This is a genomic window from Candidatus Paceibacterota bacterium (genome assembly GCA_035530615.1).
Lineage (GTDB): Bacteria > Actinomycetota > Actinomycetes > Nanopelagicales > Nanopelagicaceae > QYPT01.
The window spans coordinates 634,386-692,056 of sequence record DATKUL010000002.1 but is presented as its reverse complement, the minus strand read 5'-3'; the positions used below and the strand labels follow the sequence as shown (position 1 = coordinate 692,056).

General features: G+C 50.1%; 58 protein-coding genes (2 of these 58 cut by a window edge). 45 read left to right on the top strand and 13 right to left on the bottom strand.

Annotated elements, in window-relative coordinates; genetic code table 11:
• Positions 1-744 carry the 5' portion of a polyprenyl synthetase family protein gene (locus VMW30_06415; protein HUW87990.1) on the bottom strand. Its footprint begins 342 nt before the window's first position, so only the first 744 of its 1,086 coding nucleotides appear in the window; it begins with the start codon at positions 742-744; its stop codon lies beyond the left edge, outside the window.
• Between the two features lie 45 nt (positions 745-789).
• Between VMW30_06415 and metF the strand changes: the two genes are divergently transcribed.
• Entirely contained in the window at positions 790-1,641 is an 852-nt protein-coding gene (metF, locus tag VMW30_06410) for a methylenetetrahydrofolate reductase [NAD(P)H] (GenBank protein ID HUW87989.1), read from the top strand.
• 2 nt (positions 1,642-1,643) lie between these two features.
• Positions 1,644-2,267: a CDP-alcohol phosphatidyltransferase family protein gene (locus VMW30_06405; GenBank protein ID HUW87988.1), complete on the top strand. Its 624-nt coding sequence runs from the start codon at positions 1,644-1,646 to the stop codon at positions 2,265-2,267.
• 5 nt (positions 2,268-2,272) lie between these two features.
• Here the strand turns inward: VMW30_06405 and VMW30_06400 are convergent, their stop codons facing one another.
• The 10 genes from VMW30_06400 to VMW30_06355 all read right to left on the bottom strand — a co-directional run bounded on the left by VMW30_06400 (position 2,273) and on the right by VMW30_06355 (position 9,776).
• Positions 2,273-3,772, bottom strand: a complete 1,500-nt coding sequence (locus VMW30_06400; GenBank protein ID HUW87987.1) for an NAD(P)/FAD-dependent oxidoreductase — start codon at positions 3,770-3,772, stop codon at positions 2,273-2,275.
• On the bottom strand, positions 3,769-4,845 hold the full coding sequence (locus VMW30_06395) for a glycosyltransferase family 2 protein (protein HUW87986.1): 1,077 nt from the start codon (positions 4,843-4,845) through the stop codon (positions 3,769-3,771). Before VMW30_06395 ends, VMW30_06400 begins: the two co-directional genes overlap by 4 nt.
• 13 nt (positions 4,846-4,858) lie before the next feature.
• On the bottom strand, positions 4,859-5,662 hold the full coding sequence (locus VMW30_06390; protein HUW87985.1) for a carotenoid biosynthesis protein: 804 nt from the start codon (positions 5,660-5,662) through the stop codon (positions 4,859-4,861).
• Between the two features lie 58 nt (positions 5,663-5,720).
• Positions 5,721-6,551: an alpha/beta fold hydrolase gene (locus VMW30_06385; GenBank protein HUW87984.1), complete on the bottom strand. Its 831-nt coding sequence runs from the start codon at positions 6,549-6,551 to the stop codon at positions 5,721-5,723.
• Positions 6,520-6,915, bottom strand: coding sequence for a hypothetical protein (locus tag VMW30_06380; protein ID HUW87983.1), 396 nt, complete (start codon positions 6,913-6,915; stop codon positions 6,520-6,522). The genes VMW30_06385 and VMW30_06380 overlap by 32 nt, the downstream gene beginning before the upstream one ends.
• Before the next feature lie 128 nt (positions 6,916-7,043).
• Complete coding sequence (locus tag VMW30_06375; GenBank protein ID HUW87982.1) at positions 7,044-7,463, bottom strand: HIT family protein; 420 nt, start codon at positions 7,461-7,463, stop codon at positions 7,044-7,046.
• A 9-nt stretch (positions 7,464-7,472) separates the two neighbouring features.
• A complete protein-coding gene (locus VMW30_06370) occupies positions 7,473-7,955 on the bottom strand; it encodes a YbaK/EbsC family protein (protein HUW87981.1) in 483 nt (160 codons plus the stop codon).
• A gap of 47 nt (positions 7,956-8,002) precedes the next feature.
• Complete coding sequence (locus VMW30_06365) at positions 8,003-8,275, bottom strand: type II toxin-antitoxin system RelE/ParE family toxin (GenBank protein ID HUW87980.1); 273 nt, start codon at positions 8,273-8,275, stop codon at positions 8,003-8,005.
• The gene (locus tag VMW30_06360) at positions 8,275-8,484 is read right to left on the bottom strand and encodes a hypothetical protein (protein HUW87979.1); all 210 of its coding nucleotides are present in this window, start codon (positions 8,482-8,484) and stop codon (positions 8,275-8,277) included. Before VMW30_06360 ends, VMW30_06365 begins: the two co-directional genes overlap by 1 nt.
• Before the next feature lie 110 nt (positions 8,485-8,594).
• On the bottom strand, positions 8,595-9,776 hold the full coding sequence (locus VMW30_06355; protein ID HUW87978.1) for a cation:proton antiporter: 1,182 nt from the start codon (positions 9,774-9,776) through the stop codon (positions 8,595-8,597).
• 197 nt (positions 9,777-9,973) lie between these two features.
• On the opposite strand from VMW30_06355, the gene VMW30_06350 reads away from it, so the two are divergent.
• Positions 9,974-10,579, top strand: coding sequence for an LPXTG cell wall anchor domain-containing protein (locus VMW30_06350; GenBank protein ID HUW87977.1), 606 nt, complete (start codon positions 9,974-9,976; stop codon positions 10,577-10,579).
• A gap of 3 nt (positions 10,580-10,582) precedes the next feature.
• A complete protein-coding gene (locus VMW30_06345; protein ID HUW87976.1) occupies positions 10,583-11,215 on the top strand; it encodes a class D sortase in 633 nt (210 codons plus the stop codon).
• Between the two features lies 1 nt (position 11,216).
• On the opposite strand, the gene VMW30_06340 is transcribed toward VMW30_06345, so the two are convergent.
• Complete coding sequence (locus tag VMW30_06340; protein ID HUW87975.1) at positions 11,217-12,491, bottom strand: phosphoribosyltransferase family protein; 1,275 nt, start codon at positions 12,489-12,491, stop codon at positions 11,217-11,219.
• Between the two features lie 105 nt (positions 12,492-12,596).
• Here VMW30_06340 and VMW30_06335 point away from each other — a divergent pair, with 105 nt between their 5' ends.
• The 22 genes from VMW30_06335 (at position 12,597) to VMW30_06230 (ending at position 35,482) form a co-directional block, all read left to right on the top strand.
• Complete coding sequence (locus tag VMW30_06335; protein ID HUW87974.1) at positions 12,597-12,998, top strand: arsenate reductase ArsC; 402 nt, start codon at positions 12,597-12,599, stop codon at positions 12,996-12,998.
• A gap of 82 nt (positions 12,999-13,080) precedes the next feature.
• A complete protein-coding gene (locus VMW30_06330) occupies positions 13,081-13,380 on the top strand; it encodes a DUF6504 family protein (protein HUW87973.1) in 300 nt (99 codons plus the stop codon).
• A complete protein-coding gene (gene dnaE / locus VMW30_06325) occupies positions 13,380-16,781 on the top strand; it encodes a DNA polymerase III subunit alpha (protein ID HUW87972.1) in 3,402 nt (1,133 codons plus the stop codon). The genes VMW30_06330 and dnaE (VMW30_06325) overlap by 1 nt, the downstream gene beginning before the upstream one ends.
• Positions 16,778-17,947 carry a DNA polymerase IV gene (gene dinB, locus VMW30_06320; protein ID HUW87971.1) on the top strand — a complete coding sequence of 390 codons (1,170 nt, stop codon included), beginning with the start codon at positions 16,778-16,780 and terminating at the stop codon, positions 17,945-17,947. Before dnaE (VMW30_06325) ends, dinB begins: the two co-directional genes overlap by 4 nt.
• A 104-nt stretch (positions 17,948-18,051) precedes the next feature.
• Positions 18,052-18,411 carry a DUF3040 domain-containing protein gene (locus VMW30_06315; protein ID HUW87970.1) on the top strand — a complete coding sequence of 120 codons (360 nt, stop codon included), beginning with the start codon at positions 18,052-18,054 and terminating at the stop codon, positions 18,409-18,411.
• A gap of 225 nt (positions 18,412-18,636) precedes the next feature.
• Positions 18,637-19,068 carry a division/cell wall cluster transcriptional repressor MraZ gene (mraZ, locus tag VMW30_06310; GenBank protein HUW87969.1) on the top strand — a complete coding sequence of 144 codons (432 nt, stop codon included), beginning with the start codon at positions 18,637-18,639 and terminating at the stop codon, positions 19,066-19,068.
• A gap of 176 nt (positions 19,069-19,244) precedes the next feature.
• Positions 19,245-20,189 (top strand): 16S rRNA (cytosine(1402)-N(4))-methyltransferase RsmH, encoded by a 945-nt coding sequence (rsmH, locus tag VMW30_06305; protein HUW87968.1) that lies wholly within the window; start codon positions 19,245-19,247, stop codon positions 20,187-20,189.
• Complete coding sequence (locus VMW30_06300) at positions 20,189-20,593, top strand: hypothetical protein (protein ID HUW87967.1); 405 nt, start codon at positions 20,189-20,191, stop codon at positions 20,591-20,593. The genes rsmH and VMW30_06300 overlap by 1 nt, the downstream gene beginning before the upstream one ends.
• 17 nt (positions 20,594-20,610) lie before the next feature.
• A complete protein-coding gene (locus VMW30_06295) occupies positions 20,611-22,407 on the top strand; it encodes a penicillin-binding protein 2 (protein ID HUW87966.1) in 1,797 nt (598 codons plus the stop codon).
• Positions 22,407-23,888 (top strand): UDP-N-acetylmuramoyl-L-alanyl-D-glutamate--2,6-diaminopimelate ligase, encoded by a 1,482-nt coding sequence (locus VMW30_06290; protein ID HUW87965.1) that lies wholly within the window; start codon positions 22,407-22,409, stop codon positions 23,886-23,888. The genes VMW30_06295 and VMW30_06290 overlap by 1 nt, the downstream gene beginning before the upstream one ends.
• Positions 23,885-25,279 (top strand): UDP-N-acetylmuramoyl-tripeptide--D-alanyl-D-alanine ligase, encoded by a 1,395-nt coding sequence (murF, locus tag VMW30_06285; GenBank protein ID HUW87964.1) that lies wholly within the window; start codon positions 23,885-23,887, stop codon positions 25,277-25,279. The genes VMW30_06290 and murF overlap by 4 nt, the downstream gene beginning before the upstream one ends.
• Positions 25,280-25,289: 10 nt before the next feature.
• A complete protein-coding gene (gene mraY, locus VMW30_06280; GenBank protein ID HUW87963.1) occupies positions 25,290-26,348 on the top strand; it encodes a phospho-N-acetylmuramoyl-pentapeptide-transferase in 1,059 nt (352 codons plus the stop codon).
• Positions 26,349-26,350: 2 nt separating this feature from the next.
• A complete protein-coding gene (murD, locus tag VMW30_06275) occupies positions 26,351-27,727 on the top strand; it encodes a UDP-N-acetylmuramoyl-L-alanine--D-glutamate ligase (GenBank protein HUW87962.1) in 1,377 nt (458 codons plus the stop codon).
• Positions 27,727-28,884 carry a putative lipid II flippase FtsW gene (ftsW, locus tag VMW30_06270; GenBank protein HUW87961.1) on the top strand — a complete coding sequence of 386 codons (1,158 nt, stop codon included), beginning with the start codon at positions 27,727-27,729 and terminating at the stop codon, positions 28,882-28,884. The genes murD and ftsW overlap by 1 nt, the downstream gene beginning before the upstream one ends.
• Positions 28,884-29,984 carry a UDP-N-acetylglucosamine--N-acetylmuramyl-(pentapeptide) pyrophosphoryl-undecaprenol N-acetylglucosamine transferase gene (locus VMW30_06265; protein ID HUW87960.1) on the top strand — a complete coding sequence of 367 codons (1,101 nt, stop codon included), beginning with the start codon at positions 28,884-28,886 and terminating at the stop codon, positions 29,982-29,984. The genes ftsW and VMW30_06265 overlap by 1 nt, the downstream gene beginning before the upstream one ends.
• Entirely contained in the window at positions 29,981-31,375 is a 1,395-nt protein-coding gene (murC, locus tag VMW30_06260) for a UDP-N-acetylmuramate--L-alanine ligase (GenBank protein HUW87959.1), read from the top strand. The genes VMW30_06265 and murC overlap by 4 nt, the downstream gene beginning before the upstream one ends.
• On the top strand, positions 31,372-32,058 hold the full coding sequence (locus VMW30_06255; GenBank protein ID HUW87958.1) for an FtsQ-type POTRA domain-containing protein: 687 nt from the start codon (positions 31,372-31,374) through the stop codon (positions 32,056-32,058). The genes murC and VMW30_06255 overlap by 4 nt, the downstream gene beginning before the upstream one ends.
• A gap of 161 nt (positions 32,059-32,219) precedes the next feature.
• A complete protein-coding gene (gene ftsZ / locus VMW30_06250) occupies positions 32,220-33,353 on the top strand; it encodes a cell division protein FtsZ (protein HUW87957.1) in 1,134 nt (377 codons plus the stop codon).
• Positions 33,354-33,359: 6 nt separating this feature from the next.
• Positions 33,360-34,031, top strand: a complete 672-nt coding sequence (pgeF, locus tag VMW30_06245; GenBank protein ID HUW87956.1) for a peptidoglycan editing factor PgeF — start codon at positions 33,360-33,362, stop codon at positions 34,029-34,031.
• The gene (locus VMW30_06240) at positions 34,028-34,711 is read left to right on the top strand and encodes a YggS family pyridoxal phosphate-dependent enzyme (GenBank protein HUW87955.1); all 684 of its coding nucleotides are present in this window, start codon (positions 34,028-34,030) and stop codon (positions 34,709-34,711) included. Before pgeF ends, VMW30_06240 begins: the two co-directional genes overlap by 4 nt.
• 10 nt (positions 34,712-34,721) lie before the next feature.
• Positions 34,722-35,195, top strand: a complete 474-nt coding sequence (locus tag VMW30_06235) for a cell division protein SepF (GenBank protein ID HUW87954.1) — start codon at positions 34,722-34,724, stop codon at positions 35,193-35,195.
• Between the two features lie 2 nt (positions 35,196-35,197).
• On the top strand, positions 35,198-35,482 hold the full coding sequence (locus VMW30_06230; GenBank protein ID HUW87953.1) for a YggT family protein: 285 nt from the start codon (positions 35,198-35,200) through the stop codon (positions 35,480-35,482).
• Here VMW30_06230 and ileS read toward each other — a convergent pair.
• Complete coding sequence (ileS, locus tag VMW30_06225) at positions 35,479-38,619, bottom strand: isoleucine--tRNA ligase (GenBank protein HUW87952.1); 3,141 nt, start codon at positions 38,617-38,619, stop codon at positions 35,479-35,481. The genes VMW30_06230 and ileS overlap by 4 nt on opposite strands.
• A 313-nt stretch (positions 38,620-38,932) precedes the next feature.
• Between ileS and VMW30_06220 the strand changes: the two genes are divergently transcribed.
• The 19 genes from VMW30_06220 to gltB all read left to right on the top strand — a co-directional run.
• Positions 38,933-39,673 (top strand): TraR/DksA C4-type zinc finger protein, encoded by a 741-nt coding sequence (locus VMW30_06220; protein HUW87951.1) that lies wholly within the window; start codon positions 38,933-38,935, stop codon positions 39,671-39,673.
• A 2-nt stretch (positions 39,674-39,675) separates the two neighbouring features.
• Positions 39,676-40,215, top strand: a complete 540-nt coding sequence (locus tag VMW30_06215; protein HUW87950.1) for a signal peptidase II — start codon at positions 39,676-39,678, stop codon at positions 40,213-40,215.
• Positions 40,193-41,143, top strand: a complete 951-nt coding sequence (locus VMW30_06210) for an RluA family pseudouridine synthase (GenBank protein HUW87949.1) — start codon at positions 40,193-40,195, stop codon at positions 41,141-41,143. Before VMW30_06215 ends, VMW30_06210 begins: the two co-directional genes overlap by 23 nt.
• Positions 41,144-41,158: 15 nt before the next feature.
• Positions 41,159-44,653: a DNA polymerase III subunit alpha gene (dnaE, locus tag VMW30_06205; protein HUW87948.1), complete on the top strand. Its 3,495-nt coding sequence runs from the start codon at positions 41,159-41,161 to the stop codon at positions 44,651-44,653.
• A 145-nt stretch (positions 44,654-44,798) separates the two neighbouring features.
• Positions 44,799-46,106 carry a histidinol dehydrogenase gene (gene hisD, locus VMW30_06200; GenBank protein HUW87947.1) on the top strand — a complete coding sequence of 436 codons (1,308 nt, stop codon included), beginning with the start codon at positions 44,799-44,801 and terminating at the stop codon, positions 46,104-46,106.
• Complete coding sequence (locus VMW30_06195) at positions 46,103-47,200, top strand: histidinol-phosphate transaminase (protein ID HUW87946.1); 1,098 nt, start codon at positions 46,103-46,105, stop codon at positions 47,198-47,200. The genes hisD and VMW30_06195 overlap by 4 nt, the downstream gene beginning before the upstream one ends.
• Positions 47,197-47,781: an imidazoleglycerol-phosphate dehydratase HisB gene (gene hisB / locus VMW30_06190; GenBank protein HUW87945.1), complete on the top strand. Its 585-nt coding sequence runs from the start codon at positions 47,197-47,199 to the stop codon at positions 47,779-47,781. Before VMW30_06195 ends, hisB begins: the two co-directional genes overlap by 4 nt.
• Complete coding sequence (hisH, locus tag VMW30_06185) at positions 47,778-48,386, top strand: imidazole glycerol phosphate synthase subunit HisH (protein HUW87944.1); 609 nt, start codon at positions 47,778-47,780, stop codon at positions 48,384-48,386. Before hisB ends, hisH begins: the two co-directional genes overlap by 4 nt.
• Positions 48,383-49,114: a bifunctional 1-(5-phosphoribosyl)-5-((5-phosphoribosylamino)methylideneamino)imidazole-4-carboxamide isomerase/phosphoribosylanthranilate isomerase PriA gene (gene priA / locus VMW30_06180; GenBank protein ID HUW87943.1), complete on the top strand. Its 732-nt coding sequence runs from the start codon at positions 48,383-48,385 to the stop codon at positions 49,112-49,114. Before hisH ends, priA begins: the two co-directional genes overlap by 4 nt.
• Positions 49,111-49,884, top strand: a complete 774-nt coding sequence (gene hisF / locus VMW30_06175) for an imidazole glycerol phosphate synthase subunit HisF (GenBank protein HUW87942.1) — start codon at positions 49,111-49,113, stop codon at positions 49,882-49,884. The genes priA and hisF overlap by 4 nt, the downstream gene beginning before the upstream one ends.
• Positions 49,885-49,898: 14 nt before the next feature.
• A complete protein-coding gene (gene hisI / locus VMW30_06170; GenBank protein HUW87941.1) occupies positions 49,899-50,252 on the top strand; it encodes a phosphoribosyl-AMP cyclohydrolase in 354 nt (117 codons plus the stop codon).
• Entirely contained in the window at positions 50,249-51,733 is a 1,485-nt protein-coding gene (locus VMW30_06165; protein ID HUW87940.1) for an anthranilate synthase component I, read from the top strand. Before hisI ends, VMW30_06165 begins: the two co-directional genes overlap by 4 nt.
• Positions 51,734-51,899: 166 nt before the next feature.
• Positions 51,900-52,682, top strand: a complete 783-nt coding sequence (gene trpC, locus VMW30_06160) for an indole-3-glycerol phosphate synthase TrpC (protein ID HUW87939.1) — start codon at positions 51,900-51,902, stop codon at positions 52,680-52,682.
• 13 nt (positions 52,683-52,695) lie between these two features.
• A complete protein-coding gene (gene trpB / locus VMW30_06155) occupies positions 52,696-53,886 on the top strand; it encodes a tryptophan synthase subunit beta (GenBank protein ID HUW87938.1) in 1,191 nt (396 codons plus the stop codon).
• Positions 53,886-54,689: a tryptophan synthase subunit alpha gene (gene trpA, locus VMW30_06150; GenBank protein ID HUW87937.1), complete on the top strand. Its 804-nt coding sequence runs from the start codon at positions 53,886-53,888 to the stop codon at positions 54,687-54,689. The genes trpB and trpA overlap by 1 nt, the downstream gene beginning before the upstream one ends.
• 137 nt (positions 54,690-54,826) lie before the next feature.
• On the top strand, positions 54,827-55,492 hold the full coding sequence (locus tag VMW30_06145) for a thioredoxin domain-containing protein (protein ID HUW87936.1): 666 nt from the start codon (positions 54,827-54,829) through the stop codon (positions 55,490-55,492).
• Positions 55,493-55,501: 9 nt separating this feature from the next.
• Positions 55,502-56,338 carry a prolipoprotein diacylglyceryl transferase gene (gene lgt, locus VMW30_06140; GenBank protein HUW87935.1) on the top strand — a complete coding sequence of 279 codons (837 nt, stop codon included), beginning with the start codon at positions 55,502-55,504 and terminating at the stop codon, positions 56,336-56,338.
• Positions 56,339-56,352: 14 nt separating this feature from the next.
• Positions 56,353-57,060, top strand: coding sequence for a VIT family protein (locus tag VMW30_06135; protein ID HUW87934.1), 708 nt, complete (start codon positions 56,353-56,355; stop codon positions 57,058-57,060).
• Between the two features lie 114 nt (positions 57,061-57,174).
• Positions 57,175-57,671 carry the 5' end (the start) of a glutamate synthase large subunit gene (gene gltB, locus VMW30_06130; protein ID HUW87933.1) on the top strand. 4,018 nt of this gene lie beyond the right edge of the window, so 497 of the gene's 4,515 nt are visible here — the first part of the coding sequence; its start codon is at positions 57,175-57,177; its stop codon lies beyond the right edge, outside the window.

The following is a 57,671-nucleotide window of genomic DNA, read 5'->3' as shown; positions in this document are numbered from 1 at the left end:
GTCATCGCGCAATTGAAAAGCTTCTCCGAGTGGGAGGCCAAATTCAGAGAAGATGGTTGTGTATGTCGATCTCTTCTGCTGATTTGGTTGCGCGAGAAAAACTCCAAAATGCAGCGGGCGCTCAACTGTGTATTTGCCCGACTTGAACCGGGCGATCTTAAGCGAGCGTGCCACACTCTGAGAAGCAAGGGCTTGTTCATGTACATCCAGGAATTGCCCTGCCATGAGTTCGACTCTCATCTCATCATAAATCGAGAGGGAGCGGATGAGCGCATCACTCGCAATTCCGCTTTGGTGAAGCATCTGATCTGACCAGACAAGTGCCAGATCTCCGAGGAGCACTGCCGCAGATGCTCCGTAACTCGTGGCGGATCCGGAGAGTTCTTCGTTTTCGTGAATTGCCTCAAACCAGCGATGGATCGAAGGTTTTCCGCGACGAGTATCTGATCCGTCCATGAGGTCGTCATGGATGAGGGCGCACGCTTGCAAGAGTTCGAGACTTGAAACGGCACCTATAATTGCATCGTCGTCTTCGCCCCCTGCAGCCAGATATCCGCAGTAGGCAAAGAGAGGGCGTAAGCGCTTTCCACCGTCAAGGAGAAAGGCGTTCATCGCCTCGGCCACGGGTATGAGTTCAGTGCCGATCTCGCCTAGATACTGGATTTGTTCTGCGAGAAAATTTGTGAGATTGCGTTGAACGCGCATTCGTATATCCGCAAGAGCGAACTGAGGTTCTAGGGTCACGTGGCAACGGTACCCTCACTTATCACGTTGCGCGAAAGGTAGGTTATGGCCAAGAGATCGTTTTCCTTTGAGTTTTTTCCGCCGAAGGATTCCCTGGGTGAAGAGCGCCTGTGGTCGGCAATGGAGTCACTGGAGTCCTTATCGCCAACTTTCATCTCGGTGACCTACGGAGCGGGTGGTTCTACGCGCGAACGCACTATCCGAATTACGTCGGAGATAACAGAACGGACTCATATTCCCACTGTTGCCCACCTCACGTGTGTCGGTTCGACGCAAGCCGAATTGAGAGAAGTCCTGGAAAATTACCGCGCGGCGGGAATCAAGAGCATTATGGCTTTGAGAGGCGATCCCACCGGAGGACCTAGCGTCCCGTGGGCTTCTACACCTGGTGGTTTTGACCATGCTGACCAACTCGTGGCGTTAGCTGCCGAAAGCGGCGATTTCACCATTGGAGTTGCCGCTTTTCCTGATGGTCACCCGGCATCTGGCGGAAATATGGAACAGGATATCGATGTCCTTCTTCGCAAAGAATCCCTTGGAGCGAGTTTTGCCACAACGCAGTTCTTTTTTGACGTTTCCAAGTGGAGTGCCCTTGTCGAGAGACTCAGTGCTCGCGGGTCGAGCATTCCCGTGATCCCTGGCATTTTGCCAATTACAAATGTTAAGCAGTTGGAGCGGATGGCAGAGTTGGGTGGCACGCCGATTCCCCAAAAAGTTCGAGAGGATTTTGCCAAAATCGATGGAGATTCAGGTGCAGTCAAGGCACTTGGTATCAAGATTGCGACAAAATTGTGTCATGAACTTCTCGACGCAGGCGCGCCTGGTTTACATTTCTATACTATGAACACTTCCACTGCCACAAGAGAGATATACACGAATTTAGGTATTTCTCTGTGACCATGAACTTCGGTGATTTCACCTCGAAGTGGAGTCTCGAACATGGTGGCGCATCGACCGCCGGGATGGTTGGTGGCTGGCTAAGAATCTCTTATCGAATTGCACGAGTACTCAGTTCTGCACGGCTTAGTCCCAACTCGGTTACCTATTTTGGAGTCGCCTTAGCAGCAGGAACTGCCCTTTATTCCCCGCGCTGGTGGATAGCCATTCTGCTTCTATTCTCTCTCCTATGTGATGGAGTCGATGGAAGCATCGCAATTGTCCAGAACAAAGTCACCAAATTAGGTGCAACCCTTGATTCTGTCGCAGACCGCATCTCCGAGGCATTATGGGCGGTTGCGTTCTATCGACTTGGAGCACCGTTGACATGGGTTGTGGCATTTTGGCTCATCGCTGCCTTGCAAGAATATGCGCGCGCTCGCCTTGGATCGGAGCGAATTCGCCAGATCGGAGTTGTGACTCCCGCGGAGCGTCCAATCCGCGCAATCATCATGTTCGTTGCGATAGTGGCTGCGCAGTTTGATTCCACGGCGAATTGGCTCAATGAGATCGCGATTGCAATGACATTGTTACAAGCATTTAGTTTCGGACTGGTTATTAGGTTCGCTCGGAAGAGTCTGAGCTAAGCACACTAAGCGTGGTCAATCGTGTTTGCGACGATTTCTGCGCTGATTCCGACCAGTGGCAAACCGCCTCCCGGGTGTGCTGATCCTCCGACGCAGAACAACCCATGAAGTGGAGAGCGGTTCTTCGCGCGCCAAAACGCCGCCGGAGCGCCATTGCTTGACGTTCCATAAATTGAACCACCTGGTGAAAATGTCTCTCGCTCCAAGTCGGCGGGAGTACGAATTTCCATGAGTTCGAGACGATTTCGAATTGCGATGCCACGTGATTCAATCTGATCGATGATGGTATTTGCATAGGACTGCGAAAATTCGCGATCATTCCAATCCCAGCCTTGACCAGTTGTGGAGTGAGGAGGAGTGTTTACGAGAACTGACCAAGCCTCGGTGTCATCCCTTCGCACCATCAATGGATCGTTCGGGGAGCATATGTAGATCGCTGGCTTTTTGGCTGGCTTCATATGGGTAAAGATTGATTCGAACTCGGTCTCATAATCGGCTGGGAAAAGAATTGTGTGGTGGGAAAGTTGTTGAGCCATTGGGTCCTTCTTCAATCCTAAAAACAATGAGAATCCTCCAGATGACGGAGTGGATCGCGCAATGGATCTTCGCGGTCTCTTTAAGACTCTTAGGTCGGATTTGAGAAGGGATGAGTAGACCTGCGATGCATCTGCATTGGCGACAACCAAGTCAGCCTTAACCGAAGCGCCGTCCGCTAAGCGGATTCCGATGGTTCGAGTTCCATCGTGGAGAATTTCAACCACTTTTTGCCCACAATGAAAAGTGACGCCGCGTTCAACGGCGCGGTCGTGGATCGCATACGCAAGTTGGCCGATTCCACCTTTGATGTGCCATGCACCAAAAGCCTCTTCGACGAAGGCAATTGAAAGAAGTACCGCAGGTGCCTTTCGCGGATCCGATCCACTATATGTTGCGTAACGCTCAGCGATGTACTGAAGTCGGGAGTCATGAGTGATTTGATGCGTGAGCGAACGTAGAGATTTCCAGGGTGCGATTGTTTGGAGATCGCGAAAGAATTGAGGATTCTTCAAGAGGGATGGCCAAGAGCGCAATTCCGCTTCAATGAACTTCTCGCGGGATGCATCCCACATTTTCTCTGCCCGGAGCATCAAATGATTCCACTGATAACTCGATTGATTTCCAAAACTCTCTTCGATCGCCTTGAGCGTTTGGAAGCGGGAGAGATTGGCAAATTGAACGTGAGATCCATCTATGAATCGATAGTCAAACGAGGGGTTTACTTCTTGGATTTCAAGAACTGTTTCGAGAGCATCTCCAGTCTTGAGAAAGAAATCACGATAAACGGCAGGCAGTGTCAAGAGAGTGGGACCGGTATCGAATGCATATCCGTCGATCCACTCAGTTCGGCACTTGCCACCAACGTGTGCTGAGCCCTCAAAGACTGCAACGCTGTGTCCTAGTGTTGCAAGTCGTGCTGCAGTTGACATGCCACCGATACCTGCGCCGATGACAACGATGCGACTCATATCGCTCTGCCCTTCCATAAAATTTTCCCGCGAGTTCGCCACGAGCGCACAATCATGTAAATGAGCAAGAGTGACGAGAGGGGATGCGCGATTGCATCAATCCACCGTCCACCTGTGATTCGCGCGCTCAATAGTCGCGATAAGTAGATGAGGCTGAGGGATGCGATTCCGACGGTTGAGCCAGTGAGCGCAAATGCAAGTGGTAGTACCCCAGTGAGGAATAGGAGTATGACCACTAGGGATGAGCCGAACCACCCTCCAAAGGCGACCGGGAGGGATTTACTGTAGCCATTTCGCAATTCTTCCCACGATTGGTACATACGACATTCGGCAACCCGTGAGCCATCAACTACGGTGCCATGAAATCCGTTTCTGAGAAACACGCGGGCCAGTGCAATATCGTCAATGACAGCATCACATATCGAATCAAACCCGCCTACGGCCAGCAATGAGGACTTGCGAAGAAGAAAGAACTGACCGTTAGCGATAGCAAGGGATTGTCGGGAGGAGTGTTCGGCAACTTTCAAGGGAACACTCGCTAACCATGACCATTGAAGGAGGGGTTGAATGAGACGCTCGCTCCATGTGAGAGCAATCTCCTTCGGATAAACAGAGATGAAGTCCAGGCCTTTCGCCGCAAAGAGCGTAGCCGCTTCCGCGATGGCGTTTTCCTTCAAACGAACGTCGGCATCGATGAGAATTATCAACTCTGAATCGCAGAGCTCTAATCCTTGTTTTAGTGCAAACGGCTTTCCCAGCCACTCCTTGGGCAACTTACTTCCGACCAAGAGAGAAAAACGTGAATCGTTGGATATTGCCTCGGAGCAGAGGCGACGTGTTTGGTCGGTTGAATTGTCATCGATGAGAACAATATTGAAATGGGGAAGACCTCTTTGTTTCTTGAGCGAGGCAACCACCGCTTCAACATTTTTCTCTTCATTGCGCAAAGGGACTAAAACAGTAATCGCGAACGGAGAAATCTTCTCAGCATTCTTGAGGCGAATCAAAGAGAATTTATTTGTAAAAGAGATGAGGATGATTATCGAGGGAAGAAGTAAGAGCACAAAAATCATTGAAACAAAAAGTTTACGGTTGTCCGAGCCAGCGGGCGAAGGCATACGGAGCAAGCACAAGAGCGAAGATCGCGCCGGCAAAGAGCGCAACTCCTGGTCGGTCAAAAAAGAAGAGATTTCCAACCACGCCAGAGAAAAGTGTCCAGCTGAGGAAAATATCCACCGCGGTGAACTCGGCCCCCTGTTTCCTTCTCTCGCGCGGAAGGGATATGTGCAGTAACGCGATTAGTCCCATCCCCGCTAAGAGCCATCCAGCTGTGTTCGAAAGTGGAATCTCTGGCTCGAAGGGAACATGCGAGCCGGTGAAGGTCCAGGACCATCTGTGCGCCGCCACCATCATCGGGTCGAGAAATAGGTCCCAAGCCATCAAGGCAGCGCCGCCGTATATAAAAACCCAATGTTGCGTCACACGTCGTGAGATCACAAGGATGGGGTGCACCATCATCAGCCACGCAAAGGGAACAATTATGGGGACTCCGAGGAGTTGAGGACCCAAACTTGGATCGTATGCGTAAGTTCCAAATGGCCATCCGGTACGCAAGCTGATTTCTTCGACGAGAAAACCGAAAATGAAAGTGATGGCGAAATATCTGAATGCATATCGCCAACCAAATGAGTAGAACGCGTGCAGGAGCATGGCTAGTGACGCCACATAAATAACCGCAAAAGTTAAGTAGCGCAGGATCTCACCATGCACCAGGGGGTAGAAGACTTGAAGCAGAATGGCAAGTGACAAGATCGAGTAGAGGAATTTCTGGGCCCGTGATGAGATTCCCCTTCGCCTATTTCTGTGAGGTGTGTAGTGGCGCAATGACATGGTGCTTAGTCTGCCCTATTCATTACCAGCATGCGCCAAAAATAGAGAACCACTGCCACTAAAGAACTCCCGTTGTTATTGAAATTAGTTCGAGCACGTCATCGGGATGGTCCCACATGGGGGCGTGACCACACTCAGAGAGTGTCATCCATTTTGCATGTGGCGGGACCAGGGAGCGTGTTTGACACGTCTCTGCAGGTAAGGTCCGGTCTGAGTCGCCAAAGATAATTGTCACCGGGATGGATGGCTGGATTTTTTTGTCAAAGCGTTTGGTCAAGAGGGCTTCCCATGCAGGGTAGTAACCAGTCGATGAAGCCATGGCGGTAGTGGCATCGAGACAGAGCTCGTAAGAAAATTCACGCCACTTTGGGCTGACATTTTCAAAGCCAATTTTTCTGGCCCATTCGTAGCGCATCAGCAAAGGCGAAACTGTTCGAAGGCTGCTGGCGAGCATCTGCGAAATGGCGGCATCGGGGTATCGCGTTTTAAATGGTGTAACCCAGAGCCCCGCTGGCGCCAAGCTGGTAACGGAGGATATTCTCTCGGGATACTTGGCGGCCATCTCGAGCGAAATCCAGCCACCCAGAGAATTTCCGACCGAATGAAACTTCTCGAATTTCAGATGATGCATCGTGCGAATTACGGCGTCACCCAATGATTCTGGATCCATCGGTTGGTCTTTATCAATAGGCGACTTTCCGTGGCCAGGTAGATCGAGTGTAACTACCGTGAACCTATCCATCAGGCTCGGAAGAATGCTTCTCCAGGCCGAGGATGCAGAAGATCCCATGCCGTGTATGAGGAGAAGCGTCTCTTTCTGTGGTGAGGACCCGTGGACAGTTGAGTGAAGGATCATTTTAGGAAAAGGCGCAATCCGAACTTGGTACATAAATGAAGGTTGAATTCCAAGTGAGATCCAATGGATGTTTCAATTTCTCCACCTCGCCCACCACTTCGATCGGACCAAACCCGCTGATGAAACCGTTCTTGACTTGCCTGAAAATGAGCTCTCTTTGCGAGTCCATTCCTTCGACAATATTTGCTTTTGGCGTTTGGGGTGTAAGTGAATCGAATAAATTTTTAACATCACTTACCCATGCGGCAGTTACACCGACACTTGCAGACTGAATTCCAAAGGAACACGCTATTCCAGAATTATTAAGGACTTCCGCAAGTTCGGTTCCGATACCAGGTGTCCATTCAGTATTAATGAACTTGGCGGTGGGAACAGTTTTCTTCAGCGCTATGAGCATTTTAGTTTCGATACAACTTAATGGAACCGAGAATGTGGATGTCGTCAATGACCACTGTGGTTGGTTGCAACCACCCCACTGGACTCACTCCTCCTGTGGTGTCTGCGACCGGATGCAAGCCAATGGGATTAGGAGACATTTGTTAACTCGCTGTAAACCTTATTTAATTCTAGGTCTGGCGCCAAGGTTTCAACCCAAGGCTCGATAAGGGAGTCGCCATTCCACCTAGGAACGATGTGCACGTGGAAATGGAAAACCGTCTGCCAGCCTGCCGTTCGATTCATTTGGAAAAGTGATAAACCATCTGGCTTGAGTTTTGTATCGAGCAATTGCGATACTTCCTTCGTCATTCGCATAACCTCAGAGAGTGCCTCACTTGCACTATCAAGAATATCCACCGAATGTTTTTTGGGGATCACCAAGGTGTGGCCTTTGCCAGCAGGGGCAATATCTAGGAACGCCATGCAGTGTTCATTTTCGAGTAAAACTCTAGCTGGGGACTGACCTTCGACGATCTGGCAGAAGATGCACCCAGCGTTGTCATTCATGAAAGAAGATTAGTCTACTGAGACGATCATTGGTTTCGCATTGGTGGTTCTTGCCAATTCCTCGTAGTTCGTTGGAAAGACTGCATGGGGATGTCCTGCGGCGGCCCAAATGACTTCATAATCATTCAACGCTTCATCAATGATTATTGTTGCAGGTTGAATCCATCCGACTGGGCTAACTCCACCGATCGCGAATCCCGAATGTTCACGCACAAAATTGGAATCTGCCCTGTGAAGCTTTTCTACATGGAGTTTTTCCGCAACGAGAACAGTGTCTACTCGATGGCGACCGCTCGTGATAACCAAAAGTGGTAATTCATTTGGAAGACGGAAAACGATGGATGAGGCAACTTGTCCAACCAAGATACCGAGGGAGTCTGCCGCTTCTTGTGCGCTACGGGCAGAGTCAGAAAGATGATGAACTTCACCGAGTATTCCAAGTTCACGCAATCGACTTTGGACTCGGAGCACTGATGGATGTTTTTGAGTCATAAGAAAATTTACCTCACTAACCAACAGATGGCCTTGGTCACAACTGGCTAGATCCTTTTAAGAGTTCGGTAGAAATTTTCATGTGGGCCTACGAGGCGTAAGGTCATTACTTCTTCAGACTCGACCGTGTAAGCCAGCAACCACAATTGGGCTTTTAATTTGTATTTGTATATATAGAAGCCCTCCAGATCGCCTTTTTTGGGTTCACCTAGAAGTGGATCTTCTCGAACAGCCAAAACTGCCTCGTTTAGAGTTCTTTTCTCATTCGGATGGAGCTTCTTCGCATACCTATCAAAAGTTGGAGAAGTGCGGACTTTCATCAGTCAAACTGATATTCCCCGCTAGGTTCTTCCGATTTCGACTTGAGTAATTCTCGAATCAAATGAAATGACAGATCAGGATTCTGTTCAGCTGTTCGAGCAATTTGGTAGTAAAACTCAATTTGCTTGGGCACAGAGCGATGTTCAATAGCAGCCATTCTCTTGGCGTCGTCAACTAAGTGATCGGCCAATTTCACAGTGGTAGCCATGGTGTCCTCGTTTCTTCTAGAGCCGGATGTTAGCAGAAAAAAGAACCTTAGGAAACCTTAGGAAACCTTAGGAAACCTTAGGAAACCTAGGCGGCTATAGACTCTTCCATCTAGTACTCCGCGTTCTTCGTGGTCTCTGCCGAGGCAATCCGCACCAGAATGGATCCAACAAAAGTTGTGAGAATTACGAAAGTAATGGTTATTAATTGGATCTTTTCTCCGAAAAAGGTGCTGGCCGTCAAACCAGCAATAACGAGTGAGAATTCGCCTCGTGGCACCAGCAGTCCTGTTACTCGCAATCGGATGCCCGGCTCCTGTGCCTTTCTAGTGGCCCACCAAGCCGTCAGGAATTTCGTACCAATCCCGACAGCAGTAAGAGCGAGTGCTGGCAGCAGAATCGATGGAATCTTGGCTGGATCAATCCGCAACCCGAAGAACAGGAAAAAGATTGCGGAGAAGAGATCGCGCAATGGTGCCAATCTGACGCGAGCCACGATAGCTAGATCTTCAGTCATGAGGAGTCCGACCAAGAACGCAGCAACTGCACCAGAGAATCCAATGTACGTGGCGACCCCTGACGCAAGAAGAGCAGAACCGAAAACAACGAGAAGCAGTGTCGCGGAATCGCCAAGCATGATCGGGGCGTACGGGATGTGACCACCACGCGCGCTGTAAATGACGGCGCCTCCGGTAACTATCAAAGCAACTGAGATTGATATGAAGCCGGTGAGTAAACCGACTCCAGAACCAAAGGCACTTAGAATCGGAAGCAAGGGCGCCAGGGCAAGATCTTCCATAACCAAGATATTTATTGCGTGTCTAGTGCTCGTGAGCCTTTGCCAGCGTGATTCGCGGATGAATTGCATTGCGATACCAGAGGAGGAAACGTACGAGATACCACCGAGTGCGAGAGCGCCGGTCCAACCCCAACCGAGAATAAGTGCGCATCCAGAACCAGGGACGAAATTCACTAGAAAGTCAAAGAGACCTAAAGTTCGTTGTTCTCGGAACCCGGTCAACAATTCCTTGGCGGAATATTCAAGACCCATCAGCAACAGAAGAAGAATTGCGCCAATTTGAGCGCCAATTGATAGAAAATTATCGCTCAACTCCAGGCGGAGAATTCCACCAGTACCGAGAACCAATCCGGAAAGAAGAAAGAACGGAACAACAGAAATTCTTAACTTCGATGTCACAAATGCAACTGTGCCCAGAACGATGAGAACGAATCCGATCTCTCCGAGAACAAGACCTGCGCTTCGATCTACGCTCGCCGCTAGGAGTTCGCTCATGAATTAAGTATGGCAGTTGAGATATTGAGCGTGTACATGGATATGAACCTTGATTTCAATGAATAAATGCTCTCTCGCTCGGGTAAGAAACTTACCAATTTCACAGAATCTAAAATTGCTATGCGCCCAAGCGTGAGTATGGTTGTGAACGGAGAGATGTAGTAAGCATCCTTTGTAACAACCAACAGAATCGAATTATGATGAGAAACCTAAAATACCCAAAAAAATTGGCGTTGCTTGGTGTTATTTCACTGAGCGTGTTATTTGCTGTGCCATCTACTGCTAGTGCAGTTGAGACCACTGCGACCTTGACGGTCATTGAGACAGTTATCAATGACAACGGCGGGACTATGACCTCTGCTGATTTTGTGTTGCAAATCAGAGACCTCAATGGTGATGTAGTCGGGAGTCCATTCAATGGTGCAAGCGGTGCAGGCACGACCTTCGTTCTCCCCCCTGGCAGTTACCTGATTACAGAAAACGACCTTCCTTACGTGGATGGTTTCCCTCAGTACACCAGCGTTTTCGCTGGCCCAGCGGGTATCGACCTTGGCTATGTCACGCTTGAAGCTGGCGACAATGTCACCATTGTTAGAACGAATAACGATTGGCCACAAGCCGGTCCTGCTGTACCCATTGTCACACCAAGTCCAGTTCCATCCACTCCAACAGATACTCCCACAACAGTTGATGGCGGTACATTGCCCGCAACAGGGACTCCTTGGTACAACATATTGCTCGTCGGATTCGGTCTCGTACTTCTTGGCGGTGTTGGGTTTGGGACTCGCAAGGTCTTAAACTAAGACGTGTCAAAAAAACGAACGAGAGTTGTTGCCTCTTTCTCCGCCTTCCTGATTGTGGGTGGGCTGACGGGGATGGCAGTAGCTGGAGTTCAGATTTATCAATCGAGGGTGGACGTCGGCAGCCAAGTGTTGCCGGCGTTTGCTCCGCTTGTAAAAGATGTAACCTCGGTTCCGACAACTTCAATGTCGAGTGCCGTTTCTTATAGGCCGTATCCAAAATCCGGCGATGTCATTGGAAAAATTACCTTGCCTGCGCTTAAGACGACTTTGCCGATTATTGAAGGCACCGGTGACAAAGAACTTAAAAGGGGTGTCGGGCACTTCATAGGAAGTGTTTTGCCTGGCGAAGATGATAATTCGGTATTAGCGGGGCATAGAGATTCGGTCTTCTCGCAGTTAGGCAAACTCATCCTTGGAGATCTGGTTGTTATTAGAACTCAAGCGGGGGAGTTTACGTATCAAGTTGTGAGGTTTCGGATCGTAAATGCTGATGATCGGACTGTGATTGTTCCTACGCCCGCCGCAATGCTTACCCTCAGTACTTGTTTTCCATTTCGATACATTGGAAATGCGCCCAAGCGCTACATAGTGAGCGCTAAATTAATCGCTACCCAACTACCTGCGCCAACGGTCTGACTCATAGGCGAGCGAGAAACCAATTACCCGTTAATTCCGCAACTCGCTCAAGGGTCTCAGGTTCTTCGAATAGGTGAGTAGCACCAGGAACAATCACAAGTTGGTTTTCGCATCGAAGTTTTTCTTGCGCGCTTTGATTGAGTTGAATCACTTCGACATCATTGCCGCCGACGATGAGGAGCGTTGGGGTGTGAACCTTGGAGAGTTTCGGTCCGGCCAGGTCAGGTCGGCCTCCTCGCAAAACGACTGCTTTAATTTCTAATTCAGGGTCTGACGCAGCCCAAAGTGCCGCCGCCGCACCAGTGCTTGCTCCAAAATAGCCGATGGAGAGTGCGCCTACTCTTGAATCCCTTTTCGCCCAGAGAGTGGCACCAGTTAGTCGTTCGGCAAGAAATTCAATATCGAAGACATTTGCTCGGTTGGATTCTTCACTTGGGTCGAGGAGATCGAAGAGGAGAGTAGCTAAACCAATCGAGTTAAGCGCTTTTGCGACAAATTGATTTCGAGGACTCAAACGACTACTTCCACTTCCATGCGCGAAAATCACTAACCCTGTTGCATGTTCTGGAATGGTCAATTGCCCCGGGAGAGCGTGTCCACCCAGATCAATAGAAACACTCTCTTCTTTGGTTGCCACGTCATTCGTAAGTTCTGTGCGAAGTAAATCAATAACCTCTTCATCGCTCACACTTGCGAAATCCCGATACCATTCCCCGACTGCGAAGAAATATTCCGGAGTTTCAAGGCAGACTAGTTCGTCAGCATCTTTTTTGAGGGCTGAAGTCGCTTCTTTAGATCCCACCGGAACTGCCAGAATTATTTTCCCTGCCCCCATTGCTCTGGCAACTTTGCATGCCGCTTGAGCCGTTGAACCGGTGGCGATCCCATCATCGACAATGAGTGCGATCCGGCCTTTGAGGGACTTGGATGGTCTGCCGCCACGAAATTTCAATGCGCGAACCTTGACTTCCTCCTCCTCTCTCTTTTGCACCGTGGCGAATTCTTCGGGAGATATTTGAATCATCCGAAGAACTTCGTCGTTTGTGAAAAGCGCTCCACCTTCACCGACGGCTCCCATTGCCAACTCAGGCTGCGTCGGAACGCCAAGTTTACGTACAACAATTACGTCTAGAGGGGCATGAATAGCTTTTGAAACCTCGTGCGCAACGGGCACTCCACCTCGAGGAAGTCCGAGAACGATGACATTTTGGCCTTGCAGATATTTGAGGCGCTCACCAAGTGCGCGACCTGCATCTATGCGGTTATTGAAAATCATGATTCAACTCCTGTTGATAGGAAGTCTATTTGTTAATGAGAAGTTCATCCAGGTTTCAGCCATATTGAACACTCCCTCCAAAGTTTGTCGACCATACTCTCTGACGTGACTAAACCATCCGTTCTATTTGTTTGTATCCATAATGCCGGTCGCTCTCAAATGGCAGCTGCCTTTCTCTCGCACCTGGCCGAAGGTGCAATTGAGGTCCGTTCGGCCGGCACCCAACCTGCCGACCAGGTAAACCCTGTGGTGATTGAGGCGATGAAAGAGAAGGGGATTGATCTTCTCGGACAGACTCCTAAGGTCTTGACAGTGGAGGCAGTAGAAGAGAGCGATGTGGTTATCACTATGGGCTGTGGGGACATCTGCCCTTACTTCCCTGGGAAGCGCTATCTAGACTGGAAGTTGGACGACCCGGCTGGCACAAACATTGCGGCAATCCGCCCCATCCGCGACCAGATCGAGAAACTCGTCCGTGTTCTGATCAAGGAAATCGCCCCCGCTTAACCGGACTTGCCCTTGTCAGCCCGGGGGGCTATTTTTCGAACATATGTTCGAATTACACAACCCCGCCCAGGAGCAGCCAAATATGGCAGTCCCTTCTATTAAGCGCGCCCAGGTAAGTCAGATTGAACCCCATGAAATTCTGGTGGATGGGCTCACTCCCGTTGAATTCACCTTTCGCGGGCGACGCTTTCGTATCCACTCTGTTCTTTCTCGCTGGTGCGAGGCGGGAGGCTGGTGGAATCGCATTAGTGATGGCATGTACCGGCCTGATGATGGAGCACGTGCACTCTGGAGGGTGGAAGCTGCGCCCGTAGGAGCGCTCACTACCTTTGAGATTGAGCGCGACGAAGCCACCGGCATGTGGCGCGTGACGGTTCTCTAATGAAGACATTCACGCATCTGCATCTCTCTAGTGCTTATTCGCTCAAATATGGCACTACTCAACCATCGGATTTAGTGGCTCGGGCACGTGAGTATCAAATGCCCGCCATAGCACTTACCGATCGTGATGGTTTAGTTGGTGCAGTTCGTTTTGTTCAAAGTTGCGTTGAGTATGGAGTTGCTCCAATTATCGGAATTGATCTGGCAATTGATATAAAGAACAAGCAGGTTCTTCCTCGAAAAAGCAGGGTTAGCGGGAATGAAGGAATACTTCCCCGCGTTACCCTTCTGGCGCACGGTGATGGAGGATGGCGCTCGCTCTGCCGGCTACTCACTTCGTTGCATACATATAAAGCATCGGATGCACCGTTGATCCGGAGGATGACCCCCGTTCTTACTATTGACTTTCTCCAACGTTTCAATGAGTACAGCAGAAACCTTCTGGTTCTACACGGTCCCGAGTCACCAATCGGAGCAGCAATTGCGTTGCGGCGTCCAGATCTTGCTCTCGAACGTTTTATGCAGATGAAAGAATTATTTGCTGATCATGCAATTGAATGCGTCTCCCATTTAGTGGCAGGTGATGGTCCTCGCTCCACTGCCCATGCCGCAAGATCATTGATTTTTGCTCGCGACCAGAAGATTCCTGCCGTTCTCACAAACGCGGTGCGGATGCTCGAACGTGATGACGGACCAGTGGCAGACATTTTGGACTCTGCTCGTCAATTGGTTCCCCTGCACACTCGTCATGTCGAACGTAAAAATGCTGAAGCTTTCCTTAAATCGACAAGTGAGATGGCGGAAATGGCGGAGGAAATTGCCCGCGCCGCCGGCGAACGTACAGCACGCGAACTTCTCAGAACGACGCGAGAGTGGGCAGAGCGAGCGATACTTTCGCCCACGCTAGATATTGGTTTGGGCGGTATTCACTTACCTGAGCCGCATATCGTGGGTGCGGATTCAGCATTGCAGATGCGCTCTTTATTGCGCTCTCGAAGTGAAGCTGGCCTGCATTGGCGGTATAGCGATAATGCAACAATCGAAAAGGCCCGTCAACGATTAGATGACGAACTCTCGACAGTTGCAACTCTTGGGTATGAGTCGTATTTCCTTACCGTGGCCGACATTACCGATATGGCACGCGATCGTGGCATCCGCGTGGCGGCGCGTGGCAGTGGAGCAGGTTCTCTCATTTGTCACCTGTTGGGAATTTCTGGGGTTGATCCGCTGCAACATGGATTGCTGATGGAGCGTTTCTGTTCGCCTCTTCGACGCGCACTTCCAGATATCGATATCGATGTTGAATCCGCGAGGCGATTGGAAATTTACGATTTAGTTTTCCAGCGTTATGGCGATCCCAATTGGAGTGTCCCTGGCAATACATCACGCTGTGCGACAGTTGCCATGATTGATACTTATCGCGCCCGGCATGCAATTCGTGATACAGGTATGGCCCTTGGAGTCCCATTTGTTGAAATTGATTTGATAGCAAAATCTCTACCTCATATCCGTGCTCGCAATATTTCGCGTGCGCTGGAAACTCTTCCGGAATTGCGCGCTCTTAATCTTAAAAACCCACTAGTGGCAATGATGATTTCTTTAGCCCAACGCCTTGATGGCCTTCCTCGGCATTTAGCAATGCACCCATGCGCTGTTGTTTTATCCGATGGTGCTTTTCTTGATCGTGCACCTTTGCAAGTAAATGCTGGGGGATATCCGATGGCGGAGTTCGACAAAGATGATGTCGAAGCAGTTGGCTTGCTTAAGCTCGACATTCTAGGTGTGCGTATGCAATCAACCATTGCTTATGCGATTCAGGAGATCGGACGCTTGAGTGATGGGTCGGGAGAGGAGGCCGTTGATATTGATTCGATTGCGTTGGATGACAAGGCCACCTTTGATCTCATTCGATCGACTCGGACACTGGGTATTTTTCAAGTGGAGAGTCCGGGGCAGCGCGAACTTGTTGGCAAACTCGCCCCTCGAACATTTAGTGACCTTATTATCGACATCTCGCTCTTTCGCCCAGGACCTGTTAAGAGCGACATGATTAATCCATTTCTGCGTGCACGACATGGGTGGAGCGCTGCGCAGATCATTCATCCTGACCTTTATGAGACTCTCCGTGAGACAGAAGGGGTCGTTGTTTTCCATGAACAAGTGATCTCGATCATTTCAATTATTGCGGGCATATCTCTTGCAGAGGCCGATGAGAAGAGGCGTGCATTAGGGGATCGGCAAGGCCAACAGGATGTTTGTGATTGGTTTTATCCAGCGGCATCTGCACGCGGGTACGACGTTGCGACAATTGATGCAATTTGGAATGTTCTGCGAGCTTTTGCATCTTTTGGCTTTTGCAAAGCGCATGCCGCTGCTTTCGCTCTACCGACTTATCAGTCGGCCTGGCTTAAAGCCCATTACCCTGCTCCATTTTTAGCTGGAGTTCTGACTCATGACCCTGGTATGTACCCAAAGCGTTTAATTCTTGACGATGCACGCCAGTTAGGTGTGTTGATCGCACCTATTGATATCAATCACTCGGATGCTACATATCGAGTCGAGCGAGTCGATCCAGAAACTGCGCGGAGACCGGCAAGAGTTTTTGATGGGATGAGTACTGGAGAGACTCTTGCTTTGCCTGATGCGCGTGGATACGCGATACGCATGTCTCTGAGTGATCTTGCCGGAATTAGTGCAGAAGAAATTGAATCAGTTATTGACGGTCAGCCGTATTTAGATCTTTCAGATTTTCACTCGCGTTCTGGTGCTTCGTATCCAACAACAGAGAAACTCATTTTGGTCGGAGCTTTTGATGAGGTGCATCAAGTAGGTAGGAGTGGAATCAACCGCCGCGATCTACTTTTATACCTGAGTGACCTACACCGATCGCCAGTGCGCTCTTTAGGGGGAACGCAACTTAATTTTGGTTTTGCGCCACCAACACTCATACCTAGCGGCTTGCCGAATCTAGATGCGAGCGAGATTGTTCGCAATGAAATTACCCATTTAGGTATGGATGTGTCGCATCACCTCGTTGAGTTTTATGCTGACTTCCTTAATCAGATTGGCGCAGTGCGTTCCTCTGATCTCCTTGCCCAGCGGTCGGGAGCATCCGTTCTCGTCGCCGGAGTGAAAGTCGCTTTGCAGAGCCCACCAGTACGCTCTGGCAAACGTGTTCTTTTTCTTACTCTGGACGATGGTTATGGCTGTAATGACGCGACTTTTTTTCATGACGCCCAGCGTGATTATGCCGATGTGCTTTTTAATTCTTGGCTCTTTTTAGTGCGGGGAGATGTGCGTCGTACTGGCCCTCGAGGTGTTTCTTTACGCGCAACTGGAGCATGGGAACTCCGTGCCGCCTACGAAAAACATTCATTAAGTAGAAGTACGCTCGTGACGTGAGTACTGCCACCATCCTGCATGTCGATATGGATGCTTTCTACGCTTCAGTCGCCGAGAGAGACGATCCGACGTTGAAAGGTAAAGCAGTAGTCGTTGGAGCGGGCACGCGTGGAGTTGTTCTGTCCGCTAATTACTTGGCTCGAACATTTGGAATTCATGCAGCAATGCCAGTCGGAAGAGCTCAGCGATTGGCTCCGCAGGCAATTTTTGTTGTCCCGGACCATTCTCGGTACAGCGAAATATCAGAACACATTATGGAGATTTTTCGTTCGTACACGCCACACGTTGAACCAATCTCATTGGACGAAGCATTTCTCGACGTAACCGGGTCACGTCGATTGTTAGGTACAGGCCGTCAGATTGCAACAGAAATTCGGGCAAGGGTTGAGAAAGATGAGGGCATTACGTGTTCGGTAGGAATAGCGCCTTCTAAATTCATTGCCAAACTCGCATCAAGTCGATGCAAACCAAATGGAATGCTCGAAATCCAACCAGATCGGATACTTACTTTTCTTCATCCTTTGTCAGTCTCCGCAATTTGGGGAGTTGGTCCAAAAACGTCAGAAGCTCTTCAGCGTTTAGGCTTAAGGACAGTTGAAGATGTTGCGAAAACACCACGTGAGACTTTAATACGTGCGTTGGGTGAGGCGAATGGCGCTTCGCTTTTTGAGTTGGCGTGGGGACGCGATTATCGAGACGTTGTTTCGGATGAACCGGAAAAAAGTATTAGCGCAGCAGAGACTTTCTCGCGCGATATTGATGATCCAGAAATTATTTTGAAGGAGTACCTGCGGCTGAGTGAGAAAGCGTCCGCCCGTTTGCGAGAGAGATCTCTCTTTGCTAAAACTATTTCCATTAAAGTCCGATTTGCCGATTTCACAACGATCAACCGATCCAGGACATTGCCACTTGCAACTGATAGCTCCCATGACATTTATGAGATTGTGAAAGGTCTGTACGGAGCACTTCGAATCGATCGTGCTCGCCTTCGGTTAGTGGGAGTGAGCCTAGAGAATCTTCAGTATGGCGCTCCCGAACAGTTGATTCTGGGCTCCCGCGAGCGTGGTTGGCGCGAAGCCGAGGGGGCCGTGGACCGAGCTCAGGCTCGTTTTGGTCCAGGCAGCGTGAAGCCTGGGAGGTTAGTCAAAGGTGAAGGTGAGAAATAAGGCTTTTTTACTTTCCAGTATGCATTGAACGCCTCGATGTTCTATTGTGGATCCTAGTTAGGCAGGTAGATCTAGAAGTTGTAATGAAGTGGAAGGGGTCTCACGTGTCGCTATCAGAGCACGAGCGCAAACTCCTTGCCCAGATGGAGGAAGCGCTCTCCGCGGATGATCCGCATCTTCTCTCTGCGCTCACCGGAACACGCCTTTATCCAGGTCGCAACCGGATTCTTCTGGGGGCGACCCTGGCAATCGTAGGGATATTGACAATATTCGCTGGTTTGATCTCGAAGATGACCCCGCTGGGAATTTTAGGTTTCTTGATCTCCCTGGCAGGAGTCACTCTGGCGATTTCGGCTCTTTCCGGCGTAAGCGCCCTGCGGGTACCTAAAAACCGCCGCACCAAGAAGGGTAGGCTCAATTCACGTTTGGAAGACCGCTGGGAGAGGCGTAACTTCGACCAGTAGGTTGCTGATAAAAGAATCTAGTAATTCGCGTACTGCAGGGATCTCGCTCCGCGAGATCCCTTTTTTCATGTCTGCTCTGCCATGGAGGCAAAAAAAAGATGAAGTAAGACGGGTGGAGGAAGTGGGCGAAAGCGGGAGGGAATGGGGGAGGGTGGTTGAAAAGGGAGAGAAATGGAGTAAAGTGGGGGAATCACACGCTGGGCCTGGGGAAGGGAGCCAGAAAGTATGTTTCTCGGCACTCACGAACCGCGCCTGGATGAGAAGGGTCGCCTTATTTTGCCGGCCAAATTCCGCGATGAATTGGCCAGTGGACTTGTCATCACGAAAGGGCAAGAGCGTTGTCTCTATGTTTTTCCAGCCGCCGAGTTCGTAACAATCACTGAGAATCTGCGACAAGCTCCCGTCACATCTAAATCCGCGCGCGACTACATGCGTGTCATGTTTGCCGGCGCTCACGATGAAATTCCTGATCGTCAAGGACGGGTCACTATTCCGCAGGGCCTGCGTACTTATGCAGGACTCGAAAAAGAGTGCGTTGTTATCGGCGCAAATACTCGAGTCGAAATATGGGATGCGACTTCATGGCGTGAATACCTTGCCGACCGTGAAAAGGGATTTGCCGACGTATCGGAGGAGGTATTCCCAGGACTCTTCTAATTAAATCGAGTGGATCTCTCTTGTGGCCACCGCCGACCTTAAAGATCGGCACCCCTTCCCCGGTGCCGATGTTAAAAGTTCCGTCGGTCGGCGGTGACCAGAGGAGAGAAGTGCTTCGAAGTATCACCAATGAATTATTAATGCGTAGCAGATGAGGGAAAGAACGGGGGGAGACGATGGCACAACATGTGTCCGTGATGCTGGAACGTTGCATTGAACTACTTGCTCCCGCGATAGAACGGAGTGAAAGTCCTGTAGTTGTTGATGCAACTCTTGGCCTTGGTGGGCATACAGAGGCACTCCTAACTAAGTACTCAAACCTCAGTGTCATTGGAATCGATCGCGACGCTGAAGCGATCGAACTTGCAAAATCCCGTCTTCATTCATTCGGTGACCGATTCAAGCCGATTCATGCAATCTACGACGACATTCAAAATTGCATTGAATATTTTGGATACTCAAAAGTAAACGGAATACTTTTTGATCTTGGGATCTCCTCAATGCAGGTGGATGAAGCTGCGCGAGGATTCTCATATTCGCAAGATGCACCATTAGACATGCGAATGGATCGATCACAAGGCCGCACTGCAGCAGACTTAGTCAATTATGCAAGTAGAGACGAATTAATCTTGATTTTGCGAAAGTACGGAGAAGAGAGATTTGCTCCCCGCATTGTTGATTCAATTCTTCGCAGAAGGGCGATTTCACCTCTCAACTCAACGGCTGAATTGGCAGCCATTGTTAAAGAGAGCATCCCCGCGGCCACACGTCGAACTGGCGGCAATCCGGCAAAGCGAACCTTTCAGGCTTTAAGAATCGCAGTAAACGACGAACTTGAAGTACTAACGCGTGCAATTCCTGCGTCGATGAATGCCTTGAGTGTTGGCGGCCGATTGGTAGTCATGTCATTTCAATCTTTGGAAGATCGAATCGTTAAAAACTTCTTTTCGGCCGCAACGCAGTCTCTTACCCCAAGAGAGTTGCCAGTCGAAATCCCTGAATTAGCAGCGAAATTCAAATTAGTAGTGAAGAGCAGCGAGACTCCTTCGGCGAACGAATTGACAGAAAATTCCAGATCGCAATCCGTCAGACTCCGTGCGATTGAAAGGCTGGCTGCGTAGTGGCGCTTACTGTTCTCGCGCCTCGTCCGAGAGACCCAAGACCAACGATTGCGGATCGAAGGCCAAGGACTGCATTACGCCTTGTTCCTGACTTATCAAGCGGCGAGCAGGTGGACCGGAAGGCTTTTGTTATCTTTCTTTCTTTGGTTGGTGTAGTGGGTCTCCTTCTTCTGTTGGGGATAAATACGATGCTGGCCCAGGATGCTTTTGAGTTACGACGTTTGCAGGCCCAAGCTACGACGCTTAGCGATCAGCGCGAAGCCGTCATGAGGAAGATCGCCAATGCCTCCTCTCCCGAGGTTCTTGCGCAACGAGCTATTGCTGCAGGAATGGTTCCCTCACTAAGTCCGCGTTTCCTTTCTCTGACAGCAACGGGATTGAGTTCAGTAGGCGCCAAAGGTTAAGTATGGGAAATTTCTCTTTGTCCCGTTCGCGAATCGGAATTCTCATTGTTATTACATTAATGTTTCTAGCTTTGTTCACACTTCGGCTAGTGGATATTCAAGCGGTACAGGCAGACGCATTTGCACTTCGAGCGGCGAATGAGATGTCGACCATTTCGATTATGCCGGCTCCGCGTGGCGCGATTACAGATATCAACGGGGTGGAGTTAGCCAGAAGCGTCGCCGCCATAAACGTTGTGGTGGATCAGACCCTTATTTCCGATCCTAAGAAATTCTCCGAGATAGCAGCGCCAATATTGTCAATGAGAGTGAGCGATGTCGCGGCACAGGTTACAGGCAGGCGCCGTTGGAGTTTGGTTGCGAGAAACGTGACTCCAGCCAGGTGGATTGCCCTCAAGGATGCTTTCGCCGCGTATAACGATAAATTAAGTCGGAAAGATTTGTCTAAGCGGCTTTTTGGCTTTTACCCCGAACGCGGATATACCCGTGAATATCCTTCGGGATCGCTCATTGCTTCGCTGATCGGCTTTGTAAACCAAGCTGGTATAGGAGCGGCTGGTTTAGAGTCAAGTATGAATTCCCAGCTCACCGGAACTGAAGGAAAGTACAGTTATGCAAATGGATACGGGGCTGAAATACCAGGTTCTCAAGAAGAATTAGTCTCGGCGAAGACCGGGACGACTTTGAGATTGACGATCGATAGGGATGTTCAATGGGTCGCATCTCAAGCCATTTCGCAGGCTGTGAAAACCTCTCAGGCAATAAGCGGAACAGTCATCGTGATGGATCCAAAAACGGGAAATATTCTTGCTCATGCGACTGCACCAACGTATGACCCAAATGACACTCGAAATGTTCCACTCAGTTTGATGCGAAATCCATCAGTCCAGGATGTCTACGAACCTGGTTCGACTGGAAAAGTGATGACCCTCTCTGCCGCGATTGAGGAAGGAGCAATTACGCCATCTACAGTCTTCACTATTCCATACGCTTTCAAAGTTTCCAATCGGACTTTCCGCGATCATGAAAAGCATCCCACGGAAAGATTGACGGCGACAGGAATCCTTGCCGCATCCAGCAACGTTGGTGCAATTAAAATTGGCGAAAAACTTGATAATAGCGTCCTATATTCTTATTTAAGGAAATTCGGAGTGGGTACGAATACGGGTTCTGGACTTCCCGGGGAATCCCAAGGCGTTTTGCCAGATGTTGCGAATTGGAGCGGAACCACTGCTCCCACTGTTGCTTTTGGGCAAGGCTATTCCGTGACCGCGATGCAAGCAACGAGTATTTTTGCCACCATTGCAAATGATGGCATTAGGGTCTCTCCAACCGTTATTGCGGGTACAAGTGATTCGGATGGGCATTTCACACCAGCTAAATCTCGCGATAGCGTTCGAGTAATTAGTTCATCAACCGCAAGTGATTTGAGACTGATGATGGAAAGCGTTGTTTCTACTCGAGGCACCGCTCCTGAGGCTGCTATCCCTGGGTACCGTGTCGCCGGCAAGACCGGCACCGCACAGCGAGTGGATGAAACGTGCGGTTGTTACCGTGGTTACACTGCCTCATTCATTGGCTTTGCCCCTGCGGATAAACCTCGATATGTCATTAGCGTTACAATTCAAGCCCCCCAAGGTATCCACTGGGGTGGAACGCTTGGCGGTCCAGTGTTTAAGAAAGTGATGTCCTTTGTCTTGCAATCGCGACATGTCCCACCGACCGGAACAAAAGTCATTCCTTATCCACTTAATGAATCTCAAGTAAAGAAATCTCAGCTTCTTCTGGTCAATTCAAGAAAGGTGAAAAAGTGATGGAGAGACCAATCCTCTCACTTCCACGGTCTCTTAATTCGATCGCTATATTCTTGGGTGTGCCACTTCCAACCAACGATGTATCGATTACCGGTTTGTCGCACGCAAGCAACGAAATTATTGTAGGAGATCTCTTTATTGCACTTCCGGGTGCGAAGACGCACGGAGCGATTTTTAGTCTAGATGCCAAGAATCGTGGGGCAAAGGCAATCTTGACCGATAGCGTCGGGGCGGAAATTGCTTCGGAATTGCCTGTCCTCGTTGTGGAAAATCCTCGTCGGATTGCCGGGATTTTGAGCGCTTGGTTTTACCGCGAACCAATGCGCGAAATGTTCTGTGTGGGGATTACTGGAACCAACGGCAAAACTACAACCACCACTTTGCTCCATCAAATTTGGCGGGGCACTGGCCATGATGCTGGTTTGATTGGAACTGTAGAGACGAGAATCGGCGCTGAAGTCATTAAGAGCACGAGAACGACACCTGAGAGTCCCGACATTCAATCGCTCATGTCGATTATGCACGAAAGGCACATTAACCGCCTTGCCATGGAAGTCTCGAGTCATGCATTAGTTCTTGAGCGAATTCGCGGATCGCATTTCTCTGCAGTTGCATTTTCCAATTTGTCCCAGGACCATCTGGACTTTCATCAATCGATGGAGGAGTACTTTCAAGCTAAAGCCTCACTTTTCACATTTGAGTATTCTGACGTCGCCATAATTAACATCGATGACCCCTACGGTGCCCGGTTGGCGAGTGATTGCGAGATTCAAGTCGTTCGCGTCTCACGTAATGACGTGAGCGCAGATTGGCATTATGTCTCTGCGTCCCCGCAACAAGATGGGTTTGACGTTCTGATTCGCGGAGTGGGTGGCGTGCTGATTGAAGGAATGCTTGCCTTGCATGGGGAATTCAATCTAGATAACGCACTTATGGCGGTAGCCCTTGCGTACCAAAGTGGAGTCGATCCCATTGTGATATCGACACTTTTGCCGACGCTGACTGGTGCTCGAGGCAGGCTTGAAAGCGTGAATGTTGGACAGCCATTTGCTGCGTTCATCGATTATGCGCATTCGCCTGATTCAGTAGAACGCGTTCTCCAAACGTGTAAGACAATGACATCCGGAAGAGTTATCGCCGTCCTGGGTTGTGGTGGCGACCGAGATAAGAGCAAGCGGCCCATCATGGGGCGTGCTCTCTTGAATGGAAGTCATGTCGCCGTTTTCACGAGTGACAACCCGCGGTCGGAGGATCCGGATGAGATTTTAAAGGATATGACTAGCAATCTGAGTATTGGTGAGCCAAGTCGAGTCATTACTGATCGCCAACGGGCGATCGAGTACGCAGTATCCCTTGCCGGTTCAGATGACTTAGTGATCGTGCTGGGAAAAGGCCACGAAATTGGTCAAGAAATTGCCGGGGCAGTCTTTCCATTCGATGACAAATTAGTTATGGCCGCTGCAATTGAGGGACGATCATGATCGAGTTAACTGCCGGGGATATTTCCGCGATCGTAGGCGGAGAGCTTTTCGCTCCGAACGATCTACTCGTGACTCGAGCACCTTCGTTTGATTCGAGGGCAGTGGAACCTGGGTCGATCTTTCTAGCCCTCAAAGGCGAATATGCTGATGGTCACATCTTTGCGCCCGATGCAATTGAGAATGGTGCAGTACTCGTATTTTCTACTAGAAAATTGGATGTCGCATGCATTGTTGTGGATGATGTTTTGGTGGCCCTGGGCGTCCTCGCCCATTTTGTTCGACAAAGACTTACCTCCATGACAGTTATAGGAATCACTGGATCGCAAGGCAAAACGACAACTAAAGATTTGCTCGCCTGGGTACTTAGCCTCCACGGCGAGACGGTTGCGTCATCAGGTAGCTTCAATAATGAATTAGGCGTTCCGATCACGCTTTTGCATTGCACTGAAAGGACTAAATACTGCGTAGTGGAAATGGGAGCCCGTCACATAGGTGACATCCAAGTCCTTTGTGAGATTGTGGAGCCTGATATCGGAGTGATTCTTGAAATTGGAAGCGCGCATTCGGGTGAATTTGGGTCGAGAGAGGCGATTGCGCAGGCAAAGTCGGAAATTATCCATAATCTCCGTGAAGGTGGCACGGCAATACTGGGTAGGTATGATGAACTCACGCCAAAAATGGCAAACGGACTAGATTTGAAGGTTCTAACTTTTGGTCAAACACATGAAGCGCAGGTACGCGCTACGGACATCGATATTCGAGAGGGAAGAGCACATTTCGATTTAGTGACGCCCGATGGAAGGGCAGCGGTAGCACTTCGACTCATAGGCGCACACCAGATCCCAAATGCTCTTGCTGCCGCGAGTGTTTGTACCGCACTTCATATCCCCCTGGACTTAATTGCTGGTGGTTTATCTACCGCAGAAATGCGAAATAAGTGGCGAATGGAACTGCACGAGTTGAATGATCTGCTCCTTATCAATGACGCGTACAACGCGAATCCAGAATCCACGGCAGCGGCTCTCCGAACGCTCTCACTTTTTGCGCAGGAGCGCGGTGGTCAATCATGGGCTTTCCTTGGGAAGATGCACGAGTTGGGAGCGTCCTCCAAAAATGAGCACGCTAAGATAGGCGCCTTAGCGCAATCCTTGGGAATAGACCATCTAGTGTGCGTGAATGAGCCTGGTTATGCGCAGGATCTTCCATCTACCGGAGCGGAGATGGTTGTGCACTTTCCTAAAAATAAGTCCGATGCGCTCTTTGTCGCGGAACATTTTTCTCCTGGCGATGTTGTTTTAGTTAAGGCCTCTCGTGCAGAACAAATGGAAGAATTGGCTGAAGACTTGATGAAACGCTGGGAGCAACTGGGGACAACTGGGACCGAAAGGTGAGTGACGAAGAGTGAGAGAAATCCTAATTGCGGGAGCTATCGCGCTTTTTGTGAGCCTCTTTGGAACCCCCGTCCTCATTCGGGTCCTCGCGAAAAAAGGTTATGGGCAAATAATAAGAGACGATGGGCCAAGTAGCCATCACACTAAACGCGGGACACCCACCATGGGTGGAATCATTATTATTTTCGCATCGCTGGTAGGTTTTTTCTTGAGTCATATTGTGACTCGAGTAAGCGTGAGTATCTCTGCACTGTTGGTTATTGGTCTCATCATCTCCCTAGGCATCCTCGGTTTCATGGATGATTGGTTGAAGGTTTCGCGGCAGAAATCACTTGGCCTTACTGGTCGACAGAAGATTTTAGGTCAGACGATTTTTGCAGCCGTCTTTGGTGCACTTGGAATTCATTTTGCTGACAAAGATGGATTTACTCCACTCTCACTCTATCTTTCAACTGTTCGCGACACCTCCATCAAGCTAGGTGCTGTTCTCGTTGTTATTTGGATTGTCATAATGGTTACATCAACAAGCAATGGTGTAAATCTCACGGATGGCCTCGACGGATTGGCAACTGGAGCTTCCGTTATGACGTTTCTTTCATTCCTTTTAATAGGCGTGTGGGAGTTTGGTGAGGGATGTGCAGTAACTCCGGGACTTAATTGCTATCAGGTCCGCGATCCGCTTGATCTGGCGGTGCTCTCTGCTTCACTTGCTGGCGCGTGTACGGGCTTTCTCTGGTGGAACGCATCGCCGGCCAAAATATTTATGGGGGATACTGGATCACTTGCCCTGGGCGGCGCCCTCGCTGGACTTGCCGCCACATTGCGTACTCAATTGCTTCTCATTCCGCTGGGCGGGCTATTCGTCATCATCACGGCTTCCGTAATCATTCAAAGACTCTATTTCAAAATTTCCGGAGGCAAACGAGTCTTTAAAATGGCACCTCTTCAGCATCATTTTGAATTGAGTGGCTGGGGAGAAGTGACCATCGTTCTTCGGTTTTGGATTATTGCGGGACTCTGTGTGGCTTTTGGGCTGGGACTCTTTTATGCCCAGTGGGTTGTGAAATAGAAATGAAGAAAGCCGATATAGCCCAGGCACGGGTGCTAATTATCGGAGCGGGTGTCACGGGAAGTTCAGTCGCACAAGTCCTCCGTGACCTCGGTTCAGAGATTCATATTTTTGATGACAATCAGATCGACAATGCCGACGTGAGGTTTATCTCTTTAGATGGTGCCCTCAAAGGTATTTGGAGTTTCGCCATCGTCTCTCCAGGCTGGCATCCGGATCATCCACTCATCGTCCACTTGTTGAGCCAAGGCACAAGGGTGATGAGCGAGGTTGATTTGGCCTGGCTTCTTCGTTGCGAGCTGCAACCTTCGCAGACCTGGCTCGCCGTCACTGGCACGAATGGCAAGACGACGACCGTCGAATTGGCGACAGCGATGTTGCAGGCGGGGGGACTCAAGGCCAAGGCATGTGGAAATGTTGGAGAAACAGTCATTGAAGCAGTAATAGACGGAGGCGGATTGGATTATCTGATTTTGGAACTCTCCTCATTTCAGTTGCAGTGGAGCGAGTTACCTGGATTCAAATCCGTTGCCATTTTGAATATTGCAGACGACCATGTCGATTGGCATGGCAGTTTTGAAAATTATGTGGCTGCAAAAATACGGATACTTAACAGGACTGATCTGGCAATTCTTAATGCTGATGATTCGAAAACTGTAGAAGCCGTCGAAAAGTGGGAAGGACGAAAAGTCTTTTTCTCGTTGAATTCGCCTAAACCAGGAGAACTGGGCGTAGTGGAGGACTTGTTGGTAGATCGATCATTCGTATTGGATTCGGATGAAGCAGCGCTGATTGCTCAACTTGATGAGGTCCATCCGCACGCACCTCATAGCATTTCAAATACCCTGGCTGCAGCCGGATTGGCTCGAAGTGTCGGCGTCTCACATCAAGTTATCCGACAAGCAGTGCATAATTTCCGTCCTGGACGACATCGAATTGAAACCGTTATGGAATTGGACGGAATCACTTGGGTAAATGATTCCAAGGCAACCAACCCGCACGCTGCGGCCGCTTCTCTGGCGTCATACCCTTCCATCGTGTGGATTGCTGGCGGGTTGGCAAAAGGTGCGTCGATGACCGATTTGGTGAAGCGGTCTGCAGGGCACCTCAAGGCCGTGATTTTAATTGGACAGGATCGTGAATTAGTTGCCAGAGCATTGTCAGAAGCAGCTCTTGAAATCCCTTGCATAAGGGTGGATAAGGACCTGACGGGGGCAGTGCCCCTAATGGAACATGTAGTACGCGAGGCTAAGCAAATTGCCCAAGCTGGGGATGTGGTGCTTCTCGCTCCCGCTTGCGCTTCTATGGATCAATTTATTTCATACGCTGACCGGGGAGATCAATTCACCGCCGCAGTTAAGAAGTTGGTGGGGTCCTAATGAGATCCAAAAGTTTCCTTTTCCAACCGACGAGCTCGTATTACCTCCTGTTGGTGAGCACCGCGGCTTTGACAGGTTTGGGACTGGTTATGGTCCTATCAGCGTCATCCATCCATTCTTTAGAGACAAGCGGTTCTTCATTTTCCATATTCTTCCGCCAACTCATTTTTTTAGTTATTGCGATTCCGATTGGCTTACTTTCCTCGCGCATTCCAATTAGAACATGGAAATTGGTCGCTCGTTATTCTTTCCTCGGATCGATACTGATGCTCCTACTGCTTCAGATTTCTGGAATGGGAAATTCCGTCAATGGAAACCGAAACTGGATTGCCTTCGGTCCAGTTGTCTTTCAGCCTAGTGAATTTGCTAAGTTCTTCATGATTCTGTGGGCTGGATTCATGCTCGCTAAGCAGGAAGAGGCAAAAAAATCGAGGTCAAATGTAATTGCGGTACTTGTCCCAACTTTCTTTGCCATAATGTTGTTGGTGATGATAGGCAACGATCTTGGCAATGCGGTGATCTTCGCCGCAATCTTAGTAGCCCTACTTTTTGTCTCGGGGATTCAACTTCGACTCATCGGGGTCACAGGCGTGCTTGGCCTAAGTATGGTTGCTGCTTTGATTATTACTGTTCCAAATCGAATGCGCCGTCTCCTGGTTGTCCTTCACCCGTTCTCTCCGGAGTACTATAAACTTTCGGGCTGGCAGCCCGCCCACAGCATTATGGGACTGGCAAGTGGCGGTCTATTCGGAGTGGGTCTTGGTGCAAGTCGCCAAAAGTGGGGAAATTTAGCAGAGGCACATACGGATTTCATTTTCTCCGTCATTGGCGAAGAACTGGGACTTGTAGGAACCCTCGTTGTGCTTGCGTTGTTTGCAATATTGATATTGGCTATTTTACGGATCGCGATTTGCGCTAAAGATCCCTTTGTCCGTTTCGTGAGCGCAGGTATTGGTTGCTGGCTGGCGGTGCAAGTTGTACTAAATATCGGTTCGGCAACCAGTCTTATCCCTGTAGTCGGGGTGACTCTCCCACTTCTTTCTTATGGCGGATCCTCACTTATCGCGACGTATTTGGCACTTGGTTTTGTCATTGGAGCCGCATTGCGAGATCCTGTCCTTTCGCCAAAGTTGGCGCGAAGAAAGGTCCGTAAGTAATGGATGCTGACAAACCACGGGAAATTGTCTTGGCTGGGGGCGGAACTGCTGGTCATGTGGAGCCTGCTCTTGCCATTGCTCGTGCCTGGCGAACAAAGTATGCCGATGATTCCTTACTCTTTCTCGGAACTTCTACAGGTCTGGAGAATTCACTCGTACCAGCAGCTGGTTTTACTGTGACCAATATTCCTAAAGTGGCTATGCCACGTTCATTCGGTATTGATTTTATAAAATTGCCTTTTTCCCTGTGGCGTGCGGTTCGAGAAGCAGAGAAGGTCATCGAAGGCGCCGACTTATTAGTTGGTTTTGGCGGGTATTTGTCAGCATCAGCGTATATTGCGGCTCGAATGGCGAGAGTTCCGATTGTCATTCATGAGGCAAACGCGAAAGTTGGCTGGGCCAACCGCCTCGGATCCTTCTTTACAAACTGCCTTGCCATCGCTCATCCGATTAAATCCGGGCGTTTTTCACGCGCTAAAGTCACGGGGCTTCCGTTGCGAGAAGACGTGAAAGCCGCAGTGAGGGAATCCGCTTCAAATTGGAAAGGTGCTCGTATCCAGGCAAAGAGAGAATTAGGGTGGGAGCAAGGTAAACCCCTTATTCTCGTTCTTGGTGGCTCTCAAGGATCTACGTTCATTAATGCCGAAATTTCTCGAGTTCTTCCGAGTCTGGCGACTAAGGGAATTCAAATTTTGCACTCGGTTGGCTCTAGGAATGAGTTGCCTACGAGCTCTCAGTCTTATCGCGCGGTTCCTTATATTCGTGACATGGCTACTGCTTATTTGGCAGCGGATCTCATCATTGCCAGAAGTGGGGCGGTCACGTGCGCGGAAGTAGGGGCACTCGGGAGGAGAGCGCTCTTTATCCCACTTCCAATTGGCAATGGTGAACAAGCTCGTAATGCGGATTTTTTAGTTCAGGCGAATCGGGCGCTGGTTGTAGATCAGAAGACATTTTCCGCGACTTGGCTCTTAGAACACCTGGATGATTTGTTACTAGCCAGTGCGCGAACACCGCTGGCTGGATTGAATGATGATCTCGGTGCTGAAGATAAAATTATGGCTCTTATGGAGCGCGCAATCGACGGTCAATGTAAATGAAAATGCAACTGAAGGATCTGCAAGGCAAGCGTGTCCATTTCGTCGGAATTGGCGGAGCTGGCATGAGCGGGCTGGCACGGATAATGGCATCTGAAGGTGTACACGTTACTGGATCCGATCTAAAAGAGTCATCTGTGCTTGCCGCACTTCGCGCGCTCGGTGTCCGTGCGACAGAGGGACACGAAGGTAAAAACGTTGAAGGAGCGGACTTCGTAGTTTTCTCAAGCGCAATTCTGTCCGAGAATCCCGAACTTGTTCGTGCTCGTGAATTGAAGATCCCCTGCCTGACTCGCGCCCAAGCACTCTCAATTCTTATGTCAGAATCTAAGAGTGTCGCCGTAGCAGGGACGCACGGCAAAACAACGACTACTTCCATGTTAACTGTGGCAATTCAAGGATGCGGTGAGGATCCATCTTTTGCAATCGGAGGCATATTAAAGGCATCTGGTTCGAACGCTCATAAAGGAACTGGCCAATATTTTGTGGCCGAGGCCGATGAATCCGACGGATCCTTTGTTGAGTACCATCCTTACGGTGCAATCATCACAAATATCGAACATGACCACGTCGATTTTTTTGACACACCTGAGTCTGTTTTTGTTGCCTTTGCCGATTTTGTAAGGACTATTTCATCAGATGGATTTCTTGTTTATTGTGCTGACGATAGTGGTGCATCATCTATTGGAAAGACCGTGACCCATTGCAAAACATTCACTTACGGAGCGAGCCAAGAATCTGATTTGCATATTGATCAAATTCAGCTCTCTCCTGCAACATCGCGTGCTCGTGCTGTGTGGCAGGGTAGATCGATTGGATTTCTGGAACTGCAAACGCCAGGTCACCACAATCTCCTAAACGCCGCTGCAGCTTTGACGGCCGGCCTCGCACTTGGACTTCCGGCGGCTCAACTTATGGGCGGTTTAGCGACTTTTCATGGCACGGGACGTAGATTCGAACTAAAAGGACAAGTTCATGGGATTCGAGTCATCGATGATTACGGACATCATCCCACTGAGATTCGAGTCACTTTGGAGACAGCAAGGCGTTACGCAACGGATGGTCGACTGCTGGTAATTTTTCAACCACACCGTTACTCGCGCACGCGAGCTTTCACCCCTCAGTTTGCGGAAGCATTGGATCAGGCGGATCACGCATGGATACTTGAAGTATATGCATCGAGCGAAAAACCGATCCCAGGAGTGAGTGGATTGTCAATTACAAAATTAATGAAGAGTGGAACATTCGAGCCTAATTTCATGTCCGCGATTTCCGAAGTAGTTGAAGCGGCGAAACCTGGCGATGTAATTCTCACTCTTGGTGCCGGAGACGTAAGCTCCCTTGGACCTATCATCGTTGAAGCATTATCGTTGAAATACTCCGAAAAGAAATGACTGGAAAAACTCAAAAGATCAAACGTCGATTCATTCTTGCGTTGACCATATTGCTCGTCGTGACTTTGGCGTATGCGCTCGGTTGGACTTCGCTCTTCACAGTAAAACATGTGCGGGTGGTAGGAGCACCAACCACCTCCCAGTCGTTGTTGATTAGGGAAAGTATCAAGGTCGGTGAGAAGATGGCACGTCTCGAGACTAGAGCAGTTTCTAATTCACTAAGAAAATACACGTGGCTTGACCATGCTCAAATTAGTCGGGACTGGCTAAAAGGGTCCGTGACGATTCGCGTGTGGACACGAACGCCAGTGGCCGTGTTCCGAAACCACTTGATTGATAGCAACGGAGTTCTTTTCGATCTACCCAATGACCAGATCCCTCACTTGCCGCAAATCACGGCGTCCAAAATTGCACCTGCAAAGTTCGCACTTGAGTTGCTTCTGGATTTTCCAACCAATTTTCGAGCAGAGATAATAGATGTTCGTGCGCAGGGCAGTCATACCGCAATTTTGACTGTCCGAACAACGCTTCTAAGTCCATCTAGAAATGTAAATGTTATTTGGGGCGACCTAACCGACACAGACTTGAAAATACGAGTATTTAACGCTCTTCTATCGCTGCCAGAGAATGCGAAAGTTCAAACGATCAATGTTTCTGCTCCACATGCACCCATCGTTAAATAATTTGGGAGATTAGTCTTTCGGTTTTCTTGGTTCATTAGAATTACTCCGCTGAAAACGTGTCGGTATTTGCACACTTCGGCTGTGCGCTCTACTTTCACCTTGTACATAAAGAGAACCATAATTCTCAACTTGAGGTTCATAGTTCATAAGGAGGATACATCGTGGCTTCACCGCAGAACTATTTAGCTGTTATTAAAGTTGTTGGCATTGGCGGTGGGGGAGTCAACGCGATCAATCGCATGATTGATGTTGGACTCAAAGGTGTCGAGTTCATCGCAATCAATACGGACGCTCAGCATTTATTGATGAGTGATGCTGATGTGAAACTTGATATTGGCAGAAAATCGACACGCGGTCTCGGTGCAGGCGCTTCTCCGGAACGTGGACGTGAAGCAGTTCTCGATCATGTTGACGATATTGAAGAAGCATTGCGTGGGGCGGATATGGTTTTCGTAACGGCAGGAGAGGGCGGCGGAACCGGGACCGGTGGAGCGCCTATAGTTGCGAAGATTGCCCGTGAACTGGGAGCACTTACCATCGGTGTAGTTACCCGGCCATTCTCCTTTGAAGGTCGTGTTCGATCGAAGCAGGCAGACGATGGAATTGAAGAACTTCGCGCGGAAGTGGACACCTTAATTGTTATTCCAAACGATCGGCTACTGGCTATTTCAGATCGTTCGATTACTGCTGTAGAGGCTTTTAAGAGTGCAGATCAAGTGCTTCTCTCTGGCGTTCAGGGAATTACTGAAATTATTACTCAACCAGGTCTGATAAATCTTGATTTCGCAGATGTGAAGAGCATTATGACCGACGCTGGATCGGCACTGATGGGAATTGGTTCGGCGCGCGGTGAGAACCGTGCGGTTCGCGCTGCCGAGTTGGCGATATCCAGTCCACTGCTCGAGGCATCGATCGATGGGGCAATGGGAGTGCTGCTCTCGGTTGCTGGAGGGTCTGACCTTGGTCTATTTGAAATCAATGAAGCCTGCGAACTTGTGCAATCGGCCGCGCATCGAGATGCCAAGATTATTTTCGGGACTACCATCGATGATGCCCTGGGCGATGAAGTGCGAATTACCGTGATTGCTGCTGGGTTTGATGGGGGAGCGCCAAAGAAAGTCTCTATGCCGGTCATAGATGCCGCGGCCCTGAGCGGTAAAGCAGATCCGATCGAGACCAATGATCCATTGGCTGTAGCACTTGAACTGGAGGATACGTTGAATTCGCGGCAAAGAGTCACTTTCGAACAACTAATTGCAGAAGATGAGATCGACGTTCCTGATTTCATGAAGTAGCGGGTTTTGCTTTCCACTCTTTTCACCAATCGATATGGTGGTGTTAGTTCGCCACCATATGCGACGAACAACCTTGCATTGCATGTTGGCGATGACCAGATGGCAGTTCAGGCAAATCGTGAGTTACTAACATCCACGTTTGGTCCCGTTGTCTACATGAATCAATCTCATGGTGATCGGGTTGTGGTGGTCGATGGAATTTCGAGTTATGAAGCCAACGCTGATGCGCTTGTCACTCAAGAACGAGATATTGCCCTGGCTGTTCTCGTTGCGGACTGCATTCCTTTGCTCCTTTGGGACGAAGCGCATAGTTGCGTTGCGGCGGTTCACGTGGGGCGCAGGGGACTGGTCAATGGAGTCGCATTGCGAACCATTGGAATTATGCGGATCATGGGAGCCGCAGATATTCACGCACTTCTTGGCCCTTCCATTTGTGGCCGGTGCTACGAAGTGGGCCAGGATATTCATGCGGAAGTTGCCGGCATTTATCCATTGGCGGATTCCAGAACACCTGCTGGTTCCCTGGCACTGGATTTGCCAAGAGCTCTCGAGAACCGACTCTCGGGGGTCGGTGTCCTGGTTACGCCATCCACTATTTGCACAGTTGAGAATCCAGATTTCTATTCGTACCGTCGCGATGGACTCACTGGTCGTCAAGCTGGAGTTATTCGACTATGAACGAACGTCGCGACGAAGTCGCCAGCGCACTCGGTGAAGTCAGGGCGCGAATACAGGCGGCGGTTAGGGCATCCCATCGAGAGCCTTCGGAAGTAACTCTCATTGCAGTCACAAAGACCTATCCGGCGAGTGACGTAAAAATTCTGCATGATCTTGGAGTTCGAGACTTCGCCGAGAATCGTGATCATGAAGGACGAGAGAAATCCGCACAAGTGGATGGAAGATGGCATTTTCAGGGGCAGGTTCAGAGCAACAAGATATCTTCGATTGCCAAATGGGCACATGTAGTTCACTCATTGGATGATTCGCGCCACGTGGCGCTGCTTGCAAAGGCAGTTCCTGTATCAAAGCGGATGTCGGTCTTTATTCAAGTCTGCCTCGATCCTGCGCTAGGAAGAGGAGGCGTCCTACCTAACTTTATTGCCCCTCTTGCCGAGATCGTGTCCCAATGCCCTTCGCTCAAGCTTGAGGGACTTATGACTGTGGCTCCATTAGGAGAGAATCCTGAGAGCGCCTTTTCCCGCCTAGCCCAAATTCACAGTGATTTCCGCCAACAATTTCCAGATTCACCTTCGCTCTCTGCTGGAATGAGTGGTGATTTTGAGGTTGCAATCTCCCACGGCGCGACACATTTACGCATCGGTAGCTCAATCCTCGGTTCTCGTTCTCACCACGGGTAGCCTTTTGTTCATGGCTAACGCACTGCGAAAGATGGCGAATTACCTGGGACTGATGGACGATCCAGAACTAGGTGGGGAGCAGGAAAATGATAAAGCTTTTTCTCAACCCAAAACTCAAGAGAGAGTCAAGACTAATCTTCGTCCAACGACATTGGCGGTTGCACCCGCGCCAACCGCAAATGTCATGCAATTAGATCTTCCAGTTCTTGATCGCATCGTCACCTTGCATCCTCGGTTCTACAACGAAGCACGAACAATCGGTGAGCAGTATCGAGAAGGAAATCCCGTCATCATCAATCTCACCGACATGGATGAATCTGAGCGAAAGCGACTTGTGGATTTTGCAAGCGGTCTTGTCTTTGGACATCACGGGACCATTGAGCGAGTGACTTCGAAAGTATTTCTTCTTTCACCAGCAAATGTGCGTGTGAGCAGTGAAGATAAGACTGCGGCTGCAGAAGCAAGCTTCTTCAATCAGAGTTAAAGATGGTTCATATAGGTACATATTTAGTTCTGGTACTTCGGATTTTCTTGCTGGCTCTGCTTGGGCGTTTAATTTTGGATTACATCCGCTTATTTTCCCGTTCGTGGCGCCCGAAAGGCATGGTTCTGTATTTGGCTGAGGCTATCTACGCAATCACCGACAAGCCGACAGCCCTCGTGCGTAAGTTCATTCCACCGTTACGGCTGGGTTCGGTCAGCCTCGATCTCTCATTTTTGGTTCTCTTTTTTGCCGTGCAGTTACTGATACCAGTGGTTTCTCAACTTTAAATATTCCTTTCAAGTTCAACAGCAAGACCGAGTTCGTTTGATCCAAGACTCAGTTGTGAGTCTTGGACGAGTGTCAGCGCTAGCACTTCTCCCTGAATGTGGGAGGAGGCGGCAAGGATTGCTTTTTTTACATCGGAATTTGCGTTATAGCGAACATGAATCCGATCGCTTATATCGAATCCGTCAGTTTTCCTGGCGTCCTGGAGGAAGCGGATGACTTCACGCACTTGACCTTTCGCCAGCAACTCGTCGGTCAATTGCAGATCGAGAGCCACGCTTTCCGCATCGTGACTCACGACGGTCCAGCCGCTGCGCGGCTGTTCGGTGATCACAAGATCTTCAGGATGGATGAGCCACTTCCCATTCGCGGATGCGACCTCAACCGATCCATGAGTCCTGAGTTCTTGAACCATCTGGTCAGGTGAACTCTCTGAAATGGAGCGCGCTATTTCCTGTACGGCGGAGCCATATTTTGCCCCGAGCGACCGGAAATTGGCTTTCACTGTTACATCGACAAGGTCGCCATCGGCTTGCGCAATATCTTCTAACTGCAAGACATTGAGTTCGTCCGCGATCTGTTCTTTCATCTCGACTGGAAGATCAACCCAACCTGTAGCAGAGATGAGCGCACGACTGAGCGGTTGTCTAATCTTCACAGAGGATTCGGCACGGGCAGCTCGACCCAGTTCGACAATTCGCCGCGTTTGGGCGACTTGCGCAGAAAGCGACTGGTCGATTGCCGCTGTATCGGAGGTAGGAAAATCTGCCAAATGAACCGACTCCGGTACCCCTGGAGTGACTGGTCGGATGAGTTCTTGCCAGACGTGTTCAGTAATAAAAGGGATCATCGGTGATAGAAGCAGGGTCAAGGTATGGAGGGATTCTTGCAGGGTGGCAAGGGCGGAAACATCTCCGGCCCAGAATCTCCTTCTCGATCGACGAACGTACCAATTCGATAAGTCATCGATGAATGTTGCAAGGGCCTTACCTGCGCGTTGAGAATCGAAGTTGCTTAACGCATCATCTACTTCAATGATGAGTTGTTGCAAATCTGAATGAATCCAACGATCCATGAGTGGACGCGTTGAAATCTCCGGCGCTTGCTTCATATCGAAATCAGATGCATGCGCATACATGGATAGAAACGAAACGGTGTTCCAGTAAGTCAGTAGCGTTTTGCGCACCACATCGCTGATCGCCTCGTGTCCGACTCTGCGAGGGGACCAAGGGGAGCCAGCGGCAAGCATGTACCAACGCACCGCGTCGGCACCGTGTTGGTCCATGAGCGGAATTGGTTCGAGAGTATTTCCCAGATGCTTGCTCATCTTTCGACCATTCTTGTCGAGTAGATGGCCCAGGCAGAGAACAGTTTTGTATGGACTCTCGTCAAAGACGAGTGTTCCAATTGTCATAAGTGTGTAAAACCATCCGCGAGTCTGATCGATTGCTTCGCAGATAAAATCTGCTGGGTAAGACTCCTTGAATTTTTCAACAGAACCCTCGCGATGCGGATAACCCCACTGGGCAAATGGCATCGCCCCGGAGTCGTACCAGCAGTCGATCACTTCGGTCACACGTATCATCTGACGATCGCATTCCGAACACGACCACGTGATGTCGTCTACAAAGGGGCGGTGTGGATCAAGTGAACTCAGTTCCATCCCTGCAAACTCACCTAATTCTTGGAGTGAGCCGATGCAGATCGTATGTCCAGATTCGCAACGCCAGATTGGAAGAGGGGTACCCCAGTAGCGGTTGCGGGATAAGGCCCAGTCAATGTTGTTGTTGAGCCAATCGCCATATCGACCTGTCTTGATGGTTTCTGGATACCAATTGGTTTTCTCGTTCTCTCGTAACAATTCGGATTTAATCGATGTTGTTCTGATGTACCAAGAAGGCTGTGCGTAGTACATAAGCACCGTGTGACATCTCCAGCAATGTGGGTATTGATGCTCGTATTGGAGATGTTTGTAGAGAGCGCCGATCCTTTTTAATTCTTTCACGAGTAATTTGTCGGCTTCTTTGAAGAAGATTCCGCCGACAAGTTCGAGTTCGGGCAGGAAAGTACCGTCTCCGCGAATGGGATTTACGACCGGCAACCCGTAATTTCGGCACACGATCAAATCGTCAGCACCGAAAGCCGGCGATTGATGGACTAGTCCTGTTCCGTCCTCCGTGGTGACGTAATTCGCCAAAACGACAAAATGGGATTCAGGAATATCGACGTAACTAAATGGTCGTTGATAAGTTGTTCTTTCAAGATCTGAGCCTTTGAGATGTAAAAGAATATTTAATTCACCCGAGAGAACACTTATGAGATTTTCCGCGACGACCAGTACTTCCTTAGTTTCGCTATCACCATTCCCGGTAGTTTCTTCGACGACTACGTAGGTGACATCTGGATGAACGGCGATTGCAGTATTGGACACGAGGGTCCAAGGCGTCGTAGTCCATACCAGGAGAGAGGCGCCTAGGTGCGCGAGGGGTCCAGATGTAATGGGAAACCGCACGTAGACTGATGGATCGACGACAGTTTCGTATCCCTGTGCCAATTCATGATCGGAAAGTCCGGTCCCACACCGCGGGCAATATGGTGCGACCCGGTGATCCTCAACGAGCAAGCCCTTGTTCCAGATTTCTTTCAGACTCCACCACACGCTTTCGACGTACTCGGGAGACATTGTCCAGTAAGCCTCCTCAAAATCTACCCAGAAGCCCATTCGGTGGGTCATTTCTGTAAATGCGCCCACATGGCGTTGCACAGATTCGCGACATTTGGCATTGAATTCGATGATTCCGTATTTCTCGATATCGCCCTTTCCGGTGAATCCAAGTTCTTTCTCAACCGCAATTTCAACCGGAAGTCCATGACAATCCCATCCCGCTTTTCGCACGACGTAATTGCCCTTCATGGTTTGGTATCGAGGGAAGACATCTTTGAAGACGCGTGCTTCAATGTGGTGTGTGCCGGGCGCGCCATTGGCGGTCGGCGGGCCCTCATAGAAAGTCCACGGCTTCGCACCTGTACGGGCGTCAACAGTCTTGGTGAAAATAGAATTGGCTTTCCAGAAGTCCAAAATCGAGTGCTCCATGGCAGGTAAATCCACGTGTGCACCAATTGGTCGGTATGAACTCATCGCGCTCTCCAATTTCTATCAGGAACTGATATCCATGGAGGGACGGACTCGATTTCTCGAGTTCGCGGTACCACCCGCCTTGCAGATCACCCTCAACTGCCTAGTCGAACTGACCTGGGGGATCGTGCCTCTTTGTCATCCGGAGAACGGGCTCCTAGACTTGTTTTCGCGTACCAGTTCTACCTCGCAACTTTGCGTCTCTTCTGGCTAGCTCGAAGGTGATGGCCTCGTCATTGCCCTTTCGCGAAGGTTTTAGTGTATTGCATAGCGCGTAGAGTGGCATTCTTTCCGATATCAGCATAGGGTTCCCGGCGTGGCATTGAAGAAAAAGAGCGCAGCATCCAAATCAGTGGCCAAGAAGGCACCGGCCAAGAAGGCACCTGCCAAGAAGGCACCGGCCAAGAAGGCACCTGCCAAGAAGGCACCGGCCAAGAAGGCACCGGCCAAGAAGGCACCGGCCAAATCAGTTGCAACTAAGCCCGCGAAGAAGTCTCCGGGTCGCCCATTTCCTACCAAGACCGCACCGGTTGAGGTTCCTGCCCTGACCCCTGTAGTTGCGACACCAGTCGTTGAGGAGCGCCGCTTGGTAATGCCGCCTCCACCCCGTCCAACCAAGAATGGCAAGAAATCCCCACCTCTCAAACCCATCAAGGTTGCTCCCTCCCCTGTCGTGGTTGCGGAAAATGAAGCACCATGGAGCGCTACAGAATTAAAAACTATTCGCACATCTCTGGCTAAAGAGTTGGTTCGATTGACAACTGAATTGGCCTCTGTTGAGTTGGAGATGGATGCACTTATTCGTGAATCTGGTGAAGGCGCCGGGGACGACCAAGCCGACGCTGGTACTAAGACCTTTGAGCGTGAGCACGAAATGTCCCTGGTGATTAATGCCCGTGACATGGTGCTGCAGACCGAACGGGCTCTCGAAAGAATCGATAACCGTACCTACGGTCGATGTGAAGAATGTGGCAATCCGATTGGAAAGGCTCGTCTCCAAGTCTTTCCTCGTGCGACTTTGTGTATGTCCTGCAAGCAGAAGGAAGAGCGGCGCTGATATTGCGCCGAGATTCACCAAATTGGATTCGCGTCCTACTGGTCGCGTGGCTCGTGTGGCTGCTAGATGTTGGAAGCAAGGCATGGGCATTAGCGACTCTTGAAAGTCAAGAACCTCGTAAAATTCTCGGCAACTTTCTCAAACTCACTTTGGCAAAGAACTCCGGAGCAGCGTTTAGCTTTGCCACGAGTGGCGCAGTACTTCTGGCATCCTTTTCGATTCTCGTCATTTGTGCGATCGGATATTGGGCAAGACGTCTGACCTCTCGGCCGTGGGCTTATGTATTTGGCCTAGTTCTTGGAGGTTCTCTCGGAAATCTTTCGGATCGCATATTTCGCGGATCGTCGCAACCGGGCGCATTCCGAGGTCAGGTCATCGATTGGATCGAACTGCCGCATTGGCCCATTTTTAATCTGGCAGATTCGGCAATTGTGATCGCAGCCGTCCTATCGGCGATACTCTCAATCCGTAACATTTCTCCAATTTCGCCCTCCTCACCAGGTGATCAGGGACGAAGAGATGATGGTCCTTATGGCACGTGAACATCGCACCTTGGTTCTCCCCGAAGGCGTTGACGGCGATCGCGTAGATAGTGCCCTAACGCGGGTATTGGGTCTTTCCAGAACCGTGATCGCGCGATTATTAGAAGATGATGAGATACAGACCAACGGCAAATCGATGCAGAAGTCCGACCGTGTGGTTGCCGGTCAGATGATCGAGATTCTGATGCCAGATACTGCGGTAGGGGCGCCAATACCTTTAACTCCGCTGGAAGGCCTCTCCGTTGTTTACGATGATGATGCCATCGTTGTTATTAATAAACCAGTTGGTTGTGCGGCTCACCCCAGTCCGGGATGGACGGGCCCAACAGTTGTAGGAGCACTGACCGCGGCAGGTTACTCGGTCTCCACAAGTGGTGCAGCTGAGCGAGCAGGAATTGTCCACCGCTTGGACGTCGGTACAAGCGGGCTGATGGTCGTTGCCAAAACCGATCAAGCCTATACATTTCTAAAAGCGGCATTCAAGAACCGCGAAGTCGAAAAGATTTACCATGCGCTGGTTCAAGGTCATATGGATCCGTCGACAGGAACCATCGATGCACCAATTGATAGACATCCGAAAGAGGACTATCGATTTGCAGTTGTTGCTGGCGGAAAGACGAGTATCACCCATTATGAGGTTATGGAGTTTTTTCGTGCAGTCTCTCTGGTTAAGGTTGAACTTGAGACTGGGCGGACTCATCAGATTCGAGTCCATTTCTCAGCGCTCCGTCATCCGCTTGTGGGGGATCTCACCTATGGTGCAGATCCCACTCTCGCCGCACGCCTGGGGATGTCGCGACCTTGGCTACATGCATTAGAGCTGCGTTTTCATCACCCAGTCACCAATGTGCTGCTGGATTTGCGTGCCCCATACCCAGAGGATTTAAAGAGAGCCCTGGCGTTGCTTGAATCATCTGCTCGCACATAAGGGCTAGTCTCACCAATCGTGGCCTCCTTCGTTCATCTTCATGTTCACACCGAGTATTCGATGCTCGATGGTGCTGCGCGCGTAGGTGATCTTGTAGGAGAAGTCGCCCAACAAAATATGCCGGCGATTGCAATGACTGACCATGGGAATGTTTTTGGTGCTTACGATTTTTACAAGCAAGCGAAGAGAGCCGGCGTAAAGCCGATCATTGGTATTGAAGCGTACGTTGCGCCCGAATCCCGATTTGATAAACGCCGGGTCAAATGGGCAGATGGCGGCGAAGATGATGTTTCTGGCGGCGGCGCGTATACGCACATGACAATTCTGGCTGAGAACAATGAAGGTCTTGGAAACCTTTTCCGCCTCTCCTCGCTCGCTTCGTTGGAGGGTTATTACTACAAGCCACGCATGGATCGCGAACTACTCTCGAAGTATTCCAAGGGTTTGATTGCAACAACGGGCTGCCCTGGCGGCGAAATCCAAACTCGATTGCGCATGGGAGCTTACGCTGAAGCACGGCGAGCGGCCAGCGAGCTACGCGACATTTTTGGCCCAGAGAATTTCTTCTTGGAGATAATGGATCACGACATTGAAATTGAGGCGAGAGTCAAGGCTGACCTTCTCAAGTTGGGACGCGATCTGAATTTGCCACTCCTGGCTACCAACGATCTTCACTACACCCGTCGCAAAGATGCATCAGCCCACGAGGTTTTACTCTGCGTCCAGTCTGGCTCGACGCTGGCCGACCCAAAGAGATTTAAATTTGAAAACCAAGAGTTTTATCTCAAGACAGCAGAGCAGATGCGTGAACTATTTAAGGATATTCCCGAGAGTTGCGATAACACATTACTGATTGCCGAGCGCTGCAACGTGTCTCTTCGCGAAGGTGAGAACTTGCTCCCCAAGTTCACAGTACCTGAAGGCGAAACTGAGGATTCCTGGCTACGGAAGGAATCCGAACACGGTCTTGTTCAAAAAATGGGAGGAGAGATTCCGCCGCTTCACTATGAGAGATTGCAGTACGAACTTGGTGTCATGATCAAGATGGGGTTTCCGGGGTACTTCCTCGTTGTGGCGGATCTGGTCGCGCATGCAAAGAAAGAGGGCATACGAGTAGGTCCGGGACGCGGATCGGCGGCTGGTTCATTGGTCTCCTACGCTTTGGGAATCACCGCGCTGGATCCCATCAAACACGGTCTTTTATTTGAGCGGTTCCTCAACCCAGAACGTATCTCGATGCCTGATATCGATTTGGATTTCGACGAGCGACGTCGAAGCGAAATGATCCGATACGCAACCCAAAAGTATGGTGAAGACCGGGTTGCTCAGATCATTACCTATGGCACGATCAAGTCAAAGCAGGCGATTAAGGATTCGAGTCGCGTTTTAGGATACCCATACGCAATTGGCGAGCGACTTACGAAAGCTCTGCCGCCGGCGATTATGGGGAAAGATATTTCACTCGCAGGAGTTTTTGATCCAAAGAATGATCGATATGTAGAGGCGAGCGAATTTCGAAGCTTGTATGAGTCAGATCCAGATTCAAAGAGAGTTGTAGATACCGCCCTTGGTCTTGAGGGACTCAAACGTCAATGGGGTGTGCACGCGGCTGGCGTCATACTTTCACGCGAGCCACTACTAGAAGTGATTCCAATTCACCGCCGCGAAGCTGACGGTGCAATTATCACGCAATTTGATATGGGCGCTTGCGAGGCAATTGGGCTTTTAAAAATGGATTTCTTAGGCTTGAGAAATCTCTCCGTCCTGGATGACTGCCTACTGAATATTAAAGCAAATCGAAATGAAGATGTCGTTCTGGAATCACTCACCCTTGATGATCCTCAAACCTTTGCATTACTGGGTCGCGGAGATACATTGGGAGTCTTCCAATTGGACGGCGGGCCAATGCGTGCCCTACTCCGCTCCATGGCACCGGATTCCTTTGAAGATATATGCGCCGTTATCGCGCTCTATCGGCCTGGGCCAATGGGGGAAAACGCGCATAACAACTATGCCGATCGCAAGAATGGCAGAAAACTGGTCGAGCCGATCCATCCAGAACTTTCAGAGCCACTCCAGGAGATTCTGGGCGATACCTATGGGCTCATCGTCTATCAAGAGCAGGTCATGGCGATTGCACAGAAGGTGGCTGGGTTCTCTTTGGGGCGCGCGGATTTACTGCGCAAAGCGATGGGTAAGAAAGATCGTCTCATCCTTGATAAAGAGTACGTTCACTTTGAAGCGGGAATGAAGGCAAACGGCTTTAGCAATGTGGCGATAGAGAAACTTTGGCAGACGCTGATTCCATTTTCGGATTATGCGTTTAACCGCGCACATAGTGCTGGTTACGGAACCGTCTCCTATTGGACGGCCTACTTGAAGTCCAACTATCCAACTGAATATATGGCAGCCCTTCTCACAAGTGTGCGAGATGACAAAGATAAATCGGCACTCTACTTAAGTGAGTGTCGTCGTATGGGTATTCGAGTACTTCCGCCAGATGTCAATGAGTCAAACGCGGAATACACTCCACGTGGCACCGATATCCGCTTCGGCTTGGTAGCCATTCGCAACGTGGGTGAAGGCGTTGTTGCCTCGATAAAGAGGTCGAGAGAGACAAAGGGTCGATTCACTTCGTTCGGAGATTTCTTGGCGAAAGTGGATGTACAAGTGTGCAATAAGAAAACCATTGAATCTCTGATCAAGGCAGGCGCATTCGACTCGTTTGATGTTTCCAGAAAAGGTCTGCTTGCGATCCACCTGCAAGCCATTGATTCAATTCTTGAGTCAAAGCGCGCCGAATCTATTGGACAGTTCGATCTCTTCGGGGGAGAGTCCATCGAAGAGATTTCCACATTGGATTTGGTTATTCCGACCGGTGAATGGGAAAAGTCGCAGTTGCTCAGTTTCGAACGCGAAATGCTGGGACTTTACGTTTCAGACCACCCACTTCTTGGGATTGAACATCTACTCAAGACTGCGACAGATGTTTCGATCAGTCAATTGTTGGATGAAGGTGGCTCTCACGAACAGATGGTCACTATCGGTGGCCTCATCACCGGAATACAAAGGAAAGTGACTCGTCAGGGAGCATCCTGGGCAATTGTCACGATTGAGGATTTGGAAGGCTCGATTGAAGCCCTCTTCTTCTCAAACACCTATACGCAGTATGCGTTGACATTGACGGAGGATCGTGTGGTCATTATTCGTGGCAAGGCAGATCGCCGCGAGGACCAACTTCGATTCACGGCACTTGAGATGACAATTCCAGATGTGACCCAGGGACCTGCCGGTCCGCTCGTCATCAAAATGCCAATAGCGCAGTGCACTCCTCCGATTGTCGATCGTCTCAGGGAAATTTTGAGAACGCATCCAGGAAGTCGTGACGTGCATCTTCAACTTGATGATCAAGGTAAAAGTACCGAGATGAAATTAGATGCCCGAGTGACGGCATCGCCTAGTTTGAGCGCAGATCTGAAGGAGATTCTGGGTCCGAATTGTTTGGTCTAAATCTCACTAACTGAGCCAGTGCGAGCCTAGAAATGCGGAGTCGCCGACCGAAATGAACCTCTAGACTTGCCCCAGGAAAACGTCCTAGACGTTAAAAGGGTTCCTTCAAAGGTGAAGTGAGCCGAGATAGAAATGGGCAGAGTTAATGGTGCGTACCGTTGATTTTCGCGGTCGTTCTCTGACGAAAGCGCAATACAGAGACGAACTCCCTCGTGCGGCATTAGATGTTGCCGCGGCGATGACTCTGATTGCCCCCATTTTGCAGCGAGTTTCAACGGGTTCAGAGTCAGACTTACTTGATCTGTGTCAAGAGTTTGACGGGATTCGTCCCACATGGATCCGGGTTCCGCAGGATGTGATTGACCAGGCATTGGTGAATTTGGATCCAGAAGTACGTACGGCTCTCGAACTTTCAATCGCGCGGATACGAATAGTCCATGAAAGCCAGAGACGCGATGAGACCGAAACAGTAGTTGTTGACGGTGGAGTCGTGACAGAGCGATGGATACCGGTTGATCGTGTGGGCTTATATGTACCCGGTGGGCGTGCCGTCTATCCCAGCAGCGTCATTATGAACGTGGTTCCTGCGCAGATCGCGGAAGTAAAGAGCATTGCGGTTGCCTCACCGCCTCAACGTGATTTTGGTGGGATGCCTCACCCCACAATTCTTGCCACATGCGCTCTCCTCGGCATTACTGAGATATATGCAATCGGCGGCGCGCAAGCGATCGCGCTCTTTGCATACGGTATGGAAGATCTTTGTGAAAGTGTCGACATGGTCACAGGCCCAGGGAATATTTATGTAGCTGCAGCAAAGCGTGCGCTTCGTGGAGTCGTGGGTATTGATGCCGAGGCAGGGCCGACTGAAATCGCGATTCTGGCAGATGACACCGCCTTCGCTTCCGAAGTCGCAGCTGACATGATGAGCCAGGCTGAACACGACATTATTGCCGCCGCTGTTCTCGTCACGACTTCGACTGAATTAGCAGAGAGTGTTGCTTGGGAACTTCGCATTCGTGTCCCCAAAACAAAGCACTCTCAACGAATTTCAGAAGCATTGGCCGGCATTCAGTCGGCAATCGTTCTGGTTGATTCCATAGAGCAGGGTTTAGACGTCGTTAACTCTTATGCAGCGGAACATTTGGAAATTCACACCGCTCATGCCCAACAAGATGCCTTGAAAATCCGAAATGCGGGGGCGGTCTTCATTGGAAGATTTTCTCCAGTCTCCCTTGGTGATTATTCCGCGGGTTCCAATCACGTTCTTCCGACTGGTGGCTGCGCCTGCCATTCGAGTGGGCTTTCTGTTCAGTCCTTCTTGCGTGGTCTCCACTTCATTGAGTACAGCGAGTCAGCCTTCAGGGATATCACTCCTACTGTCATCACACTGGCAAACTCAGAGGACTTACCTGCGCATGGGGAAGCGATGTCTGCTCGGCTGGAAGAGAAATGAGTCGGATTTGGCCAAAGTGGCTGCCTCTTCGAGAGGATCTTCGCTCCCTTTCGCCTTATGGAGCGCCTCAAGTTGACTCGCAGGCGCGCCTGAACACAAACGAGAATCCATACCCGCCATCTCCTGCTCTGATTGTGGCGATTACCAGACGGGTTGAAGAGGTTTCGGGTTCGCTCAATCGCTATCCAGATCGTGATGCCCTGCAACTTCGCACTGGACTGGCGGGGTTCTTAAACGAGCGTTCAGGTCAATCTTTGAAGGCAGAACAAATTTGGGCGGCAAACGGGAGCAATGAGATTATTCAATCGCTATTCCTAGCCTTCGGTGGGCAAAAAGCATTGGGTTTTACACCTTCATATTCCATGCATCCACTGATTGCCAAGGTGACAGGAACTCCGTGGGTATCGGGATTGCGACGAGATGACTTTTCCATCGATATCGAACTGGCTTGCGAGCAAATAGCCAACGAGAAACCAGGATTAATTTTCCTTACCACGCCTAATAATCCTACTGGCACTTCTATTTCACTTCTAGAAATTAAGACTTTAGCCCAGGCGGCAGAAGGTGTTGGTGGATTGCTTGTCATTGATGAGGCATATGCAGAATTTTCAACTGAACCCTCGGCAGTTACTTTGCTCGCTTCATATCCGAACCTCGTTGTGATTAGAACCATGAGCAAGGCTTTCGCATTTGCTGGAGTCCGACTGGGATACATGGCTGCCAACCCAGTTGTAGTAGATGCCATGCAACTTGTCCGATTGCCATACCACTTGAGCGCCCTTACCCAGGCAGTTGCGTTAGTGGCCCTTGATTTTCGAGTCGAATTGCTTGAATCTGTGCAGACGTTGATCAAGGCTCGCGAGAAGTTGGTTACCGAATTGAAGAAATTGGGCGCAGATGTCATTCCAAGTAGCGCAAATTTCCTACTCTTTACCGTTCCCTCGTCTCACGAAGTGTGGCAGTCACTATTAGATCAAGGAGTGTTGGTCCGAGATGTCGGCCTGGCAGGTTATTTACGTGTGACAATTGGCACTGATCAAGAGAATGAGCGATTCCTTAATGCATTTAGAAAATCCCTAGGAGGTAGCAAGTGAGAACAGCCCGCGTCGAAAGAAATACTAAAGAATCCCAAGTCCTCGTCGAACTTAATTTAGACGGGGTGGGAAACATAGATATTGCTACAGGGGTTCCCTTCTTCGACCATATGTTGTCTCAATTAGGTAAGCACTCAGGATTTAATCTACGTGTGAAAACACAAGGCGATGTTGATGTCGATTCACATCACAGCGTCGAAGACACTTCCTTGGCTTTTGGCCAGGCACTGCGAGAAGCATTGGGAGATAAGGCTGGGATCCGTAGATTTGGCGATGCAATGGTTCCGTTGGACGAGGTTCTTGTTCAAGCCGCAGTAGATCTTTCGGGCAGACCGTATTTGGTACATCGCCAGCCTGAAATTGTCGAACTCATCGGCACCTTTGACACAACATTGGGAAGGCACATCTGGGAGTCGATTGTTGCCGAAGCGCACATCGCACTGCATATTCGAGTACTGGAGGGCAGAAATGCCCATCACGTCTTTGAGGCGCAGTTTAAGGCGGTAGCCAGAGCCCTGCGGGATGCAGTTGCTGTGGATAGCCGAGTTGCGGGCATACCTTCAACAAAGGGTTCTCTTTGATCGCAATTCTTGACTATGGATCCGGAAATTTGCGTTCTGCGCTGCGTGCATTTTCGACGAGCGGTCGAGATGTTCTCGTTACCGCTGACCGGGAAATCTGTTTAGAGGCCGAGGGGCTGGTAGTTCCAGGCGTCGGCGCGTTTCAATCGTGCATGAATGGACTTTTAAACGTTGGTGGCGATGAGATCATCCGCGAACGTAAAGATAAGGACCGTCCAACTCTGGGAATCTGCATTGGCATGCAAATATTTTTTTCAGAAGGCCTCGAACCCTCACGAGATCACGCGGGTGCTGCCAAAGGCGTGGGAATCTGGCCCGGTTCGGTGAGTCAAATTGAGTCACCCGTCCTTCCACACATGGGTTGGAATACGGTCATGGTTGCGGAGGATTCTGAGCTTTTTAAAGGAGTAGAAGGAGAGGCTTTCTATTTCGTTCACTCCTATGCTGCAAAAGCGGATGTCGGAAAGTTCACCAGCTGGTCAGAATATGGAGAGAGATTTGTAAGCGCAGTCGAGGACGGCACGTTCAGTGCTACGCAGTTTCACCCCGAGAAATCCGGAAAAGCTGGATTGGCTTTGATTAAGAATTGGACTCGTTCACTATGAGTAAATTGCCGCTTGAGTTACTTCCTGCCGTGGACGTGAAGGACGGTCACGCCGTTCGACTTGTCCAGGGTGAGCTTGCTCGGGAAACTATTTACGGTGATCCACTCGAGGTCGCTTTAGATTTTCAAAACGTTGGCGCGCAGTGGCTTCATCTGGTGGATCTGGATGCCGCATTTGGGCGGGGCAGTAATGCAGAACTACTCGCCAGAGTTGTTGGTGCATTGGATATCGATGTCGAATTGTCTGGCGGGATTCGCGATGACGAGACTCTCACCAGGGCCCTCGCGACTGGTTGTAGAAGAGTGAATCTCGGTACCGCTGCGATGGAGGATCCAGACTGGACTTCCCGAGTTGTTGCAAAGTACGGCGACCGAATCGCAGTCGGTCTTGACGTGCGCGGTCGAACCCTTGCCGCTCGTGGATGGACGAAGGAAGGTGGAGATCTTTATGAAGCACTCGAGCGTCTAGATCGCGACGGCTGTGCTCGATATATCGTTACTGACGTAGAACGTGACGGAACTTTGACGGGCCCCAATTTAGAATTACTGAAGTCTGTATGCGCCGCAACGGATCGCCCTGTTGTCGCAAGTGGAGGTATCTCATCACTTGCGGATATTGCTGCTCTTGTAGATCTCATTTCGATTGGGGTTGAAGGTGCGATTGTTGGCAAAGCACTATATGCAGGTGCGTTCACTTTCAAGGAAGCATTGGAAGTTTCCAGGCGATGACACTCTCCGTACGGATCATTCCCTGCCTCGACGTAACCGAAGGTCGTGTCGTTAAAGGAATTAATTTCACAAACTTGGTTGATGCTGGTGATCCGGTTGAAATGGCTTCTCTCTACGATGCGGAAGGAGCCGACGAACTCACCTTCCTTGATATATCTGCAAGTAGTTCGGGCAGAGAAACCACCTTGGATGTTGTCGAAAAGACGGCGGATCAGGTTTTCATTCCTCTAACCGTTGGTGGCGGGATCCGGTCCGTGAATGATGTCAATCAATTATTGCGGGCAGGTGCCGACAAAATTTCGATTAATACCGCTGCCATTGCGCGCCCAGAGTTGATTGCGGAAATTTCAGATGCTTTTGGGTCTCAAGTTCTTGTGCTCTCTGTTGATGCGCGCCGAGCTTCAACAAACTCTGGTTTTGAAGTAACAACACATGGCGGACGTGAAGGAACAGGTATCGATGCCATTGAATGGGTGGAGAAGGCATGCCAATTGGGTGTGGGAGAGATATTGCTCAATTCGATGGATGCCGATGGAACTAGAACTGGTTATGACATTGAAATGATTGCGGCGGTTCGGGCAGTTTCCAAGGTTCCTCTGATCGCAAGTGGCGGAGCCGGACGTTTGGAAGACTTTGCCGCCGCACTTGATGCTGGAGCAAATGCTCTTCTGGCAGCCAGTGTTTTTCACTTCGGAATACATCGAATTGGTGATGTGAAGCAATTCTTGAGCCAGCGAGGTTATTCCATTCGCATGACTCATGATCAATAAGGCAGAATAACTACATGTCCGATATCGCAAGACTCCCAGCGAGGGTCGAAAAGTTGCTGAAAGACTCGAATGAACTTGTCGCGGCGATCGCTCAGGACTTTTCAACGGGTGAAGTTCTGATGCTCGCCTGGATGAATCGAGAAGCTCTAACCACTACCATCGCGACGGGAAGAGCGACGTATTGGAGTCGAAGTCGAAACGAACTTTGGACAAAGGGGGCAACATCCGGGCATACGCAAACAGTTCATTCAATCGACGTGGATTGTGATGGCGATGCCCTTCTCCTGCGCGTTACTCAAGTTGGGGCGGCATGTCACACAGGCGCAAAGAGTTGTTTTCACAACAATGTCGAGTTGGGAAACTCATGAAGATTGAAGATTTCCGTGAGTACGCTAAGAACTACAATGTAATCCCGGTCTTTCGGAAACTTCTCGCAGATAGCGAAACACCGCTAGGCGTATATCGAAAACTAACCAAGAACAGTGTTGGAACATTCCTATTGGAATCTGCCGAACATGGTGGCGTGTGGTCTCGGTACTCCTTTATTGGGGTGAATAGCGAGGCAACTCTCACCGAGAGGGATGGGAAGGCATTTTGGGAAGGTAACGTGCCAGCGGGTGCACCGACTGATATGCCGCCACTTGATGCCCTCCGGATTTCTGCATCCCACCTTCGATCTCCGCGTATTGCATCCCTTCCGCCACTAACGGGTGGGCTTGTCGGATATATGGGTTATGACTGTGTCCGCGCATTGGAGAAACTGCCAAATTTGACCGAGAAGGACTTGCCGCTTCCCGATCTGACTTTTATGCTGACTGGCGATCTTGCGGTTTTGGATCATAATGACGGCACCATCACACTCATATCTAATGCAATCAACTGGGATGGAAGCGCCGAACGTGTTGACGAGGCATGGCATCGAGCGCAAGAACATCTCGACAAGATGCAAGCGGATCTACTCGCGCCATTGCCAGGCTTCTTAGCGAACCTTGAGTCATATGCGACTCCTGTTTATGCCCGGCATACGACTGCGGATAATCATCGAGCAAATGTGGAGCGAGCAAAGAAGGAAATTGTCGCTGGCGAGGCATTTCAAATTGTCCTTTCACAGCGATTCTCCATGGACTGCAAGGCTGATGCGCTGGACGTCTATCGCATGCTGAGACTTCATAATCCAAGTCCTTATATGTACTTGCTCCGTCTCAGGGACGGAATTGATGTGGTTGGCTCCAGTCCGGAAGCACTCGTAAAGGTCACGGATGGCGAAGTCATGATCCATCCAATTGCTGGCACGCGACCGCGTTCATCCTCCCCAGAAGAAGATCACCGTCTCGGAGAGGAGCTCCTAAGCGATCCCAAGGAACGCGCAGAGCACTTAATGCTGGTGGATTTAGGTCGCAATGACTTGGGGAGAGTGTGCACTCCCGGAAGTGTCGAAGTTGTTGAATTTATGCAGGTCGAGCGTTTTTCGCACGTCATGCATATTGTTTCTACTGTCACCGGAAAGTTGGCAAAGACGTCAACACCGATTGACGCCCTTTTTTCGACTTTCCCCGCTGGAACTCTTTCCGGTGCGCCGAAACCTCGAGCTATGGAAATTATTGAGTCACTTGAGAAGACCAGGCGAGGTTTGTACGGGGGGGCAATTGGTTACATCGACTTCACTGGAAACGTCGACATGTGCATTGCGATTCGCACCGCTGTTCTTTTTGGAGGGAAGGCATATGTCCAAGCTGGTGGGGGCATTGTCGCTGATTCTGATCCTGAAACGGAAAACCAGGAGACGATAAATAAGGCGGCGGCTGTTCTTGGAGCAATTGCTGCAGCTAATGAATTGCGATTCCTCTGATGACGCAGGCCAGTGTCATTCTCCTAGTTGTTGTCGTACTCGCCTTTTATGTGTTTCGACGAATAACCAAACTTCCATCTCGTTACGATCGAAATTCAAGAAAGTTATCTCCTTGGAATTCGCTCGACCAAGGTATAGATCCCACTCTTCCATCGGAGTCCGACGAGTGAGCATTTTGAAAGAGATTATTAGCGGCGTCCGAGAAGATCTGCGTTCTCGCAAAACCACGCGAGCCGAACTTGCGGAGCGAATTGCAATGATTCCTTCCGCCCTCAATCCAATTCCTTCGCTTGAGGGTCGCAAAGTTGGGGGAATTTCGATTATTGCCGAAGTAAAACGCGCTTCTCCAAGCAAGGGTTCGTTGGCGACAATTTCTGATCCTGCCGGACTGGCCAAAACCTATCAAGAAGCGGGCGCCGTAGTTGTGAGCGTGCTAACCGAAGGGCGTCGTTTTGGTGGGTCACTTGAAGATCTTTCTGCTGTTCGCGAATCTGTGACAATTCCGGTACTTCGCAAGGATTTTATGGTCGATGAATACCAGTTCTACGAGGCTCGTGCCTTTGGGGCAGATTTAGTTCTCCTAATTGTTGCGGCATTGTCGCAATCTGAACTAGAAGAATTTATGGAACTCACGTCTGCTCTGGGAATGCACGCTCTAGTCGAAGTTCATACTCCAGAGGAATTAGAACGTGCTCTACAGATTTCGCCGCAGATCATTGGGATAAATTCCCGAAATCTTAAAACACTCGAAGTTGACCCCGCGATCTTTGCCCAACTGCTTCCCTTAATACCGCAGAAAATCGTACGCATAGCCGAGTCCGGGATAGCGTCGCGCGGCGATGTGATTTTTGCTCAGGAACATGGCGCCGATGCGATCCTTGTGGGTGAAGCATTGGTCCGCGGATCCAATCCAGGCGCCGCGCTTCGCGCACTCTTAGGTCGAGAGTAGGGTTAGCGTCCTTATGAGCGATGTAGAAGTGATCGGGCACTTTGGTCCTTACGGCGGGCGATTCGTGCCGGAGGCTCTCATTGGCGCCTTGGATGAACTCGAGCAAGCACACAATTCTGCAATCAATGATCTAGATTTTCAAAGTGAATTAAAGAATCTTCACCTCACGTATACGGGTCGCCCGAGCATAATCACCGAAGTAAAAAGATTTGCTGAGCATGCAGGTGGTGCACGCATTCTTCTCAAACGCGAGGATTTGAATCACACGGGTAGTCACAAAATCAACAACGTCCTGGGGCAAGCGCTACTCACCAAGCGGATGGGAAAGAAGAGGATTATCGCCGAGACGGGCGCGGGGCAACATGGAGTTGCATCGGCAACCGCCGCTGCACTTTTTGGTTTTGAATGCGTTGTGTATATGGGTGAAGAGGATATTCGCCGTCAAGCGCTTAACGTCGCACGAATGAAATTATTAGGAGCTGAAGTCATACCGGTGACAACTGGCTCCCGAACACTTAAAGATGCCATCAATGAGGCAATGCGAGACTGGGTTACAAACGTTGATTCCACTCATTACCTGCTTGGAACTGTTGCCGGACCACATCCTTTCCCGACGCTTGTGCGAGATTTCCAAAAAATCATCGGCGAAGAAGCCCGTGGACAAGTCTTAGAATTGATTGGCCGTTTGCCCGATGCGGTTCTTGCTTGCGTTGGCGGCGGATCAAACGCAATTGGAATTTTTCACGCCTTCATCCCAGATTCATCGGTACGACTCATCGGACTCGAAGCCGGTGGCGATGGGATCGAGACGGGTCGTCATGCAGCGACCATCACGGGTGGTTCAGTAGGCGTCTTGCATGGCACGCGTTCGTATGTTTTGCAGGATTCGAATGGCCAGACCATCGAATCGCATTCGATCTCTGCCGGACTTGATTATCCAGGTGTCGGACCCGAGCATGCTTACCTTTACGACACAGGCAGAGCCGAATATCGTGCGATCAATGACGATCAAGCAATGGAAGCATTTAGTCTTCTCTCGCGTACGGAGGGAATCATCCCTGCAATTGAAAGCGCACACGCGCTGGCCGGTGCCATGCAGGTTGGCAAGGAACTTGGCTCTGAAGCAGTATTGCTGGTAAATCTCTCTGGTCGCGGAGATAAAGACGTCGCTACTGCTGCCGATTATTTTAAGATCGAGTTGTGATGACAACGCCTCTCGAGGAGCTCTTAGCGAAGGTTCGTGGGGAAAATCGCGCTGCTCTTATTGCGTATTTGCCTGCAGGATTTCCATCTGCCCAAAAATGTAAGGATGCGATCTCCGCCTTGGCACGTGCGGGAGTGGACGCTATCGAGATCGGCTTCCCTTATAGCGACCCAGTGATGGACGGTCCAACAATTCAAGAAGCAGCCGATATCTCTCTCAGGGGTGGTACCGGGGCGGCCGAAGTTCTCTCTACTTTAAAGTTCGCCCATGATGCTGGACTACCTGCTGTTGTCATGACGTATTGGAATCCGATAGAGCGTTATGGAGTGGATGCATTTGCCAAAGCCATCGCGAGCAACGGAGGCTCTGGAGTCATCACCCCGGATTTAACAATTGAAGAATCTGAAACGTGGCAGGCGGCTACTTCCGCAGCCGGCGTCAATACCATTTATGTACTTGCGCCCAGCTCGACACAGGAGCGAATTGCGGCGGTGACGGGGAAATGTTCAGGGTTTGTTTATGCGGCTAGTTTGATGGGAGTGACTGGCGCACGAACCACGATGTCATCAGGTGCCCAAGATCTTGTTTCGCGTATTCGAAGTACAACTGATCTGCCAGTGGCGGTGGGTCTGGGAGTGTCGACTCGTGAGCAGGCGCGATACGTAGCGGGCTTTGCCGATGGAGTGATTGTGGGATCAGCTTTCATCAAAGCTCTATTGGAAGCAAAGAGTCATGAAGACGGATTGGTAGCGATTGGCGAATTGGCCAAGGAACTCGCAATGGGGGTTCGCGAAGGCCGCTAAGAGTGCGGTTCGCGTCACATTTGCCTGGGTTTTTGCTGAGATTCTCTTCTTATTCCAATTATTTCGATACCCTTCGACTTGCTGCTCGCATACTTAAAAGTCCTAATGAAGGATACGAATAGGAAAGAGGATGGCCAATGGCTAAGCAATCTGGGGGAGACAAGATCACGCAATACATCGTGATCGGCATGGTTGTGTTCGTTCTAGCTGTGGGCGTCATTTTTTCGGTGATGGGAAACAAGGCGTCAAATAGCGCAGTTCCTTCGAGTGTTTCCAAGGCTGATGGATATGGAATTGTCTTTAATGCAGAGTTGACGGGCGTCCCGAAGATTGATCTCTGGGAAGATCTTCAGTGCCCGGTTTGCAAACAGTTTGAGGCGACAAACGGTGACTACCTTAAAAAGGTAATCACTGAAAAGAAAGCAAAAGTTGTCTTCCACATCCTCTCGTTCCTTGGACCAGAGTCAATCCTGGCAGCCAATGCAGTTGCATGTTCAGCAGATGAAGGAAAATTTCTTCAATTCCACTCGTACCTTTATAAGACGCAAGGGACTGAGAACTCCGGTGCATGGTCCAACGCAGGGCTTATTACTGCCGGGGCGGAAGCGGGACTTTCATCCGGCAAATTTAAGAGTTGCATCAATGACGGAACATATACAAGTTGGGTCAATGACGTAGCAAATGACGGCGCGGCCAAGAACATAAATTCTACTCCGACTGTTTTTGTGAATGGGAAATCTCTCGATCGAAATACTCAATACTTTGATGCCGCTGGATTCGCCGCCGCGGTCGAAGCTAAATAGTAATTTCTAATGTTTCGCTCAATCCCTACGCCCAGCATCTCTGAAATTGGCCTGGGACCATTAACGATTCACTTCTATGCCTTGTGCATAGTTACCGGGATTGGTCTGGCAATTTACCTGGGTGATCGACGCTATCAACGTGCCGGCGGAGGGAAAAATATTGTCTCTGACGTCGCCATCGCTGCAGTCCCTGCCGGAATTATCGGTGGTCGTCTTTACCACCTCATCACCTCCCCGGACGCCTATTTCGGTTCTAACGGGCACCCGCTCGATGCATTCAAGATTTGGCAGGGCGGTTTGGGGATTTGGGGTGCAATCGCATTGGGGACATTCGTGGCTTGGATACAGCACGAGAGATTGAAGCGCCAGGGCCGGCCGGGAGTGCTCTCTTTTGCACAATTTGCTGATGCATTGGCACCTGGAGTCTTGCTTGCTCAGGCAATCGGTAGATTCGGTAATTGGTTCAATGGAGAACTTTTTGGAAAGCCAACAACGCTACCGTGGGGCCTTGAAATACCAGTGCTTTCTAGACCTGTCGGATATGAATCTTTCCAAACTTTTCAACCGACTTTTCTCTACGAAGCTCTTTGGTGCCTTTTTGTAGCGTTCTTGATTATCACGTTAGAGCACAAGTTCAAACCGGGACAGAGTTTTCTATTTTATATTTCTGCCTATTGCGTAGGACGTTTTTTTATCGAGTCTATGCGCATTGATAATGCCCACACAATCGCTGGCCTGCGAGTCAATGTTTGGGTGAGCGTTGTTGTAGCTCTCGGTGCGGCATATCTCTTTTGGCGTCGCGGCCGTTTGGATGGAAAACGCCCAACGGTTTCAAGCGACTGGTGATATAGAGTTATTTCATGAGTTTAGAAGAGGTCTACAAACGAAATATGCAACATCGAACCCATCGGGCGGGATGGTTACGAGCTGCGGTTCTTGGCGCAAATGATGGTTTGGTTTCAACCGCGAGTCTTATGATTGGCGTATCTGCCGCGAATGCAAATGATTTTCTCATTACCGCAGGCGTTGCCGGGATAGTTGCCGGCGCAATGTCTATGGCGGTAGGTGAGTACATTTCGGTGCGTTCACAGAACGATATTGAAGAATCGGATCGCCTACTCGAGATTGAGCATCTAGCCGCTTCTCCAGAATTAGAATTGCTCGAACTTACCCACATTTACATTGACCGCGGACTCAATCCGGAATTAGCTCACCAGGTGGCCGTAGCAATGCATGAGAAGGATCCTCTGGCCGCTCATTTGCGCGATGAGTTGGGGCAGCACCCGCATACGAGAGCCAGACCCGTCCAAGCAGCCATTGCTTCGGCTTCGAGTTTCGTGCTTGGCGGCCTCATCCCATTTGCGGGTGCTTTTGCCCCGACCCCAGGAACTCAGGTATGGAGCATTGTCAGTTTCGCTTTGGTTGGCCTTGCGACCACCGGCGTAATGAGTGCAAAATCCTCCGGAAGCGCGGTCCTTGTTCCCACTATGAGAGTTCTTTTTGGTGGAACCCTGGGTATGGCCATCACCGCAGGAATTGGCCAACTGGTCCATCTCACCGGGATCTAGCGAATCTAGGCCACTGGTAGGATTTCTCCTCTACAGCGTGCCAGGTCAGGCGATGTAAGAGTCTTTCTCGGGCCATTGTTGTCCCTTCCTTCCGGACAACAGGAGCGATATTTCATGCTAGGTCTATCGGGTTTTCCTAAAGCGCAGGGTCTGTACGATCCTGCCTTTGAGCACGATGCATGTGGCGTGGCGATGGTTGCAACATTGAACAAAGTTGCCACTCATGAGATTGTTGTGAAAGCACTCACCGCCCTTCGCAATCTCGAGCATCGAGGGGCGTCAGGAGCCGAACCGGATAGTGGAGATGGCGCGGGCATATTGATTCGCATTCCTGACAATTTCTTTCGCGAGATTCTTCCCTTTCAACTTCCCGAGTCCGGTTCGTATGCGGCGGGAATTGCCTTCATCTCCGATGATTCCAATATAGACAAAGAGATCGCGCAAATAGCCTCCGAAGAACAACTCGATATTTTAGGGTGGCGTGATCTTCCCATTGATTCTTCAACGCTTGGCAAGACTGCGCTTTCTGTGATGCCGACCTTTCGTCAACTTTTTCTTGCTGGAAAAGCAGGAGAGTCGGGGATCAAACTTGACCGACTGGCATTTTGTTT

Bases quoted from the DNA above. Each gene is read 5' to 3' on its own strand.
- metF (HUW87989.1), top strand. From the start codon at position 790: ATGGCCAAGAGATCGTTTTCCTTTGAGTTTTTTCCGCCGAAGGATTCC.
- VMW30_06405 (HUW87988.1), top strand. From the start codon at position 1,644: ATGAACTTCGGTGATTTCACCTCGAAGTGGAGTCTCGAACATGGTGGC.
- VMW30_06400 (HUW87987.1), bottom strand. From the start codon at position 3,772: ATGAGTCGCATCGTTGTCATCGGCGCAGGTATCGGTGGCATGTCAACT.
- VMW30_06395 (HUW87986.1), bottom strand. From the start codon at position 4,845: ATGATTTTTGTGCTCTTACTTCTTCCCTCGATAATCATCCTCATCTCT.
- VMW30_06390 (HUW87985.1), bottom strand. From the start codon at position 5,662: ATGTCATTGCGCCACTACACACCTCACAGAAATAGGCGAAGGGGAATC.
- VMW30_06385 (HUW87984.1), bottom strand. From the start codon at position 6,551: ATGTACCAAGTTCGGATTGCGCCTTTTCCTAAAATGATCCTTCACTCA.
- VMW30_06380 (HUW87983.1), bottom strand. From the start codon at position 6,915: ATGCTCATAGCGCTGAAGAAAACTGTTCCCACCGCCAAGTTCATTAAT.
- VMW30_06375 (HUW87982.1), bottom strand. From the start codon at position 7,463: ATGAATGACAACGCTGGGTGCATCTTCTGCCAGATCGTCGAAGGTCAG.
- VMW30_06370 (HUW87981.1), bottom strand. From the start codon at position 7,955: ATGACTCAAAAACATCCATCAGTGCTCCGAGTCCAAAGTCGATTGCGT.
- VMW30_06365 (HUW87980.1), bottom strand. From the start codon at position 8,275: ATGAAAGTCCGCACTTCTCCAACTTTTGATAGGTATGCGAAGAAGCTC.
- VMW30_06360 (HUW87979.1), bottom strand. From the start codon at position 8,484: ATGGCTACCACTGTGAAATTGGCCGATCACTTAGTTGACGACGCCAAG.
- VMW30_06355 (HUW87978.1), bottom strand. From the start codon at position 9,776: ATGAGCGAACTCCTAGCGGCGAGCGTAGATCGAAGCGCAGGTCTTGTT.
- VMW30_06350 (HUW87977.1), top strand. From the start codon at position 9,974: ATGATGAGAAACCTAAAATACCCAAAAAAATTGGCGTTGCTTGGTGTT.
- VMW30_06340 (HUW87975.1), bottom strand. From the start codon at position 12,491: ATGATTTTCAATAACCGCATAGATGCAGGTCGCGCACTTGGTGAGCGC.
- VMW30_06330 (HUW87973.1), top strand. From the start codon at position 13,081: ATGGCAGTCCCTTCTATTAAGCGCGCCCAGGTAAGTCAGATTGAACCC.
- dnaE (HUW87972.1), top strand. From the start codon at position 13,380: ATGAAGACATTCACGCATCTGCATCTCTCTAGTGCTTATTCGCTCAAA.
- mraZ (HUW87969.1), top strand. From the start codon at position 18,637: ATGTTTCTCGGCACTCACGAACCGCGCCTGGATGAGAAGGGTCGCCTT.
- rsmH (HUW87968.1), top strand. From the start codon at position 19,245: ATGGCACAACATGTGTCCGTGATGCTGGAACGTTGCATTGAACTACTT.
- VMW30_06290 (HUW87965.1), top strand. From the start codon at position 22,407: ATGGAGAGACCAATCCTCTCACTTCCACGGTCTCTTAATTCGATCGCT.
- murF (HUW87964.1), top strand. From the start codon at position 23,885: ATGATCGAGTTAACTGCCGGGGATATTTCCGCGATCGTAGGCGGAGAG.
- murD (HUW87962.1), top strand. From the start codon at position 26,351: ATGAAGAAAGCCGATATAGCCCAGGCACGGGTGCTAATTATCGGAGCG.
- ftsW (HUW87961.1), top strand. From the start codon at position 27,727: ATGAGATCCAAAAGTTTCCTTTTCCAACCGACGAGCTCGTATTACCTC.
- VMW30_06265 (HUW87960.1), top strand. From the start codon at position 28,884: ATGGATGCTGACAAACCACGGGAAATTGTCTTGGCTGGGGGCGGAACT.
- murC (HUW87959.1), top strand. From the start codon at position 29,981: ATGAAAATGCAACTGAAGGATCTGCAAGGCAAGCGTGTCCATTTCGTC.
- VMW30_06255 (HUW87958.1), top strand. From the start codon at position 31,372: ATGACTGGAAAAACTCAAAAGATCAAACGTCGATTCATTCTTGCGTTG.
- VMW30_06240 (HUW87955.1), top strand. From the start codon at position 34,028: ATGAACGAACGTCGCGACGAAGTCGCCAGCGCACTCGGTGAAGTCAGG.
- VMW30_06235 (HUW87954.1), top strand. From the start codon at position 34,722: ATGGCTAACGCACTGCGAAAGATGGCGAATTACCTGGGACTGATGGAC.
- VMW30_06230 (HUW87953.1), top strand. From the start codon at position 35,198: ATGGTTCATATAGGTACATATTTAGTTCTGGTACTTCGGATTTTCTTG.
- ileS (HUW87952.1), bottom strand. From the start codon at position 38,619: ATGAGTTCATACCGACCAATTGGTGCACACGTGGATTTACCTGCCATG.
- VMW30_06210 (HUW87949.1), top strand. From the start codon at position 40,193: ATGATGGTCCTTATGGCACGTGAACATCGCACCTTGGTTCTCCCCGAA.
- hisD (HUW87947.1), top strand. From the start codon at position 44,799: ATGGTGCGTACCGTTGATTTTCGCGGTCGTTCTCTGACGAAAGCGCAA.
- VMW30_06195 (HUW87946.1), top strand. From the start codon at position 46,103: ATGAGTCGGATTTGGCCAAAGTGGCTGCCTCTTCGAGAGGATCTTCGC.
- priA (HUW87943.1), top strand. From the start codon at position 48,383: ATGAGTAAATTGCCGCTTGAGTTACTTCCTGCCGTGGACGTGAAGGAC.
- hisF (HUW87942.1), top strand. From the start codon at position 49,111: ATGACACTCTCCGTACGGATCATTCCCTGCCTCGACGTAACCGAAGGT.
- hisI (HUW87941.1), top strand. From the start codon at position 49,899: ATGTCCGATATCGCAAGACTCCCAGCGAGGGTCGAAAAGTTGCTGAAA.
- VMW30_06165 (HUW87940.1), top strand. From the start codon at position 50,249: ATGAAGATTGAAGATTTCCGTGAGTACGCTAAGAACTACAATGTAATC.
- trpB (HUW87938.1), top strand. From the start codon at position 52,696: ATGAGCGATGTAGAAGTGATCGGGCACTTTGGTCCTTACGGCGGGCGA.
- trpA (HUW87937.1), top strand. From the start codon at position 53,886: ATGACAACGCCTCTCGAGGAGCTCTTAGCGAAGGTTCGTGGGGAAAAT.
- VMW30_06145 (HUW87936.1), top strand. From the start codon at position 54,827: ATGGCTAAGCAATCTGGGGGAGACAAGATCACGCAATACATCGTGATC.
- lgt (HUW87935.1), top strand. From the start codon at position 55,502: ATGTTTCGCTCAATCCCTACGCCCAGCATCTCTGAAATTGGCCTGGGA.
- VMW30_06135 (HUW87934.1), top strand. From the start codon at position 56,353: ATGAGTTTAGAAGAGGTCTACAAACGAAATATGCAACATCGAACCCAT.